Below are 57,168 nucleotides of genomic sequence, written 5' to 3' on the forward strand. Positions count from 1 at the left end.
GTCGCCGATATCGACGCCGCGGTCGCCCGGGTCCGCGAGGCAGGCGGCACCGTGCTGCAGCAGCCGTCACGACAGGACTACGGCTTCATGGCCGAGTGCACCGACGACCAAGGTGTCCGCTTCTACCTCGGCCAGGTCTAACCGCGAGGAAAAGTCAGCCCAGGACGTCGGAGATGGGAGCGCCTGCGGCGATCTTGCCGCGGGCCTTCATCACCTTGCCGGGCATGCCGCCGCCGACCACGCCGACCACGACACCGTCGCGCTCGTAGAAGGCCAGGAACTTGCGGCCGTCGTCCTCGACCACGTGCACGACATCGTCGGCCTCGGGCTCACCGAGGCACTGGATCTTGACGTCGTACTGATCGCTCCAGAAGTACGGCACCGACACGACGGGCGAGGCCTCCTGGCCCAGGATCGCCGGCACCATTGCTCGCGCCTGATCGGCGACGTTGCTCCAATGCTCAACGCGCGCTTGGTCACCCACGTGATCGCGCCACGATGCGACATCGCCGATGGCCCACACGCCTGCGGCACTGGAGCGCCCGACCTCGTCGCACACCACGCCGTTGTCGAGCGCGATCCCGCTGCCCTCGAGCCACTCGACCGCCGGGTGCGAACCGATGCCGACCACCACCAGGTCGGCGTCGAGTTCGGTGCCGTCGCCCAGCACGACCTCCTCGACCTTGTCGGCGCCACGCACTTCGCTGACCCCCACACCGCAGCGCACGTCGACGCCCTCGGCCTGGTGCAACCGGGTCACCAGGGCCCCGATCTGCTCGCCCAGCACCGAGGCCAGCGGGGTCGGCTGCGGCTCCACCAGCGTCACCTCGACACCGAGCTTGCGAAGGCTCGCGGCCACCTCGCAGCCGATGAAGCCGGCACCGACCACCACGGCCCGCCGGGCCTTACCGGCGTGCTCCCGCAGCGCCATGCTCTCGTCGTAGTTGCGCAGCACGTGGATTCCGGCCAGGTCGCCGAAGGAGCGGATGCGCTTGGGCACCAGCCCGGTCGCGATGATCAGCTCGTCGTAGGCGACGTCGCTGCCGTCGGCCAGCTTCAGCGTCTTGGCGGCGGTGTCCACCGACTGGGCAGCGGAGCCGAGCCGCAGCGCGATGTTGTTCTCGGCGTAGAACTCGGCCGGCTTGAGGGTGACGTCGTCCGTCTCGGCGCGCAGCACCTCCTTGGACAGCGGCGGCCGATCGTAGGGCAGATGGTCCTCGTCGCTGACGATCGTGATGGGTCCGCCGTACTCCGACCGGCGCAGCTGTTCGGCCGTCCGGGCCGCGGCCAGGCCGCCGCCGACGATGACGATGCCCGCTGCTGATCCCGTTGAAGTAGTCACGTGGGGTTTTTACACGATCGCGGTTAAGCGTTGTGCGTCACCCTATGTTTGCGCAGGCCGCTGGGTCACATCAGGACCGGCCCCGCTCGATGACATTCGTGAGCACCACGATGCTCTCGCTGCGCTCGATCCGAGCCGTCGACCGGATGCGTTCCAGTGCCTCTTCGAGGTGGCGCATGTCGCGAGCCAGCACATGCAGGATCGCGTCGGCGGTACCGGTGACCGTGGCCGCACTGACCACCTCGGGAATGTCGATCCAGGCCGTACGCAATTGATCCGGGGCGATCGTGCCCTGGCAGAACACCTGCACGTAAGCCTCGGTGCGCCACCCCAGCACGTTGCGGTCGATCACGGTGGTGAAGCCCCGGATCACCCCGTCGGACACCATCCGGTCCACCCGGCGCTTCACCGCGGGAGCCGACAGGTTCACGCGCTGTCCGATCTCGGCGAACGTCGCCCTGGCGTTCTCGGTGAGTTCGGCCAGGATCCGCTCGTCGGTGTCGTCCAGACGCTCCATTGCCCACCTCCACGCAACAAACCGCCGCAATATGACGGTTCATGCAATATATCCCTGCTCAAGACGCAACAAGGAGCGATTGATTGCGTCACAACGGCTCCATATCGTCGAATCATGACGATTTTCGATGAAGTCATGCCTGAAACTGCGCCCGCATCCGGGTCCACAGCCCCCGCCGGGACCGCAGTGCCACCCGCGCGGACCGCGACCAACCGCCACTACGCCATGACCGCCCCGCAGTACTTCACCGTCGAATACGCCATCAACCCGTGGATGGACCCCGCAACCCCCGTTGACTCCGCGCTCGCACTGTCACAGTGGGAAACGCTGCGCCGGGTGTACGCCGACCTGGGCCACACCGTCGACCTGGTCGCCCCGCGCGCCGGTCTGCCCGACATGGTCTACGCCGCCAACGGCGGCTTCGTCGTCGGCGACACCGCCGTGGTCGCCCGCTTCGCCTACCCTCAGCGCGCCGGTGAGGCCGACGCCTACGCCGAGTGGATGACCGCCGCCGGCTACCGGACCGTGTTCACCGATCACGTCAACGAGGGCCAGGGCGACCTGCTGCTCGTCGGATCAACCTTGTTGGCCGGATATGGTTTTCGCACCGACCGACGTGCCCACGACCAGGTCGCGGCCGCTACCGGCCTTGACGTGGTCAGTCTGGAACTGGTCGACCCGCGGTTCTATCACCTCGATACCGCGCTGGCCGTACTCGACGACTCGACCATCGCCTACCACCCCCCGGCCTTCACTGCCGCGGCCCGAAAGCGTCTGACCGAACTGTTCGATGACGCGATCGAAGTGGGCTCCGCCGACGCCTTCGTCCTCGGCCTCAATGTGGTGTCCGACGGTCGGCACGTCGTGATGCCCGCCGCCGCCACGGGATTCGCCGACCAGCTGCGCAGGGCCGGCTTCGAGCCGATCAGCGTCGACCTGTCCGAACTCCTCAAAGGCGGCGGATCCGTCAAGTGCTGCACCCTGGAGCGGTATCGATGACCATGCTGGACAGAGTGGACAGCCAGGCCACCCCGGACCCTGCGACCGCAGCCGCGATCACGCTCGACGATTGCCATGTCGCCCACAACTACTCACCACTGCCCGTGGTCGCCGAAAGCGCCGAAGGGGCCTGGATCACCGATGTGACAGGCCGCCGCTACCTCGATTGCCTGGCCGCCTACTCGGCCGTCAACTTCGGTCATCGCAACCCGGAGATCATCGCCACCGCCCACGCCCAACTGGACCGGCTGACGCTGGTGAGCCGCGCCTTTCACTCCGACCGGCTCGGGCCGTTCGCCGAGGCACTGGCGGGGCTGTGCGCGAAAGACATGGTGCTGCCGATGAACAGCGGCGCCGAGGCCGTGGAGAGCGGCATCAAGGTGGCCCGCAAGTGGGGCACCGACGTCAAGGGCGTGAAGGCCGACAGCTCGAATATTGTCGTAGCGCACAACAACTTCCACGGTCGCACCACCACCATCATCAGCTTCTCCGACGACGACACTGCCCGCCGCGGCTTCGGGCCCTACACGCCCGGATTCCGCTCGGTGCCATTCGGCGACCATCGGGCGCTGGCCGAAGCGATCGACGAGAACACGGCCGCCGTCCTGATCGAACCGATCCAAGGAGAGGCGGGCATCATCGTCCCGCCCGCCGACTACCTGCCACGTGTCCGCGACATCTGTACCCGCAACAACGTGCTGATGATCGCCGACGAGATCCAGTCCGGTCTGGCCCGCACCGGCCGAACCTTCGCCTGTGAGCACTGGGGTGTGGTGCCCGACGTGTACCTGCTCGGCAAGGCCCTGGGCGGTGGCGTGGTGCCGTTGTCCGCGGTGGTGGCCGACCGCGATGTCCTCGGTGTGCTGCACCCCGGCGAACACGGCTCGACCTTCGGCGGAAATCCCCTGGCCACCGCTATCGGCTCCACGGTGGTGGGAATACTGCGCCGTGGCGAATTCCAGCTCCGTTCAACCCAACTCGGGGAGCATCTGCACAACCGGCTCACCGGGTTGATCGGGCACGGCGTGACGGCCGTGCGTGGCCTGGGCCTGTGGGCAGGAGTCGACATCGACCCAGATCTGGGCACCGGCAAGCAATTCGGCCTGGCGCTGGCCGAGCGCGGTGTGCTGGTGAAGGACACCCACGGATCGACGCTGCGGTTCGCCCCACCCCTGGTGGTGACCGCCGACGAGCTCGACTGGGCCGTTGACCGATTCGCTGACACCCTGGCCGAGGCGCGCCGATAATCGGTTGACCGGCCGCAAGGAGGCACCATGTCCGCCCCAGCCAACAACCTGACCAGCCAGATGTTGCGGCGCAGGCCGGTCATGGGAGCACCTGTCGCCCACGGCGCGTCCGACCACCTCAAACGAAGTATCGGCACATTCCAGCTGACGCTGTTCGGCGTCGGCGCCACCGTCGGCACCGGCATCTTCATCGTGCTGCAGCAGGCCGTCCCCAAAGCCGGCCCGGCAGTGCTGGTGTCGTTCCTGGTCGCCGGCGTCGCGGCGGGGCTGTCGGCCATCTGCTACGCGGAAATGGCAGCGGCCGTACCAGTTTCGGGCTCCACGTACTCCTATGCCTACACCACCATGGGCGAGTTCATCGCGATGGGCGTCGCGGCCTGCCTGCTTCTCGAATACGGCGTCTCGATGTCAGCCACCGCGGTCGGTTGGAGCGGCTATCTCAATCAACTGCTGGACAACCTCTTCGGTTGGCGGTTGCCGCACGCCCTGTCCGCGGCCCCATGGGGCGACAACCCCGGATTGATCAACCTGCCGGCGACAGTCCTGATCGTCATGTGTGCGCTCCTGCTGATCCGCGGCGCCAGCGAGTCCGCCGCGGTCAACACCGTCATGGTGCTCCTCAAACTGTGTGTGCTCGGCATGTTCGTCGCCATCGCGTTCACCGCGTTCACCACCGATCACTTCGCCGGGTTCTGGGAGAAAGGATTCACCGGCATCACCGCCGCGGCCAGCACCATCTTCTTCACGTTCATCGGCCTGGACGCGGTGTCCACTGCAGGCGACGAGGTGAAGAACCCGCAGAAGACCATGCCGCGGGCGATCCTCGGAGCACTGATCGTCGTCACCAGCATCTACATCCTGGTGGCGTTCGCCGGTCTGGGCACGCAGTCCGCCGACGAGTTCGGGTCCGACGAGCAGTCCGAGGCCGGGCTGTCGGTGATGCTCACCAACATCCTGCACGGCCAGACCTGGGCCAGCACCGTGCTGGCCATGGGAGCGGTGATCTCGATCTTCTCGGTGACCCTGGTGGTGATGTACGGCCAGACCCGCATCCTGTTCGCGATGGGACGCGACGGCCTGCTGCCGCCGATGTTCGCAAAGGTGAACCCGCGCACCATGACTCCGGTGAACAACACCATCGTGGTGGCCATGGTGACCGGCACCCTGGCCGGGTTGGTGCCGCTGGACTACCTGTGGGACCTGGTGTCGATCGGCACCCTGGTGGCATTCATCGTGGTGTCGGTCGGGGTGATCATCCTGCGGGTGCGTGAACCGGATCTTCCGCGGGCCTTCAAGGTTCCCGCTTACCCGGTGACACCGGTCCTTTCGGTGCTGGCCTGTTTGTTCGTGCTCTACGGCCTGCCACACATCACCTGGCTCTGGTTCAGCCTCTGGGTCGCCTTCGTCCTGGCGTTCTACCTGCTGTGGAGCCGCCATCACAGCGCACTGAACGACGGCGGTGACGGCTACATCCCGGGTGCGGCGGCCGGCGAGGACGACGTCATGACCACTCCCGGAGCCGAGGACAGCCGATGACCGTCGTCGTCGGGTATCTGGCCGGCAAGGGCGGAGCGTCGGCGCTGCACCTCGCAGTCGGCGCGGCTCGCACCCTGAACACCTCACTGGCCGTGGCCACCGTCGTACCGCGTCCGTGGCTGAACCCGTCACCGGCGCGCGTCGACGCCGAATATGCCGAGTACGCAGCGCAGTTGGCAGCCTCATCGGCCGATCAGGCGCGGCAACACGTGTCCGCACTCGACGATCGTCTCGACGTCAGCTTCCACAAGTTCGCGCACCGGTCGGTTTCCGGCGGACTGCTGGAAGCCGTCGATTCGCTCGGCGCCGAGGTGCTCGTTCTCGGTTCGGCGTCCGATGGCCAACTGGGCCAGGTGGTGGTCGGTTCGACCGCCGACCGGCTGCTGCACTGCTGCCCGGTTCCGTTGGCGATCAGCCCGCGCGGGTACCGCCGGCCGAAATCTGCTGCGCTGGCACGTATCACGTGCGCCTACCCCGGCTCGCTCGAAGCGGTGGCGGTGGTTCAGCAGGTCGCCGACCTGAGCCGGCGACTGGCTACGCCGATGCGGCTGGCGACATTCGCAGTGCGGGGACGCAACATGTACCCACCGACCGTCGGGCTACATGCCGAGGACGCGATCCTGCAAGAGTGGGTGAAACAGGCCCGGCAGGCGATGATCTGGCTGAGAGACGAGAAGGTGATCGGCGAGGACGTCGATCTGAGGGTCGTCACCGGCAACGACTGGAGCGAGGCGATCGATGCCATCGACTGGATCGAGGGCGAGATCCTGGCGATCGGAACCTCACCCGGCGGCGCGGTAACCCGGGTTTTCCTGGGCTCCCACGGATCAAAGATTCTGCGGCACAGCCCGGTTCCGGTTCTGGTCTTACCGGGCTAGCCCCGGCGAGCAGACTCAGAAGCACCCCGGTTGGCCCGTTTCCGGGTACCGGGGCGTCTGCTCGCCGGGAAAGGCTCGCGAGTGGTCAGTACTTGAGCACGCCGCGGTCGACGGCGATCTGGCTGCCCGACAGCGTTGCCGAGTTGTCACTGGCCAGGAACGCCACCACGTCGGCGACCTCTTCAGGCGCCATGAAGGCCGCGAGTCCCTCGTTCTTGCCGTCGGTCACCTTGTGATACGGCATCGGGGCGAAGCTGTGCAGGAAGCTGGGGAACTTGGAGAAGATCTCGGCCATGGCCTCCGGCTCGATCATCGGAGTGTCGATCGAGTAGGGATGGATCGAGTTGACCCGGATGCCGTACTCGCCCACCTCGAGAGCCAGCGTGTTGGTCAGCGCCACCAGCCCATGTTTGGAGGCAGCGTAGTGACCGTTGCCCGGGGTGGCTTTCACACCGGCCGAGGAGCTGACGATGATGATCGATCCGCCGTTGCCTGCCTCGATCATGGCGGGCACCGCGGCCCGGATGGTCCGCCAGGTGCCGTTGAGGTTGACGTCGATGACGGTGTCGAACTGCTCGGGGCTCAGCTCCCACAACCGACCCCAGCTGAGCACACCGGCGTTGGCCACCACGATGTCGAGCCGGCCGAACTGCTCGACGCCGTCGGCCACCACCTGCTGCTGTGCCGCCAGGTCGCGGATGTCGACCTCGCGTGCGAGCACCTTGCGGCCCGCAGCCTCCACGGCGGCAACGGTCTCAGCCAGATCCTCCGATGTCGCGGCCGGATAGGTGATCGTGCCGTCGACGGGCCGGCAGACATCGATCGCGATGATGTCGGCACCCTCGTTGGCCAACCGCACCGCGTGCGCACGCCCCTGTCCGCGTGCGGCGCCGGTGACGAATGCCACGCGACCTTCCAGTGTTCCGTTACCTGCCGCCATCCCAGGGTCCTTTCAGTGAGCCTGGCCACAGGCTAACAGCAGAAGTAGAACGTGTTCCTGGCCGATACCGATCAGTGGGAGGACCGCCGATCGGGGCTGGTCACTCGGGGCCTGCGCGGCTTCATCCACCGCCTGATCAGAGATCGGCGATGATCTGCTGTCGTTTGGCCGCGTACTCCTCTTCGCTGACGGCACCCGTGGCACGTAGGGTCTCCAGTTCCTGAAGGCGTTGAGCGGTCGACGGGGCCGGCGGAGCCATGAACGGGGCCGCCGCGGGCGCGGCAGCCGAGGGCGCCGGCGCCGGTGCCGGCGCCTGTTGCGCGGCCGATGAGCGCTCGCGCGAAGAGCATGTCGCCGCGCGCCGCACGACGGCCTGAACCTGTTCGCGGGCCGCCGGGTTGGCCCGCAGATCGACCATGTTGTTGATGGCGATGCCGTGAGACTTGAGGATCTGCAGGATCTCCATCAGCGGGCCGGACTGACCGGTGAGGTCGTAGGTCTTGTTCTCCTCCGCGATCGTGAACGTCGCGGGCATCAGACCGCTGACCAGACTGCTTCTCTCCCAATCGATCCGGTACTCGTTGGTGGTCGGGTCCACCATGGCGACCAGTTTGCGGTTGGTGATCATCGGAAGCCGCGACACCGAGGCGAGCACGCGATCCTGAGTGGCGAACGGTGCGATGCCGGGTCCCGAGATCTGCAGGTCCAGCTTCACCAAAGGCTGCTCGTTGATGCGGGTGCCGGTCTCGTGGATGCCGGTGACCTGGGCCAGGGCCAGCACGCCGACCTGTTCGAGTTTCTCGTTCTGCGCCGCCGATTTCGCACCGGCGGCCGTGATCCCCAGCGCGATCAGGATGTCGATCGCGGTGATCAACAGGCCGGCCCAGAACATCCACTTCATCATCGGATCGCCGCCCGCGACGAAGTAGATGACCAGGAAGATGGGGCCGACGATGCCACACAACAGCACGAAGGCCTGAATGCGTACGTACCGCCAGAAAGTGGACATCGCAGGCTCCTGCCGTCGGTTGGGCGCCATCAGATTAGCGCCAACAGCCGCCGAGATCAGGAGTGAACGACTCCATCCGTCGAGCCGCCCACCGGCACGGTCTGCTGCTGCATCGGCGACGGGCCCAGCATCCGGTACAGCGGCCAGGTCCAGCGGTAGCCGCCGCCGCTCGAACGGGCATAGCTGGTGTGCACGGCGATAGCGGTGGCCGTCACTTCTTCGTCGTCCGAATCGTAGTCACAGACCGCGTCACCGCGATCGCACACGCTGATCGTGCGACTGCCGACCGAGGGCGACATCGGGCCTGGCGCATGGGCCAGGATCGGCCAGTCCTGCGCGACACCCTTCCTGGTGCTCACTGCGGTGGCCGTGCCCAGGTTCACGGTGGGATCGGCCGGCAGGCGGTCTCCGTCGGCGACCAACAGAGCCGCAGCCAGATTCGGGCTGCCCGCCAAGCCGGCCAGGTTACGGTGGACCACCATCGCGCCCTGCGAATACCCGGCGAGTACGACCTCACTGGAGGGGCACCGCTGGGTGAACGCCGCGTATTGGTTCCCCAGCGCCGCCACCCCGGCGTCGACACTGCTCATGAAACCGCCCCAGCCCAGCAGATCGCCGTCCGCCGGCACCGGCGCCGCCGGGTAGGCCACCGCCTCGGCCGTAATCGTCCGACCGTCCTGCTGCACCCACTGGGACAGATCACGAAGCGAGTTGTAGACCACCCGGCCCATGCCGGCGTCGACCGTGGGATCGTCACGCTCACCCGAACCGGCGACGCCGATCCAGTGCACGTCCGGGCATCCCGGCGCTGCCTGCGCCACGCCCGCCGCAAATCCGACCGCCGTGCCGGCCAGCACGACAGCCGAAGCCACCGAGGCCAATGCCCATTTCCGTCGCACCATGTCCGTCCCCAACCCGTGTAGCTCACCTATGCAATGAAGATCGTCTCACCTATCACAGCCGTTACACCGGACGCAGCAAGAACACACCGGAAATACAAAAGCGGCACTCACCCGAAGGTGAGCGCCGCTTTCGCAGTGCTAGGTCAGATCATCACTTGATGATCTTGGTAACGCGGCCGGCGCCGACGGTACGGCCACCCTCGCGGATCGCGAAGCGCAGGCCCTCGTCCATGGCGACGGGCTGGATCAGCTTGACGGAGATGTCGGTGTTGTCACCGGGCATCACCATCTCGGTGCCCTCAGGAAGGGTCACCACGCCGGTCACGTCCGTGGTACGGAAGTAGAACTGCGGACGGTAGTTGTTGAAGAACGGCGTGTGGCGGCCACCCTCGTCCTTGGACAGGATGTAGACGCTGCCCTCGAACTCGGTGTGCGGGGTGGTGGTGCCGGGCTTGACCACAACCTGGCCACGCTCGACGTCCTCGCGCTTGATGCCACGAACCAGCAGACCGACGTTGTCGCCCGCCTGGCCCTGGTCGAGCAGCTTGCGGAACATCTCCACACCGGTGACGGTGGTCTTGGTCGTGGTCGGGCGGATGCCGACGATCTCGACCTCTTCGTTGACGTTGATCACGCCACGCTCGACGCGACCGGTCACCACGGTGCCACGACCGGTGATGGTGAAGACGTCCTCGACGGGCATCAGGAACGGCTTGTCGGTCTCGCGAACCGGATCCGGGATCGACTCGTCGACGGCCTCCATGAGGTCCTCAACCGACTTGACCCACTTCGGGTCGCCCTCGAGCGCCTTCAGCGCGGAGACGCGGATAACCGGGGCATCCTCGTCGAACTCCTGGGCGGCCAGCAGTTCGCGGACCTCCATCTCGACGAGCTCCAGGAGCTCCTCGTCGTCGACCATGTCCGACTTGTTCAGCGCCACGAGGATGTAGGGCACACCCACCTGACGGCCCAGCAGAACGTGCTCGCGGGTCTGCGGCATCGGGCCGTCGGTCGCGGCGACCACCAGGATCGCGCCGTCCATCTGGGCGGCACCGGTGATCATGTTCTTGATGTAGTCGGCGTGACCGGGGGCGTCCACGTGGGCGTAGTGCCGCTTCTCGGTCTGGTACTCCACGTGGGAGATGTTGATCGTGATGCCGCGCTGACGCTCTTCAGGCGCATTGTCGATCTGGTCGAATGCGCGCGACTCGTTCAAATCGGGGTACTTGTCGTGCAGAACCTTGGTGATTGCTGCAGTCAGCGTCGTCTTGCCGTGGTCAACGTGACCGATGGTCCCGATGTTGACGTGCGGCTTCGTCCGCTCGAACTTCGCCTTCGCCACTGTGGTGTCCTCCTGGACTTGTTGGTGCTTTGGTTAAAGCAATGATGATGTGTTCAGTTGTGAGCCGCGACAGTTGCCGCGACGAGCTTACTGACCCGTCGCCTTCGCGATGATCTCCTTCGACACGTTCGCCGGAACCTCGGCGTACGAGTCGAACACCATGGAGTAGTTAGCCCGGCCCTGGGTCTTCGACCGAAGGTCGCCGACGTAGCCGAACATCTCCGACAGCGGCACCTGCGCCTTGACGACACGCGCACCGCTGCGCTCCTCCATGGCCTGGATCTGACCACGGCGGGAGTTCAGGTCGCCGATCACGTCACCCATGTAGTCCTCGGGTGTAATGACCTCGACAGCCATGATGGGTTCCAGGATGACCGGCTGGGCCGCCTGAGCAGCCTTCTTCAGCACCTGCGAACCCGCCACCTTGAACGCCATTTCCGAGGAGTCGACCTCGTGGTAGGCGCCGTCAAGCAGCGTCACCTTGATGTTCACCAGCGGGTAGCCGGCCAACACGCCGTACTGCATGGCGTCCTGCGCACCGGCATCCACCGAAGGGATGTACTCGCGCGGGATGCGGCCACCGGTGACCTTGTTCTCGAACTCGTAGGTGGCACCGTCCTCGCCGACAAACGGCTCGAGGTCGATGAGCACCTTCGCGAACTGGCCGGAGCCACCCGTCTGCTTCTTGTGGGTGAATTCGACCTTCTCCACCTTGCGGCGGATGGTCTCGCGGTAGGCCACCTGGGGCTTACCGACGTTGGCCTCAACCTTGAACTCGCGACGCATGCGGTCCACCAGGATGTCCAGGTGCAGCTCGCCCATACCGCCGATGACGGTCTGGCCGGTCTCCTGGTCCAGGTGCACCTTGAAGGTCGGATCCTCTTCGGCGAGCTTCTGGATCGCGGTGCCCAGCTTCTCCTGGTCACTCTTGGTCTTGGGCTCGATGGCCACCTCGATCACCGGATCGGGGAAGGTCATCGACTCCAGCACGACCTGCTGGTTCGGATCGCACAGGGTGTCACCGGTGGTGGTGTCCTTCAGGCCGATCACGGCGTAGATGTGACCAGCGGAGGCCGACTCGACCGGGTTCTCCTTGTTGGCGTGCATCTGGAACAGCTTGCCCAGCCGCTCCTTCTTGCCCTTGGTGGCGTTGATGACCTGCGCACCGGACTCGACCTTGCCCGAGTACACGCGGACGTAGGTGAGCTTGCCGAAGAAGGGGTGCACGGCGATCTTGAACGCCAGCGCGGCGAACGGCTCGTCGGTGGACGGCTTGCGCAGAACCTCTTCGTCCTCCTTGCCGGGGACGTGGCCCTTGACGGACTCGACATCCAGCGGCGACGGGAGGTAGTCGATGACGGCGTCCAGCATCGGCTGCACACCCTTGTTCTTGAACGCGCTGCCACACAGCACCGGGTACAGCTCGCTGGCCACGGTCAGCTTGCGGATGGCGCCCTTGATCTCGTCGATCGTGAGCTCTTCGCCGCCCAGGTACTTCTCCAGAAGCGCCTCGTCGGTCTCGGCGACCGTGTCCATCAGCTCGCTGCGGTACTCGGCGGCCTTGTCGGCCAGATCCGCGGGGATCTCGACGGTCTCGTAGCTCTCACCGAGCTTGGTCTCGCCGCGCCACACCTTGGCGTTCATCTCGACCAGGTCGATGATGCCCTCGAAGTCGTTCTCGGCACCGATCGGCAGCTGGATCACCAGCGGCTTGGCGCCGAGGCGGTCCTTGATGGTCTGCACGGTGAAGTAGAAGTCCGCGCCGAGCTTGTCCATCTTGTTGACGAAGCAGATCCGGGGCACGTCGTACTTGTCGGCCTGACGCCACACCTGCTCGGACTGGGGCTCAACACCCTCCTTGCCGTCGAAGACGGCAACGGCACCGTCGAGCACACGCAGGCTGCGCTCCACCTCAACGGTGAAGTCGACGTGCCCGGGGGTATCGATGATGTTGATCTGGTTGTTGTTCCAGAAGCAGGTGACGGCTGCGGAGGTGATGGTGATACCACGCTCCTGCTCCTGCTCCATCCAGTCGGTGGTGGAGGCACCGTCGTGCGTCTCACCGATCTTGTAATTGACGCCGGTGTAATAAAGGATGCGCTCGGTCGTCGTCGTCTTGCCGGCGTCGATGTGCGCCATGATGCCGATGTTGCGGACCTTGTTCAGGTCAGTCAGCACGTCCTGTGCCACGGAAGTCTTCCCAACTCTTTCGCTTGCTTGATTAGGTGTTCGATTGCGCGCGTACCGGCACCCGACGCTGGATGCCGGGCGCGGGTATCACCAGCGGTAGTGCGCGAAAGCCCGGTTCGCTTCGGCCATCTTGTGAGTGTCCTCACGGCGCTTCACAGCTGCACCCAGACCGTTGCTCGCATCCAGGATCTCGTTGGCGAGGCGCTCGATCATGGTCTTTTCACGCCGGGCCTTGGAGAAGCTGACCAGCCAGCGCAGAGCCAGGGTGGTGGAGCGATCGGGGCGAACCTCGACCGGAACCTGGTAGGTGGCACCACCGACGCGGCGGCTACGCACCTCGAGGGCGGGCTTGACGTTGTCGAGCGCGCGCTTGAGGGTGACGACCGGATCGGTGCCGGTCTTGTCGCGAGCCTGCTCCAGCGCACCGTAGACGATGCGCTCCGCCAGTGACTTCTTGCCGTCCAGCAGAACCTTGTTGACCAGCTGAGTGACCAGCTGCGACCCGTAGACCGGATCGTTGACCAACGGACGCTTCGGCGCGGGACCCTTGCGCGGCATCAGCTCTTCTCCTTCTTGGCGCCGTAGCGGCTACGGGCCTGCTTGCGGTTCTTGACGCCCTGGGTGTCCAGCGACCCGCGGATGATCTTGTAACGGACACCCGGAAGGTCCTTCACACGACCGCCGCGCACCAGCACCATCGAGTGCTCCTGCAGGTTGTGGCCTTCACCGGGGATGTAGGCGGTGACCTCAACCCCACTGGTCAGCTTGACGCGCGCGACCTTGCGAAGCGCCGAGTTCGGCTTCTTCGGGGTGGTGGTGTACACGCGGGTGCACACACCACGGCGCTGCGGGCTGCCCTTGAGGGCCGCGGTCTTGACCTTCGCGACCTTGTCGCGGCGACCCTTGCGGACCAGCTGGTTGATGGTTGGCATGTACCGGCTTTCTCTGTGTTGCTCTCTACTGTTCTAAGTCTCTGTACTGCAGTTATCCCCCGGCCGCGTACCCCGCGTCCGGGCGTGTCGCACGTGCTTACACCGGTGGAATTCCGATGCGTGTTAGACATGCAGATTGGCCCGGCGTGCGGGCACGCTTGCGAAACACTCAGCCGCAGGCGTCTTCCGGCCAGGCACGATCTACCACGATACCAGGGCTGGCCTCGCCGAACCAAACCCGCTCACGACGACCTATCCCCAGGTCAGACGCTACGACTCTCGCTGCCCCATACCGGCGGCCAGTCGTCGCAGCATATCGGTGAATACCGCATCGGTGTCGATATCGTCCATAACCCCGGTCATTTCCAGGAGTACGAAGCCGTGCAGAGCCGACCAGAACTGCAGCGCGGCGTAGAAGGCATCCTCGCCTTCCAGCCCATAAGACGTCAGCACCTGGATGACCGGTCCGGCCGCGTTCCTGGTGGCAGCCGAGTACTCCGGATCGTCACCGCCGAACGGCATCCGAGTGAAAGCCGAGTAGCGACCCGGATGGTGGTGGGCGTAGCTGCGGTAGGCGCTGGCCATCACCGACACGGCATCGTCACGGGTGCGGCCGGAGCCGACGGTGTTGAGCATCTCGATGATGTCGTCGATCACCCGCATCCGGACCGTGCGTCGCAGGTCGTCCAGGCTGTCCACGTGGTTGTAGAGCGACGGGCCCTTCGTGCCGAGCTGATTGGCCAGGGCATTGATGGTCAGCGCGTCCCAACCCTCGCGGTCCAAGAACGTCAACGCCGCATTGACAATCGCGTCACGGCTGAGCTTCGTGGTCCGCGCCGGCCGTGACGGAGAGCGTCGAGTGCCAGCCGCCTGTGGCTCCGGCCGAGCTGACATGTAGGTACTGCCTTCGAGTCGATGTGATCGACCCCACCGTTGGGGTCGCCGTGAAACTGTAGCCCCTCAGACAGCGCAGATCAGTTGACCCGGCCCTGACTGAGCCGGGCGAGTTTCTCGATGACCTGACACAGATCGGGCAGCGTGGCCGGATTCATCGTCTGGATCGACCACGTGATGACGTCTTCGCCTTTGGCCACATAGATGCTGCACACATTTGCGTCGGCCGCCCGGAAGCCCTTGTTCCCGTCGATCGACAATTCGGTGAGCGTGCGTCCGGCCCGGGTCTCCAATGTCCGTTCGGTGTCCATGTCGCTGCCCCGGTACCACCACGTGGAGATGCCCATGCCGGCACCGAACGTGCCCAGCACCGAGTTCTCCTGCCAGAAGCACCCGTTGTCGCTGACCACGGCCTTGGTGAACATCGACGATCCGACGGCATCGGTGATATCGGCGTCGGTGACCCCGTTGCAGTCCGCGCCATGGAAACCGCCGCCGGGAGCTGCAGGCCCGGGAGCCGGCGACGTGTCCGACGGCCCGCAGGCGGTCAGCAACGCCACTGCGGCTGCGAAGCCGACCAAGTACCTCACGGCGAGGCAGCGATGCGTCACGGGTCAGAGTTCCGATTGCAGGGTGGCCGAGAGCAGCTTCTTGGCGTCCTGGCAGGGGTCGCCCTTGGCAGCCGGTCCGGCACCGGCCGCGCGACGGAACTGCACCCACCAGCTGATGACGCCCGATCCGGCCGAGGCGGTCGCCGAGCAGGCCGCGCCGGTGACATCGCGACGGGCGAGGAATGCCTGGTGCCGCTCCACCACGGTGTCGGTGATCTGGGCGTCGCGACTGCGGGCCACCGCCCGCTCCCGATCCAGGGACCCTTCTTCGAACCACGAGAAGATCACGTCGAGCATTGCCGGCCCGCCGGCGTTCGGCGTCCCGCCGGTCTTACGCGACAACACGTACTGGCACACCGCGCCGCTGTACGGGCGCACCACGTTGTCGGCGGCAAGGATCTCCTGGACCGTGCTGTCGACCAACAGACCGCACCGGTCGTCGACGTAGCCGAAACTGCGATCGGGATCGGCGGTATCGGCCGACGCACGGCGGGCAGCCCCGTCGATGGTGTGCGAACACCCCGCGACGGTCACCACGGCTGTGACTGCCACGGCAGCAGCATGAACAACACACCGACGCATTGCTGAACACGGTACCCAGCACCGACACCACACGCGACCCGTCGGCAACCGCCCGTCAAACTGACGAACACCTGCCGTCACCGCGACAGCGCCACGTACTCTTCTCGCAGCGCATCGGAAGGGGAACTCATCGTGAATTGGACAGCTGTGAGCCGGACAGTGATGGCCGGTCTGGTCGCATTGCCGTTGGCGCTCACCGTCGGCGCGCCCGGCGCCGCAGCCAAGAACGGTGACACCACCGTCACCGGCCAGAGCCTGGAACAGACAATCGACTGCAACAACGCCACGCTGCTCGTCAACGGATCCAACAACCGGGTCAACGCCTTGGGCACCTGCTGGGCGATCACGGTTCAGGGGACGTCCAACGTGATCGTCGCCGACAATGTCATCAACGACATCACCGTGTACGGCTGGGACCAGACGGTGTTCTTCAAGAACGGCGACCCGATTATCGTCGACCGCGGCCGAGAACTGGCGATGGTCAACCAGATCAGCCGCGTTCCCGCCTGACCAAGCCTGAGGAAGAAAGCAGAGGCAGACCCCGTGCTCACCCGTTTTCCCCACACCCAGCTGGTCCTCGCGGTCGGCGCCGCCGCGGCCGCTCTCACCCTGGCGGCCTGTGGATCCGAAAGCTCAGACACCGCCACCCCCAGCGCCACTGCGGGAGAGTCCGGGGTCAATGTCGAGGTCGGCAACACCATCAACTACATGTCGGTCGGCACCACGACCGACATCGACTGCGCCGACGGCAAATCCCTCACGGTGGGAGGCACCAACAACACGCTGACCGTCAAGGGCACCTGCGCGAACGTGAACATCGGCGGTTCCGACAACAAGATCACCTTCGAGCGGATCGACAAGGGCCTCACCATCATCGGGCTCAACAACACTGTCAGCTACGCGGCGGGCGACCCGAAGGTCACCAATACCGGCAGCAACAACAAGGTCAACAAGGGCTAGCTCGCGCTGGCACCGTGCCGGCCGGCTCCCCCGGCGAACCGACCGGCTCCCTCGGCCGCCTCACCCGCGACCCGGTTGATGCTGGCGAACTCGAATTCCATTGCTGCCTGCTCGGATTCGCCCCACTGATGCAGTGCCGAGAGCCGGTCGGCCCGCAGACATTGCTGTGGGAGCCGAGAGAGCTGGGCGGCGAGCTCCTCGGCATGTTCGCGGGCCTGGCCTTTCGGGACCACCCGGTTGGCCAGACCGATCGCGTGGGCCTCGGCGGCGTCGACGGCGCGTCCGGTCAGGATCAGGTCCATGGCGCGGCTCTGCCCGATCAGCCGGGGCAACCGGACGGTGCCGCCGTCGATCAGTGGCACTCCCCACCGGCGGCAGAACACGCCCATCACCGCATCCTCGTCGACCACGCGCAGGTCACACCACAGGGCCAGCTCCAATCCGCCGGCCACGGCGTGGCCGCTGATCGCGGCGATCACCGGCTTGGACAACACCATTCGGCTCGGTCCCATCGGCCCGGGTCCGGCAGGGTCCAGCCGGTTCACCTGAGGTGTGCCGAAAGCTTTGAGGTCGGCACCGGCGCAGAAGGTTCCACCGGCCCCGGTCAGTACCGCGACCGCCGCGTCGTCGTCGGCGTCGAACTGCTCGAACGCGGCGAACAGGGCCGCCGCGGTAGGACCGTCGACCGCATTACGGGCGTGCGGGCGGTCGATGATGACCGTGGTCACCGCCCCGTTGCGTTCGACCCGGACAGCTTCGGTCACGTCGCCTCCATGAGTTTGTCGTCGCGGGACGCGACATGTTCAGCACCGTCGCGGGACGCGACATGTTCAGCACCGTCGCGGGACGCGACATGTTCAGCACCGTCGCGCCGATCGACGAGTTCGGCAGCGAAGTCGTTGTAGGCCTTGCGCAATTCAGCGCCCGGCCAACTTGCCGGCAGCAGCTCGTCGGGCAGTACGGGGTCCGAGAGCAGGTGGCGCACGATGCCCGCGGCCGCACCGAACCGTCCTGGAACGTCGGCCGCGTCAGCCATCTCGTCCAACAAGTGCTCGCCGGTGCGCCGCCAGCCGGGAAGGTCCCACAGCGCGGCGACCAGGCCGGCCGGATCGTCGTCCCGGGTGTGCAGGACCCGCACCCGATGGGTGATCTCCTGCGGCAACGCCTGGTCGAGATTGTCCGGGCGCATCCACACGCCCTCGCGCAGCTCACCGAACCGATACTGCTGCAGGGTGTTCCGCAACGACGCACGGGTACGGGCGTCGGTACCGACGCTGGTGATGACCAGCGTCAGCCATTGACCGCCATACTCACGCAACCGGGGATCGATCGCGTCGTCCTGGCGGCGCTGACGGGTCAGCAGCCGGTCCGACAGTCGGTAACCGTCCTCGGAGCGAACCAGGTCACCGGCACTGACCATGCGCGTCAGCGCCACCCGCAGCGTCGGCTCTCTGATGTCGAAATCGGCTGTCAGCCTGATCAGCTCGGCGGCACTCGCCCATGCCGGATGCGCGCCGAGCAGCACGCTCAGCACCACCGAGCGGGCCGTCATCCGTTTGAGCGCGGACATCTCAGACCCCGGAAGACCTGCGCCCGTAGTCACCCATCGGTTCGTCGCGATGGCGCACCGCTTCACGGAAGCCGTGTTCGACGGCGTCGGCCACGAAGGCGTGTCCTTCGGGAGTGTGCCGGGCGATGCCGTCGAACACCGTACTGACCATCCGACTGGTGGCAACACCCTGCTGCAGCAAGGCGGAGTTGCAGGCCAGCTTGGCCATGATGAGCTGGTTGACGGGCATCGCGGCGATGCGCGCGACGAGACGCTCGGTGCGCTCGTCCAGATCCTCGGGCTCAGGCGCCTCCACGGCCAGACCCCATTCGGCGGCCTGCGCGCCGGTGATGCAATCACCGGTGAACAGAAGGCGTTTGGCGCGTTGATCCCCCAGCCGGTGCGCCCACAGGCCAGCGGCCGGAACGCCCCATACCCGCATGGGCGGATAGCCGATCTTGGCGTCGGCGGCGGCGATCACCTGGTCAGCGTGCAACGCGATGTCGGTACCGCCGGCCACGCAGTAGCCGTGGATCTTGACCACGGTCGGCTTGTCGGCATGCATCAGGCTGGAGAATCCACGCACGAACCGGCTCATCATCTGGTAGTCGACCATCGGGTCCCAGGGTTGGTCCGGGAGGTGGTTGATGGCCTGGGTTCTGCCGGACAGCACGGTTCCGTCGTAACGGCCACCCCCGGCCTCGCCGGTTCCATCGGCGTAGGCCGACAGGTCGAACCCGGCGCAGAATCCCTCGCCGCGGCCCGACACCAGGATGACGTGGACGTTCGGGTCCAGGTCAGCCCGCTCGACCAGCATCTGCAGTTCCAGCGGGGTGTCGGCGACGATCGAGTTGCCTTTTTCGGGGCGGTTGAACGTGATTCGTGCGATCCGGTCGGTGACCTCGTAGGTCATCGTCTTGAGCGTCTCGACGCTCATCCCTTGACCAGCGCCCGCTCGAGGATCGGGGCGAGGTCGAGCCCGGTCGGCAGCGTGCCGAAGGCCTGACCCCACTGCCCACCGAGCCGGCTGGCCAGGAAAGCCTCGGCCACCGCGGGGTGGCCGTGCCGCACCAGCAGCGCGCCCTGCAGTGCGAGTGAGATGTCCTCGGCCACCTTGCGGCCCCGGTACTGGATGGTCTCGAGATCCGCGAGGTCGTTCTGCAACGACGTGACGTGACGGTCCAGGCGCGGATCCTGACCGGCGGTCTTGGACAGTTCGTCGAACAGCACCGCGACACTCTCCGGCCGGGTTGCCATGGCGCGCAAGGTGTCCAGCGCGCTGACATTGCCCGAGCCTTCCCAGATGCCCATCAGCGGAGCCTCGCGATAAAGCCGCGGCATACCGGATTCCTCCACATAACCGTTGCCGCCGAGGCATTCCATCGCCTCGGCGGCGTGCGGGGTGGCCCGCTTGCACACCCAGTACTTGCCCGCCGCCAGACCGATGCGGCGCAGCAGCGCTTCACGCTCGTCACCGCGCACCGCCTTGTCGGTGGCGCCGGCCATCCGCATCGCCAGCATGGTCGCCGCCTCGGCCTCTACGGCCAGGTCCGCGAGGACGTTGCGCATCAGCGGCTGATCGATCAGGTAGGCGCCGAATGCCTTCCGGTGCTGGGCGTGGTGCACGGCCCGAGTCAGGCCGGTGCGCATGCTGGTGGCACTACCAAGGGTGCAGTCCAGACGCGTCAGGTTGACCATCTCGATGATGGTCGGCACGCCGCGGCCCTCCTCACCAACCAGCCAGGCCGTGGCACCGTCGTACTCGACCTCACTGGAGGCGTTGGCATGATTGCCGAGCTTGTCCTTGAGGCGCTGCAGGAACATCCGGTTGCGGCTGCCGTCGGGCAGGATGCGCGGCAGGAAGAAACAGCTCAGGCCGCCCGGGGCCTGAGCGAGCACGAGGAAGATGTCCCCCATCGGGGCCGAGGTGAACCATTTGTGCCCGCGCAGCGAGTAGGTGCCGTCACCGTTCGGTGTGGCCTCGGTGGTGCCGGCGCGAACGTCGGAGCCGCCCTGCTTCTCGGTCATCGACATGCCCGCGGTGATACCGGCTTTCGTCGTCGCGAGCTTCAGTTCGGGGTCGTACACCCGGCTGGTCAGCAGCGGCTCGTAGACCGCGGCCAGCTCGGGGTTGAACCGCAGCGCGGGCACGACGGCATAGGTCATCGAGATCGGGCAGACGTGCCCGGGCTCAACCGTCCAGACCGAGGTCTTCGCGGCCCGCACCACGTGCGAGCCCTCACGATCATCGGCCCACGGGGCTCCGTGCAGACCGTGGGTGACAGCCACGTTCATCAGCTCGTGATAGGCCGGGTCGTATTCGACCTCGTCGATCCGGTTGCCGTAGCGGTCGTGGGTGTGCAGCACCGGCTGGTTGCGGTCGGCGAGCTCACCCCAGCGCTGCGCCTGGACGCTGCCGTTGATCGCGCCCAGTTCGTGGACCTCATCGATGCCCCACTCTCCGCCTTCGCGGATGAGGGCCTCGGCGAGCACCGGTGAGGTGGCGGGGTTGTAGTCCTCCAGCGTGGGGACCTGATTGGTGACGACATGCGTATCAGCCATGCATCCAGTGTTACAAATTTCCGACAACTGCACAATAGTTGTAATAGGACGGCCACCCCGGCCAAGCGCCCGTTGTCACGCTGGAGTGGCTCTCGACTCCGGGTGCCACCCCAGCGTGACGCTCGACGACTGGGCCCACGTGCCGGGCCCGAGCGCGTCACGCCAGCGTGGCGCTCGCGGTCGACGGCCACGCTGGCGTGACAGAAACTGGCCTGGCAGAACGGGCGTGACAAACGCGTCAGAACTGGCGTGGCAACAGAGTCACCCCGGCCGATCGCCCTTGGCGGCGAATCAGGCCGGGTCGAGTCCTCCGACGACGGTCGGTACGTCCTCGTTGTCGCGGGCTTGTTCGTCGCGCTCCGCCGAGCCTGCAGCCCGCCGCACTTCGTACCGGTTGAGCGCGAACAACACCACGGCCGCCAAGGTCCAGCCGAGCAGGATGTCGACCACGTAGTGCTCGGCGGTGTAGACGAGTGTGAAGGCCATGATGAGCGGATAGGCCACCAACAACGGCCGCCATCCGCGGTTCACCCGGTTCCACAGGAACACCGCTACCGCCGCGGTCAGACCGGCGTGCAGGGACGGGATGGCCGCGACCAGGTTCACGCTGGCCTGGCCCTGGTCGATCAATGCCGTCGCGGTATGCAGGTGGAGCTTGCCCCAACCGCGGGTGACGATCCGTTCGATCCAGTCGTGCGCACCGTCCTGACTGCCCTGCATGGCGCCGAGCAGGCCTCCGTCGACGGCTTCGCGCGCCGATCTGAACATGCACCCCGGGCCCGACGGGCCGCCGTCGACATCGTCGGCGGTGCATCTCGCCGCGGCCCACGGCGGCGCGGCAGGCAACAGCGCATAGATGACCAGCGCCGCGAACGACAGTCCGACGAACAAACGCACGAACCGCTTCCACTCCTCGCGGTCACGCAGCCACAGCACACCGGCCACGACGTAGGGAAGGATGAAGAAAGACATGTACACCGTGCTGATCACGACTTCCCACCACGGCGGGTGGAGCATTTTCAACCGCTCCTGCAGCCACACCGTGGGCACCGTGCCGAAGAACATCCACCGATCCGCGTCGACCTGCCAGTGCCACAGCGTCGGCCGGCCGACCAGGGTCGCAGCGCCCCGGCTCAGGTCGTAAGCGGCCAGCACCAGTGCGAATGGCAGCCAGTCGCGGATGACGTAGAGCATTCGGCGCCCCTGCCCGATACTCGCGGCCAGCAGGCCGGCCGCGATGTAGAGCAGCAACAATTCCCGGTTGAAGGCGAAGCCGTCGGTGACGGTGCGGTAGATGACCACAGCCGCCCACCCGGCGATCGCGCAGTACCGCAGTATGCGCAGCCGACTGGCACGGTTGGTCGCGCCTGATTGCGCGGGAGCTTCTTCGGTTACCGAATCATCTACCGCGGTCACAGAGGTGACGTTAGTTCACCTTTGCGTCACGGTGCCGTTGAAAACGGTTCAAGTTGCCGAACGTGTCAGCCGGCGTGCTCGCGGAGAAACGCGATGTCGTCCTTGCGTCCCTCTTCTGCGGTCTCACAGATCACGGGCGCATCGGCCGCATTGACCACCGCCGCCAGCAACTGCGGATCGATCTGCCCGGCACCGAAATTGGCATGACGGTCGGCGCCCGAGCCGGCCGCATCGCGCGAGTCATTGCAGTGCACGAGGTCGATGCGTCCGGTGATGCCCTTGATCCGGTCTACCGCGTCGATCAGCGCCTCCCCCGCCGCCCACGCATGGCAGGTGTCGAGACAGAAGCCAATTCCTTTGTCCCCGATGTGATCCCACAACCGGCTGATCGTGTCGAAATGCCGCGCCATGGCGTGATCCCCGCCTGCGGTGTTCTCCAGGTACACCGGCACGTCGGTGTTCAGATAGTCCAGCGCCTTGGCCCATCGCTCGAACCCGGCGTCCATGTCGTTGTCGTCAGCGTGGCCGCCGTGCACGATCACCGCGGTCGCGCCGATCTCGGCGGCGGCGTCGCACGTGTCCTGCAGGATCTTGCGGGACGGGATCCGCACCCGGTTGTTGGCCGAGGCCACGTTGATCAGGTACGGCGCATGCACGTACAACGGCACCGCCGAGGCCTTGAGCACCTCGGCGTCCTCGCGGGGCCTGGGTTTTTTCCAGCTCTGCGGGTTGCCGAGGAAGAACTGCACCACGTCGGCGCCGTCTGCGGCGGCCGCGGCCAATGGATCGGTGTTGTCTACATGCGAGCCGATGAGCACGCCGCCAAGTCTAGGCGGGCTCGGTGACAGTCCCGCTCTGTCACGCTGGAGTGGCCGTCACGCTCGAGTGTCACGCTGGAGCGGCAAGCCCAGACCGCCGGACCGCGCCCACTTCTCGAGCGTCACGCTGGAGTGGCGGTCGATGTCGGGAGCCACTCTGGCGTGACAAAGCGGGCGACAAGCGGCGCGACAGCGGGCGCACCCACCGCACCCACCGCACGAAAAAGCCCCCGCCGAAGCGGGGGCTTTTCCGTAGCGAACTAGCGGTAGTCCGAGTATCCGTAATCGTCCAGCGGCACCGCAGCACCGGTGGCCGCACCGAAGTCCGGGCTGTAGTACTGATCCTCGTAGGACGGGATCGTGTACGCCGCAGCGCGGGCCTCTTCGGTCGGCTGCACCTGGATGTCGCGGTAACGGGCGATACCGGTACCGGCCGGGATCAACTTACCGATGATCACGTTCTCCTTCAGACCCTGCAGCTTGTCGCTGCGGCAGTTGATCGCCGCATCGGTAAGCACGCGAGTGGTCTCCTGGAACGACGCCGCCGACAGCCACGAATCCGTGGCCAGCGATGCCTTGGTGATACCCATCAGCACCGGACGTCCGGCCGCGGGCTCGCCGCCCTCGGCCACGACGCGACGGTTCGCGGTCTCGAACTCGGCACGCTCGGTCAGCGAACCGGGCAGGAACTCCGTCGCACCCGAATCGATGATCGTGACGCGACGCAGCATCTGCCGGACGATGACCTCGATGTGCTTGTCGTGGATCGACACGCCCTGGGCCCGGTAGACCTCCTGGACCTCCTTGACGAGGTGGATCTGCACCTCGCGGGGGCCCTGGACACGCAGCACCTCGTGCGGATCGGCGGAGCCTTCCATCAGCTGGTCGCCGACCTCGACGTGGTCACCGTCGGACAACACGCCTTCGGAGCCGTCCTCGTGGGTGAGCACACGCAGCCGCTGACGCTTGGAGAGCTTCTCGTAGACAACTTCCTCGCCACCGTCGTCAGGAACGATGGTGATCTTGAAGAACTTGTCGCTCTCCTCCAGCCGGACCCGGCCCGCGACGTCGGCGATGGGCGCCTTGTTCCGCGGAATACGGGCCTCGAACAGCTCCTGCACGCGGGGCAGACCACCGACGATGTCGGCGCCACCGGTAACACCACCCTGGTGGAAGGTACGCATGGTCAGCTGGGTACCGGGCTCACCGATGGACTGGGCGGCGACGATGCCGACGGCCTCGCCGATGTCGACCAGCTTGCCGGTGGCCATCGAGCGGCCGTAGCACTTGGCACACACGCCGGAAGCCGAGGCACAGGTCAGCACGGAGCGGACCTTCACCTGGGCGACGCCGGCAGCCAGCAGCGCGTCGATGGCCGGGTCACCCAGGTCATGGCCGCGCTCGATGACGACGTTGCCCTTGTCATCGACTGCATCGGTGGCCAGGGTGCGGGCGAACGCCGAAGTCTCGACGTGCGCATCGCGGATCAGCGAACCATCGGGACCGCGCTCGGCCAGCGTGACGACGATGCCGCGCTCGGTCTCGCAGTCGGTCTCGCGGACGATGACGTCCTGCGACACGTCCACCAGACGACGGGTCAGGTAACCCGAGTCGGCGGTACGCAGAGCGGTGTCGGCCAGACCCTTACGGGCACCGTGGGTGTTGATGAAGTACTCCAACACCGTCAAGCCTTCGCGGAACGAGGACTTGATCGGGCGCGGGATGAACTCACCCTTCGGGTTGGTCACCAGACCCTTCATGCCGGCCAGGGTGCGGGTCTGGGTGAGGTTACCCGTGGCGCCGGACTTCACGATCGTGATGATCGGGTTGTCGGCCGGGTAGTACTCCTCCATCGCCTTACCGACCTCTTCGGTGGCGTCCTGCCAGATCTTGACCAACGACTCGTTGCGCTCGTTGTGGTTCAGCGCGCCGCGCTGGTACTTGCGCTCGATCGCCTCGGCCTCGGCCTCGTGCCGCTCCAGGATCTCCTGCTTCTGCGGCGGCACCAGAACGTCGGCCATCGAGACCGTGACACCCGAACGGGTGGCCCAGTGGAAGCCGGCGTCCTTGAGCTTGTCGACGGTCTGCGCCACCACGATCATCGGGAAGCGCTCGGCCAGATCGTTGATGATCCGGGCCTGGACCTTCTTGTGCATCTGCTCGTTGACGAACGGGTAGCCCTTGGGCAGCAGCTCGTTGAAGAGCACCCGGCCCAGCGTGGTCTCCGCGGTCCAGGCGTCGCCCGGCTTCCAGCCACCGTGCTCGGAGGAGCCGAAAAGTGCAGCCTCGACGGCGGCCGGCGGACGCTGCTGCGTCAACCGCACCTTGATCTTGGCGCGCACCGACAGAGCACCGCGGTCCAGCGCCATGATCGCCTCGGCGGGCGAGCTGTACACGCCCTGCTCCGCACGATCCTTGGCGGCGGCCACGTACTCGCCGGGGTCGCCGGCGACCTCGGTGGTCAGGAAGTACAGACCGGTCACCATGTCCAGACGCGGCATGGCCAGCGGCTTACCCGACGCCGGGGACAGGATGTTGTTCGAGGACAGCATCAGGATGCGGGCCTCGGCCTGAGCCTCTGCCGACAGCGGCAGGTGCACGGCCATCTGGTCACCGTCGAAGTCAGCGTTGAACGCCTCACACACCAGCGGGTGCAGCTGGATGGCCTTGCCTTCCACCAGCTGCGGCTCGAAGGCCTGGATACCCAGGCGGTGCAGCGTAGGTGCACGGTTCAGCAGCACCGGGTGCTCGGCGATGACCTCTTCGAGGACATCCCACACCTGGGGACGCTGACGTTCCACCATGCGCTTGGCGCTCTTGATGTTCTGCGCGTGGTTCAGGTCGACCAGACGCTTCATCACGAACGGCTTGAACAGCTCCAGGGCCATCAGCTTGGGCAGACCGCACTGGTGCAGCTTGAGCTGCGGGCCGACCACGATGACCGAACGGCCCGAGTAGTCGACACGCTTACCGAGCAGGTTCTGACGGAAGCGGCCCTGCTTGCCCTTGAGCAGATCGGACAGCGACTTGAGCGGACGGTTGCCCGGACCGGTGACCGGCCGGCCACGACGGCCGTTGTCGAACAGCGCGTCCACCGACTCCTGAAGCATGCGCTTCTCGTTGTTGACGATGATCTCGGGCGCGCCGAGGTCGATCAGTCGCTTGAGCCGGTTGTTGCGGTTGATCACGCGGCGGTACAGGTCGTTCAGGTCGGAGGTGGCGAAACGGCCACCGTCGAGCTGAACCATCGGACGCAGCTCCGGCGGGATCACCGGAACCGCGTCGAGCACCATGCCCAGCGGGGAGTTACCCGACTGCTGGAAGGCCGCGACGACCTTCAGGCGCTTGAGGGCGCGCAGCTTCTTCTGGCCCTTGCCGTTCTTGATGGTGTCGCGCAGCGACTCGGCCTCGGCCTCGATGTCGAAGGTCTCGATGAGCTTCTTGATCGACTCCGCGCCCATGGCACCGGTGAAGTACTCGCCGTAGCGGTCCTGCAGCTCGCGGTACAGAACTTCGTCCACGATGAGCTGCTTGGGGGCCAGCTTGGTGAAGGTGGTCCAGATCTCGTCGAGCCGGTCCAGCTCACGCTGGGCCCGGTCGCGGAGCTGACGCATCTCACGCTCGCCGCCGTCGCGCACCTTGCGGCGCACGTCGGACTTGGCACCCTCGGCCTCGAGCTCGGCCAGGTCGGCCTCGAGCTTCTGGGCCCGGGCCTCCAGGTCGGCGTCGCGCTGATCCTCGACGGCCTTGCGCTCGACGGCCATCTCGGCCTCGAGCGTCGACAGCTCGTTGTGGCGCATCTCGTCGTCGACCGCGGTGATCACGTAGGCCGCGAAGTAGATGATCTTTTCCAGATCCTTCGGGGCCAGGTCGAGCAGGTAGCCCAACCGGGACGGAACACCCTTGAAGTACCAGATGTGCGTGACGGGTGCGGCCAGCTCGATGTGGCCCATCCGCTCACGACGCACCTTCGCCCGGGTCACCTCGACGCCGCAGCGCTCACAGATGATGCCCTTGAACCGGACGCGCTTGTACTTACCGCAGTAGCACTCCCAGTCGCGAGTCGGTCCGAAGATCTTCTCGCAGAACAGGCCGTCCTTCTCAGGCTTCAGCGTGCGGTAGTTGATGGTCTCCGGCTTCTTGACCTCGCCGAAGGACCAGTTACGGATGTCGTCCGCAGTGGCGAGGCCGATGCGGAGTTCATCGAAGAAGTTGACGTCTAGCACGTAACTCCCTTTCCCCTTTCGGGACTAGAAAACAACTCAGGCGAGATCTTCGACAGAGGCGGACTCGTTGCGCGACAGGTTGATACCGAGGTTGGCAGCGGCACGCTCCAGGTCCTCGTCGTCACCGTCACGCATTTCGATCGCCGCGCCGTCGCTGGAGAGCACCTCAACGTTGAGGCACAGCGACTGCAGCTCCTTGAGAAGCACCTTGAACGACTCGGGGATACCGGGTTCAGGGATGTTCTCGCCCTTGACGATGGCCTCGTACACCTTCACGCGGCCGACCGTGTCGTCGGACTTGATGGTCAGCAGCTCCTGCAGGGTGTAGGCAGCGCCGTACGCCTGCATGGCCCAACATTCCATCTCACCGAATCGCTGACCACCGAACTGCGCCTTACCACCGAGCGGCTGCTGGGTGATCATCGAGTACGGGCCGGTGGAGCGGGCGTGAATCTTGTCGTCCACCAGGTGGTGCAGCTTGAGGATGTACATGTAGCCGACCGTCACCGGGTACGGGAACGGTTCGCCACTGCGGCCGTCGAACAACGTCGCCTTGCCGTCGGCATTCACCATGACGTCGCCGTCACGGTTGGGCAGCGTCGAGCCGAGCAGGCCGGCCAGTTCCTCTTCGCGGGCGCCGTCGAACACCGGGGTGCTGACGATGCTGTCGACCGGGGCCGAGTGCAGACCATCGGGCAGCCTGCTCGCCCACTCCGGCGTTCCCTCGGCCACATCGATGTTCCAGCCGGCCTTGGCCACCCACCCGAGGTGGGTTTCCAGGATCTGGCCGATGTTCATACGACGCGGCACACCGTGGGTGTTCAGGATGATGTCCACCGGGGTGCCGTCGGGCATGAACGGCATGTCCTCGACGGGCAGGATCTTGCCGATGACGCCCTTGTTGCCGTGGCGTCCGGCGAGCTTGTCGCCGTCGGAGATCTTGCGCTTCTGGGCCACATAGACGCGGACCAGCTCGTTGACGCCGGCGGGCAGCTCGTCGTCGTCCTCGCGGGAGAACACGCGGATGCCGATGACCTTGCCGGACTCACCGTGGGGCACCTTCAGCGACGTGTCGCGAACCTCGCGGGCCTTCTCACCGAAGATGGCACGCAGCAGGCGCTCTTCCGGGGTCAGTTCGGTCTCACCCTTCGGGGTGACCTTGCCGACCAGGATGTCGCCGTCGCGGACCTCGGCGCCGATGCGGACGATGCCGCGCTCGTCGAGATCGGCCAGCACCTCATCGGAGACGTTCGGGATGTCCCGGGTGATCTCCTCGGCGCCCAGCTTGGTGTCGCGGGCATCGATCTCGTGCTCTTCGATGTGAATCGAGGTGAGCACGTCCTCTTCGACCAGACGGTTCGAGAGGATGATCGCGTCCTCGTAGTTGTGACCCTCCCACGGCATGATCGCCACGAGCAGGTTCTTGCCCAGGGCCATCTCACCGTTCTCGGTGCAGGGACCGTCGGCAACGACCTGGCCGGCCTCGACACGCTGCCCGGCGTCCACGATCGGACGCTGGTTGGCGCAGGTGCCGTGGTTGGACCGGGCGAACTTGCGCATCCGGTAGGTGTGCCGGGAACCGTCGTCGGCCATCACGGTGATGTAGTCGGCCGAGACCTCCTCGACGACGCCCGCCTTCTCCGAGACGATGACGTCGCCGGCGTCGATCGCGGCGCGCAGCTCCATACCGGTACCGACCAGCGGGGCCTCGCTGCGTACCAGCGGAACTGCCTGGCGCTGCATGTTGGCACCCATCAGGGCACGGTTGGCGTCGTCGTGCTCGAGGAACGGGATCATCGCGGTCGCGACAGACACCATCTGGCGCGGCGAGACGTCCATGTAGTCGACGTCGGACGGGGCCACGTTCTCGACCTCGCCACCCTTACGGCGAACCATCACGCGGTCCTCGGTGAAGCGACCGTCGGTGTCGATCGGCGAGTTGGCCTGCGCCACGACGTGGCGGTCCTCCTCGTCGGCGGTCAGGTAGTCGATCTGGTCGGAGACCACACCGTCGTTGACCTTGCGGTAAGGCGTCTCGATGAAGCCGAACGGGTTGACCCGGGCGTACACCGACAGCGAGCCGATCAGACCGATGTTCGGACCCTCAGGGGTCTCGATCGGGCACATGCGGCCGTAGTGGCTGGAGTGCACGTCGCGGACCTCAAGGCCGGCGCGCTCACGGGACAGACCGCCGGGGCCCAGCGCCGAGAGGCGACGCTTGTGGGTCAGACCCGACAGCGGGTTGTTCTGGTCCATGAACTGCGACAGCTGCGACGTTCCGAAGAACTCCTTGATCGCCGCCACGACGGGACGGATGTTGATCAGGGTCTGCGGCGTGATCGCCTCGACGTCCTGAGTGGTCATGCGCTCACGCACGACACGCTCCATGCGGGACAGGCCGACCCGGATCTGGTTCTGGATCAGCTCACCCACGGTGCGCAGACGACGGTTGCCGAAGTGGTCGATGTCGTCGACCTCGACGGGAACCTCGACCCCACCGGGGACGGTCATCGAGGTCTGGCCCTCGTGCAGACGCACCAGGTACTCGATGGTGGCGACGACGTCTTCCTCGGTGAGGGTCGACGACGTGATCGGCTGGCCGGCGTTCAGGCCCAGCTTCTTGTTGACCTTGTAGCGACCGACGCGGGCCAGGTCGTAGCGCTTCTCCTTGAAGAACAGGTTCTCCAGCAGGGTCTGCGCGGACTCCTTGGTCGGCGGCTCGCCCGGACGCAGCTTCCGGTAGATGTCCAGCAGCGCCTCGTCGGGACCAGCGGTGCTGTCCTTCTCGAGGGTGCCCATCATGATCTCGGAGAAGCCGAAGCGCTCGGTGATCTGCTCGCTGGTCCAGCCCAGCGCCTTCAGCAGCACGGTGACCGGCTGACGACGCTTGCGGTCGATGCGGACGCCGACGGTGTCGCGCTTGTCGACGTCGAACTCCAGCCACGCACCGCGGCCCGGGATCACCTTGACGCTGTGCAGCGTCTTTTCGGTGGACTTGTCGATGCTCTCGTCGAAGTACACACCGGGAGAGCGCACGAGCTGGCTCACCACGACACGCTCGGTGCCGTTGATGATGAAGGTGCCCTTCTCGGTCATCATCGGGAAGTCACCCATGAAGACCGTCTGGCTCTTGATCTCACCGGTGTTGTTGTTGATGAACTCGGCCGTGACGAACAGCGGGGCCGCGTACGTCATGTCCTTGTCTTTGCACTCGTCGACCGGCGCCTTGACCTCGTCGAAGCGCGGGTCGGAGAAGCTCAGCGACATCGAGCCCGAGAAGTCCTCGATCGGCGAGAGCTCTTCGAGCACCTCTTCGAGACCACCCTTGGGGTCGGTCTCGCCGCGATCGACGGCCTTCTGGCGCCAGCCGTCCGCTCCGACGAGCCAGTCGAAGGAATCCGTCTGAACGTCGAGTAGCCCCGGAACCTCAAGCGGTTCGCGGAGCTTGGCAAATGAAACTCGGTTCGGTGCTCCTGGGACGGAGTTATTGGTGTTAGCGTTCGCTGTGCTCTGGCTAGAGACTGCCAAGATGCATCCTTCCAGCACCTCATGCGACTTTTGAAAGGGCCAGCAAGAGCCGTCCTTCTGGGCCGCGATTCTGCGTCGGTTCGGCTGGCTTTGGCCTGTCCAGAACCCCATACGCACGGCACAGGACTAGATACTGAGCAACGCTCAGGCTAGAACATTATGTGCAGATCAGGTGAGGGTGGGCAGGGTGCAGCCAGCGCAACGTCCAACGATAGCGCAAGACGGCGCATTCCTCAACCACCACACATCCACTGCATGAATTGGGTCACCCGGCGCTGGCTGGCGTCCACTAAACCCTTCACACATGCTGCCCAACAGATTGGCCTGTCCATGGCCTTCCGTCAAGAGGTGACGCGCGGTTTGATGCGCCCAACTCTGCCCCGGATCCGCAGCTCGCGCAACGGTTGAACCGGCGTTATCTTGTCCGCGGGTCACGCCGCGCCGAATTGCGCGAACAGCCCTGATGCGACATCCGCCGGGACCAACCGCTCCGGGATGACCAGACCTGTTCCCAAACCCCGCGCCGAGACGTGAAATACGTGGTCAGCGTGCCAGATTCGCTCGATACCCGCCAGCTTCAGGATCTGCAGATGGCCTCCCAGACGCACCCCGATCTGCTGCGGACCGAACTCGGCGGCGATCGGCGCTCCGGGCGGAACCAACTGACGGAATTTCGCCGGCGTGGCGAAGTACACCACGTACGTGAACGCACCGACGGCCGCGATCAGCAGCACAGCGGCGCGGAGCACCGAAGACGCGGTCAGCTCCCCGTCCTCGACGTACGAATAGCCGAGCACCGCCAGCGGTACCAGGATCGCGAGTGCGAGCGCCAACCGCGTCACGACACTGCGCTTGACCGCGGCGCCCAGTTGGCCGGCCAAACCGGCGTCGGCAATGTCCCTGGTGCGGGTCACCCCGTCGGGACCCGTCCGCTGCCTCGCACCGGGCGTCGCGTCCGGATACGACGGAACCACCCGACGAGGCCCTTTGAAGGTGGCCAGCAATGTGGCGGCGACGTCCGGCGGTACGAGTTCGTCGGGGATCAGCAGTTCGATGCCACCGACGCCCTGCACGACGAGGACCGAGTCAACACGCCGGACCTGAAGTACCTGGTCGAGGTAGAGCGCATTGAAGTGCTCCAACCAGCCGATTCCGATGGCCTCCGGCCTGAACTCGGCCCACATGGCGGTGCCGGCAGGCAGCTTGAGCGCCCAACTCCGGGGTCCTGCGAGAACGAACACGCCGAAACCGAACACGGTGAAGATCCCGACCCCCATGGCGACGGCGAACACCAGCCCGTACAGGAGATAAGGGAGGTTCTCGCCCGAGAACGGTATCTGGGCGGAAAGAACGAGAACGGCGGGGACGACCACGGTCACCAGGGCCAAAACGACCCACAGCCAGTTTTGGAGAGGTATTCGGCGCGCGCCAGCTGGTTGGTCATGTGCCGGTGCGCGACGCCGTGCGCCCGGGTGACGTCACCGCCCAATTTCTCGAATCGGGTGGGGCGGCCCCGCTGCGCGTGCATTCGGCTCCTGCTCTCTCACGACACAAATCAGGCCGGACCCGATGGGCCCGGCCTGATTGTCAAAACTCAGCTCTGGTGAGGAACCTCGATGGCCCCGGTGGGAGCGTCGTCCTCGACCGGGCGGTGGTGGCGCGCGGTGGGCTCGTCGCCGAACTCGTGCACCGGCAGTTTGTGCGTGCCCTCAAGGTCATCGAGGATCGCGGCCTGCGCAGCCGGCGGCAGGGTGTGCAGGATCTCGCGCACCCGAGCCTGGCGGCGGGCCACACCCTTACGTTCAGGCATACCGGGAGTGGCCGACAGCTGCGGCGGCACACCCTCGATCTCCTCGACACCGCCGTCGTGCTGACCGGCATCCAGCATGGCCTGCTCGGCGGCCGCGGTCGCCTCGTCCTTCTCCTCCGACATACCGATCGGGCCGATACGGCGTCCGTTGAGGAACTGCTTGACGACGGGCTCTTCGCTGGTCAACAGCACCTCGCGGGGGCCGAACATGACCAGCTGCTTACGGAAGAGCATGCCGATGTTGTCCGGCACGGTCCGGGCGATGTTGATGTTGTGCGTCACGATCAGCACCGTGGCGTCGATCTGCGCATTGATGTCGATCAACAGCTGGGACAGATACGCGGTACGCACCGGGTCCAGACCGGAGTCCGGCTCGTCGCACAGGATGATCTGCGGGTCGAGCACCAGGGCACGGGCCAGGCCGGCACGCTTGCGCATACCACCGGAGATCTCACCGGGGAACTTGTGCCCATCGTTGGGCATACCGACGAGCTCGAGCTTCTCCATCACGATGTTGCGGATTTCGCTCTCGCTCTTCTTCGTGTGCTCGCGCAACGGGAAGGCGGTGTTGTCGTAGATGTTCATCGAGCCGAACAGCGCGCCGTCCTGGAACAGCACACCGAACAGGGTGCGGATCTCGTAGAGCTCCTTGGCCGAGCACTCCAGGATGTTGGTGCCGTCGATGACGATCGAGCCACGCTCGGGGCGCAGCAGGCCGATCAGGGACTTCAGGAACACTGACTTGCCGGTACCCGACGGGCCCAGCAACACGCTGACCTCACCCTCGGGAATCGACATCGTGACGTCTTCCCAAATCTTTGACGATCCAAAAGATTTGCTCAGTCCCGTCACGTCGATTTGGACGCCCATCAAAGATCCTTCCGCCTACGGCTCACCCCGCCACCTGCTGCGCCTGTGGCTTGAGTCACCATAGCGCACGGTGCATCGCACACACATGGTTGTCTCCCAATATTCGGGAGTACCCGGGCTCCAAACGAACCAATCGTGATCATCCAAGCAAAGAACCCCCGAATCCGTCGGGATTCGGGGGTTCTTGCGGTCCGGGTTTGGACTACTTGACGCTGACGCTGGCGCCGGCGGCCTCGAGCTTGCTCTTGGCGTCCTCGGCGGCTTCCTTGGTGACCTTCTCCAGCAGCGGCTTGGGGGCGCTGTCGACCAGGTCCTTGGCTTCCTTCAGACCCAGGCCGGAGACGATCTCGCGGACGACCTTGATGACGCCGATCTTCTTGTCGCCGGCACCCTCGAGGATGACGTCGAACTCGGACTGCTCCTCGGCGGCCTCGGCGGCGGCCGGGGCGGCACCCGCGGCGGCAACGGCGACCGGGGCGGCAGCGGTGACCTCGAAGACCTCTTCGAACTGCTTCACGAACTCAGAGAGCTCCAGCAGGGTCATTTCCTTGAACGCGTCGAGCAGTTCGTCGGTGGACAGCTTGGCCATGTTTATGGTCCTTCCTGATTTTTCTTACAGATGTTGGGTGGTTTGTGCGGTTGCGATTGCTGAGCGGAAGCGGCTACTAGGCAGCGTCGCTGGCAGCCTTCTTCTCCTGCAGCGCCGCCGCGAGGCGGGCAACCTGAGAAGCGGGCGCGTTGAACAGGCCTGCGGCCTTGGACAGGTTGCCCTTCATGGCACCTGCCAGCTTGGCGAGCAGAACCTCGCGCGACTCGAGGTCGGCGATCTTCTCGACCTCGGCGACGGACAGCGCCTTGCCGTCCATGAAGCCGCCCTTGATGACGAGCGCCTTGTTGTCCTTGGCGAACTTCTTGATCGCCTTGGCGGCGTCAACGGGCTCACCCTGGATGAACGCGATCGCCGTGGGACCGGCGAACAGCTCGTCGAGACCTTCAATGCCGGCTTCGGAAGCGGCGCGCTTCACCAGAGTGTTCTTGGCGACGGTGTACGTGGCGGAGTCGCCGAGGGAACGACGCAGCTCAGCCAGGTTCGCCACAGTCAGCCCGCGGTACTCGGTGACGACGGTGGCCGTCGACGCCTTGAACTGCTCAGCAATGTCGGCAACCGCCGTGGCTTTGTCAGCCTTGGCCATGCATGCCTCCTTGTGGTGGGTATCGGGCGCTCCACCAACTTGGGGCCGTGAAATGACGAACGCCCCGACGCAGACAGGTCGGGGCGCAGAAATAACCAATACGAAACTGGTCTAGCCTCGTCCTCCTGCGTGGGCCGCCGGGACATTTCCCGGACCTTCAACCTATTGCTAGGTGACCGACGGTCTTCGGTGGAACCCGACCAGAGTAGCCGAACACTCACCAATCAGCCAAAACGCGCTCCCGTTTGCCCCTTCTGCACCGCGAGCGCGCGTGTCTGTCCCCCGACACGCCGTCATAAACCAGCAGTATGCGCGCGCTCGCCGCGCCTCAGCGCGCGCCGGCCAGCACCAGGCAGACGAATGCGGCGGCCACCAGTCCCACCCTCACCCAGTGCAGGCGGTCCCAGCGGCTGACCAGTTCATGGAACTGCCCGGGGTCCTCGCCACCGCCCCCATCACCGCCGGATCCCGCGGCGACGCGGTTGTTGATCGGCACCAGCGTGGTGAGGGTCAGCAGGATGACCAGCGCCATCAGCACGACCGGCGTGATGAGCAGGGGCCCGGGGCGGAACACCGCGGCGGCGATCATCAGCGCCACCGCTGCCATGTACCAGAACGGCATCGCCGTCCCGAGAATCTTGGCGCCGGTGCCGCGGGCCTGACGGTAGGCGGCGTCAGGTAGGCGCTGAAGGATCGGGTTGGTGAAGGCGGCGACGCCGAACTCGACGCCCAGAAGCGGGCCGGTGATGATCACCGCAAGGATCTGCACGGTTTCTTCCATACCATCCAGGCTGGTCAGTATGCTGACAAAAAACAAGGTACTGACAAATTAGTCAGCTTAGGGAGGGCCGGAACCGTGGCGGTTTCCAAGAAAGAGATCGGAGAGTGCCCGATCGACGCGACGTTGTCGGTCATCGACGGGCGCTGGAAGGGCACCATCCTGTGGCGGCTGGCCGACGGGCCGATGCGCACCGCCGAACTGCGCCGCAGCATTCCTGACATCACCGAGCGGATGCTCATCCGGCATCTGCACGATCTGGTCGACGCCGGGATCATCGAGCGCCACGACGCGGGCACGGTGCCGCCGTGCGTGCACTATTCGATCTCCGAGTACGGCCAGACGCTGGCGCCGGTCCTCGGTGCGTTGTGCGACTGGGGCCGCACCCACATGGAGATCCAGAAGCAGAAGCGTCAGCCGCGTGCCAGCGCCGCCGCGCCGACCAGGCCGGCGTCACCGCCGAGTTCGGCCGGGACCACCCGTAGCCCCCGCAAGAATTCCAGCCCGGCGTAGTCGGCCAGTGCCGCGCGCACGGGGTCGAACAACAACGCCCCGGATTTGGCCACTCCCCCGCCGATCACCACCAGGTCCAGGTCACACACCGCGCCCACCGAGGCGATCATCGTCGCCACCGCCCGCGCACCTCGATGAAAGGCCTTGAGGGCCAGCTCATCTCCTTGATTCGCCGCGTCACCGAGCGCCTTCGCGTCAGTACCGTCCCAGCCGTGCCGCCGCGCCCACCGCACCATGCTGGGTCCGGACGCGATGGTCTCGACGCAGCCGTGCCCACCGCACGTGCACAGGTCGCCGCCGTCGGGGGCGACGACAACGTGGCCGACGTGCCCGGCGTTGCCGGTGCGGCCGTCATACGGGGCGCCGTCGAGCACCAGACCACCCCCGACCCCGGTCGAGACCACCATGCCGAGCAGGAACTGGGCGCCCCGCCCCGCGCCGCACCACTGCTCGCCGAGCGCCATGCACAGCCCGTCGCCACCGAGCCGGACCGGCAGCTGGGTGGCGGCGGCGACGCGCTCGACTATCGGAAAGTGTTGCCACTCGGAGATATTGATCGGGCTGACCGTGCCGCCCGACAGGTCGATCGGACCGGCAGAGGCGATACCGACGGCGGCTGCGGCGCCGTCCGCCGTCTGCAAGGTCTCGGCGAGCAGCTTCTCGACGACGGCCCACACCGACTCGGCATCACCGTCGGGGGTCGGCAGCTGCGCCCGATGCACCAGCTGTCCCTCGGCGTCGACCAGGGCGACGGCGATCTTGGTGCCGCCGATATCGAGCGCGAGGGTGAGGGTCACGTGGCGCTCCTAGTGCTTGTGCGTGTTGTCCGGCTGACGGGGATCGCCGGGGTGCTCGTACCCGGCCGCGAGTTCCACCAGGGCCGCGCAACGGGTGTCGAGCCACTGCCGGAACGCCTGCCTGCGCGCGGCCGCCCGCAGGTGAGCGGCGATCCGGTGGCGCGCCTGATCCAGCGACGGCGCCACGGGCCGGCCCCGCCACCCGTCGGACCCGGCCTGCGCCAACGCGAATCGCAGCGGATTGCGCGCGTGGTAGGCAGCCACCTCCGCCTCTGAAACCTCTATCGCAGCAGTCACCTCCGCGAACACGGCGCGTGCCGTGGCGCAATCCAGAGTGGCGGCGGCGACGCTGCCGATCTCCAACCGGGCCGCGGTGTCGGGCAGCAGCTCGTCCCGGCCGGGCGCGCCGAGGCCGGACAGTCCGCGCGCGCAGGCCTCGGCATCGACCACCCGCTCGGCAACCACCAGCTGGGTGAGCCAGCGGCGCAATTGCCGGCCCTCGCTGGTCCCGGGGCGTGGCAGCGCCGAGGCGCGGTTTCCCGCCCGCAACGTCGCCTCCCGATCGTCGATCTCCTTGACCGACACCGGTTCTCCGGCCACCCGTGCCACGCATTCCGCCGGGTTCACCGGACCGTCACCTTCACCGCCGGGGAGTAGACCAGCCGCCCGGCGCAGCCCACTCTGATCAACGCCCACCACTCCCCCGGTTCGACCCACGACGGCGGGGTGACGTCGAAAACCACCTCGGCGGTGCCCGCCGCTGGTACCTCGATGCCGGCCGCGGCCGGCCCCATCCACTCCCAGGTTCCCCACGGGCTGATCAGGTGAGCCTCGGCGTTCAGACCCGTGACCGCGTCGGTGCCGATCGTCATCGACAGTCGCGCGGTCTCACCCGCCTTGACGTCGACGGCCTGCGGCTCGGACACCAGTTTGAGCACGTACGCATCGGGTTCGCCGATCGTGACGATGCAGACGTCCTCGACCACCTGCCGCCACGACGGCGGCAAGGCCTCCGACCCGCTGCCGGTCACTGAGAGTTCGGCACGCACCGGGTACAGCCCGGGTGCGGCACCGGGCGGGATGCTCAGCACCACATCGGTTTCCAGATGTTCGCCAGGTGGCAGGACGTAGGGCAGCTCGGCGGGCTGCACGTCCCATCCCGGCGGCCCATGCAGTCTGACCCGGCCGTGCAGCGCGGCGTCGGTGCAGTCACTGGCCGCCGTCAGCCGCACGACCACCTCGGTATCGGGTTGTCCGGCAACGCTCTCCGGATGCAGGTATGCGACGGCAGGAAGGCCACCGAGCGGCGCCGGGCCGCGATTGTGCAGCCAGTACCTGGCGTACAACGGTTGGGCCGCCTCGGCTTCGGGTGCCAGCGGCTGGTGCTCGCCGCGCAACACCTTCGGCAGGTTGAACTGGGTGGACACCGTGGCGATCTGGTAGCCGTGCAGGCTCAGATGCGAGGGCTGTTGCGGCTCCGGTTCTTCCAGCAGGTTCAGGTTCGCAGCGGCCGAGACCGCGCGCAGCCCGGACCGGATGGTGACCTCGGCAGCGCTGCCGGTGATCTCGACCAGGCGCGCGGTGACGCCGTCGGCCGGGTCGGAATTGCGGACGCTGCCCGACGCGAGCGGGTTCCCCGTGGCCTTGAGCGCACCCAGCTGCACGGTGCCTGCCGGCTCGATCTCCAGCAGCGAACCCCACGCCGGCAGTCCGCCACCGGCATCCGTATCCACCACCACCGGCTGCAGCGGCCGGTTGAACTCCGCGGCGCTGGGGGCAACCCCCGCGGCCCGCCAGTCTCCGGCCCCGGTGACCAGCGCGTAGTCGAATGTGTGGGTCCAGTGCTGCAATTGGAAGTTGGAGCCGTCCGGTGCGGTACGGCGCGGCGGGTCGATCCAGGTGCCGGACGGCCAGCCGGTGCAGGACCGCATCAGCGACGTGTGCAGGGTGCCGTCCGGTTCGATGGCGAAGCTCGGCACGCCACGGTTCAGCAGTGCCACGGTGCGGGCCTCGAACGGCTCGGCCGCCGCGGCAGCCTGCTGGGTGACGACGATCTCGGCGTCACCCAGGTCCTCGACCACCGTGTCGAGGTCACCGGCCAGGATCAGCACCGGCAGGCTTCGCACTCCGCGCAGATCGGCACCGGGCACCCACTGTTCGGGCAGGGGCGCGACGGCAGGCACCCAGACGCGGGCCGATCCGGTGGCGTCGATCTGGCGTTTGAACTCGTCGGAGTAGGCGATCTCGGCTTCGGCGAGAACAGCTGCGGCGAAAGGGTTTTCATCGGGCCCACCGAGCGCGAACCGGGTGTCGGGCAGATTGGAGTCCACCGTGAGATCGCCGTAGCGGGGTTTGTCCGCGGCGCTGCAGGTGGCGGTCACCCCGGCCCGCACCAGGGCCACCATCAGATCCCGTGCGTCGGTGCCGTCGTCGGGAGCGACCACCTCGGCCACTGAAACCGCCCGGACGTCCGAGCCGATCCGCACCCGCGCGGCCGACGACAGCCCGAACCAACCGTAGGCCGGGTTGTCAAGGGTCCACGGGTGTTGTGCCGCGTCCACCGCGTGGTGGGCCGAATGTTCGTGCAGCAGCCCGAATCCGCGGCCGATCACGGCGTCACCGACCTCGCTCACCGGCAGCGCTCCGGGCACCGGGCAGGGCCAGCGCAGCCGCACCAGGCGGTCGGCCCCGACGAATTCGTCGATGACGGTGCGGCAATCGACCCGGTCCACACCGGACCAGAGCGTGATGGTCTGGGTGTAGCGCAACAACTCTCCGATGCGGCCCCGCACCACCACCCGCTGACCGAGCGCGCTCCGGTAGCACTGCACCTCCTCGGCCGGGGCTGCCGAGGAGCACACCACCGGACCGGTGGGCAGCAGGTGCCACGGCCCTTCCCCGGCCTCGGGGTGGGCCGAATACTCGTCGTAGACCGCCAGTTCGTTGCCGATGCCGCCGTCGGCGATGAGCTCTTGCCCGTCGTCGAGGAGCGAACACACCCCACCGCCGCGGGCCGCGTCGACGCGTAGGCGGTAGCGGTCATTGGCGATGGAATCCCCGGCCACCGGTTCCCAGCCGTGCGCCGTCCCGGCCGTGAACCGGTAGGACCGCCAGCCCAACGAGGGCACGTCGCGGGCCAACCAGCTCACGGTCACCCCGTCGTGTTCGACCAGGACGGGAACCTCGTTGTCGTCGCAATCGAGCACCTTGCCCTGGAACGGTTCCTCCAGGTGCACGGTGACGATGTCGGTCCGGTTGTGCGCCACGGCGTTCCACACCACCACTGCGCCGATTCCCGGGTCGCCGCGCTCCTGCCCGCCGAACCCCGCCACCGCGTCCGACAACAGGCGCAGAGCATTGTCGCGGGCGGTGACACCCAGCTCCCAGGCATCGCGCCAGCTGGTCAGCAGGTCGAGATAGACCTGGTCGGACTCCGAGCCGGTGATGGCGTCGTGATGTGCGCCGTAGGCCAGCTGCACCCAGGCCTTGGCCATGGCGGCCTGCGGGTAGTCCGCACCGCCGAGCAGTCCGGCGAACACGGCGAACCGTTCGGCGTCGAGCACCGCGTCCTCGGCGGCCCGGTTGGCCTGCTTGGTGTCGATGTAGGAGACGTCCTTGCCGGTGTAGATCGGGTTCATGTCGCGGGTCTGCGGGGACGGTGTGATGCCGCGCTCGTCGACCTCGGCACGCACCGCGGTGAAGAATTCGGAGGGCAGGGCGCACACGAACTTCGGCCAGCGGTACCGCGCATTCCAGTCGCGGTGGATCTGCGTGACCCACTTGTTGGGCGGGGTGTAGTCAGTGCCCACGGGCAGGAGCACGTTGCGGGTCAACGCAACTCGTTTGAGTTTGGTGAACAGCGCGTAGGTGGATTCTTCCGCCTCGGCCAGTGAGGCCGAGGAGTCCATCCACCATCCGGCCGAATAGTGCGCGGGCATGTAGTGGGTGAGCAGCCCGCGGCCCGACGGTGCGATCCACTCGAACTCGCTCGCGAACTGCATGCGCTCGGGGTCGCCGTCGTTCTGCATCGGCCCCCACTGGTGGTGCGGCCCACGGGCCCACGAACTGGATGTCAGGCCGACGTCGGCCGCCATCCCGGGAAACTGCGGGTCGTGGCCGAACACGTCGAGCTGCCATGCCGTGGCCGGATTGGCGCCCAGCACGTCACGTTGAAAACCCATGCCCGACACGAAGTTTCGGATGGCGGTCTCCGGGCTGGTGAGATTGGTGTTGGGCTCGTTGTATGTGCCGCCCATGATCTCGACGCGTCCCTCGGCGATGAAGCGACGCAGATCGTCCCGGTCTTCGGGCCGGGCATCCCAGTAGGGCTTGAGATAGTCCACCTCGGCCAGGACGAACTTGTACTCCGGTTCGCGCCGCGCCATTTCCAGGTGTGCGTGCACCAGATCGAAGCCGTTGGTCTGCCGGCACTGGCCGGGCGGATCCTCGGTCCACACGCTGGTGTAGGCGGCCTGGGTGTTCCACCAGACGGGGTCGTAGTGGAAATGGCTGATCATGTACATCGTCCAGCCGGGTTCGGCGACGGTGAAGTCGAAGTCGATCGAACCCACCCGGGCGCGCCGGACTTCCCCGGGTACGCCCCCCTCGACGTCCACCGGGACCTCGACGGTGCCGTCCCCGGCGGCCGCCATCGCCTCACCGGTCAGCCCGTCCCCGCTGACCCGCACCGGCGTCGGCGCGGCGCAGGCCTCGTATCGCACCCGAACCAGCTGCCGGGCGGCATCCTCCGGCCCGGCGAACAGCTCCGTCGTCTCCACTGACAGGACGCGCATCTGAAAAACCCTACGACTTCAACGCTCCGAAATGTCGACGACCAACGCCCGATGATCCGAAATCGGTAGGTGCGGCGCCACGCAGGCAGTGGCGAACAGTGTCGGGTCGTCGGTGAGGATGTGGTCGAGCTGTGTCGTCGGCGTGTCGGCGGGAAACGTCGGGGCCTCCCCGAGTGGGCGCCAGTGGGCCGGCGCGCCTGAGTTCAGATCTCCCATCAGCAGCCTCGGCGCCGGGAAGCCGCTCAGATCCCGCACCAGATGCCGCAGTTGCAGGCGGTTCCATCCCGGTACGAACGACAGGTGGGTGTTGGCCACCGTGAGCGCGCCGAGTGGGGTGTCGATGCGCGCGACCATCGCGGCCCGGGGTTCTTCGTGGACGATTCGGAACCGGCGGATGCCCGAGACGTACATCGGGAACCGGACCGGTATCCGGGGAAGCCGCAACACCTGCCAGTTCTCGACCGGGTACCGGGTGAGCAGGGCGATGCCGTAGGCGGCGGTGCCGGGTTGTTCGCGGCCGGTCGCAGCCATCCAGGTGGCTCCCGGGGTCCCGGAGATCGCGGCGACGAAGCGATGGTGCACGGCGTTCATCGCCCGGGCCGCCACGGCGGTCAGGTCTGCCTTGCCCGAGCGGGGCTGATCCAGGTCGACTTCCTGCAGCGCGAGGATGTCGGCGTCGAGTTCGGCCAGCGCGGCGGCAAGTCTGCCGAGGTCGACGTCGCCATCGTGGACACTGCGTCCGTGCAGGATGTTGAAAGTGGCCAGCCGCATGGGTACTCAGTACCCACTCTGCATCGGCTCCACCATCGCGATGCCCGACCGATCCGGGATGGCACATGCTCGACCGCAACGACGATCTGCGCGACGCGCTGAAGCGCGCCGCCGCGGCATTCAAGGCGCATGGGCCGCACTTCGCGCTCGGCGGCAGCTATGCGCTGTGGGTGTACGGCGCGCCCGAGCCGGTTCACGACGTCGATTTCGTGGTGGCCGAGACGGACGCCGAGGCGGCCGAGGTGGCGTTGCGCAAGGCCGGGTTCCAGATCGTGCATGTACCCGAGGACTGGTTGTTCAAGGCCTATCCCGACGACGACGTGCTGGTCGACGTGCTCTACCAGCTCAACGGGGTGTCGGTGGATGCGGCGACGCTGGCCTCCGCGGAGGTGTTGGACGTGCTCGCGGTCCGGATGCCGGTGTTGCCGCCGACGCTGGTGGTGTCGGAGAAGCTGCGGTCGCTCAACGAACACCATTGCGACTTCGCCCCGTTGCTACCCGCGGCCCGGGCGGTGCGCGAGCAGGTCGACTGGGATGAGGTGCGCGCCGCGACCGCAGACAATGACTTCGCTGCGGCGTTCCTGATGCTGCTCGACCGCCTCGGGATCACCTGACCGTGCCGCGCGCAGCCAGGTGCAGGCGGTCGGCGACGGCGCGCACGGCGGCGGCCACCTCGGGCGGCTCGAGCACCTCGAAGTCGTGGCCGACGGTGGCGAAATAAAGCACCATGCGTTCAGGGTCGTCGGCGCCGGTGGTGACGATGCAGGCGGCGGGGCCGTCCGCCTCGACGGTGGCTGACGCCGGTGGAAACTTCTGCGCCACAACCTGTTGCGGGGCGTGATACCGCACCCGCGCTCGGTAGCGGTAGGGCGAGGAGCTGATCGACCGGCGCACATAGTCGGCCGCGTTCGGGGCTTCGCGCGGGCTGAAGGTGGTTCCCGTCGCGGCCACCGTGGACATCCGGTCCAACCGCAGGCTGCGCCAGTCCTCACGGTCACGGTCGTAGGCCATCAGGTACCAGCGACGGCCGGTGGTCACCAGTTGGTAGGGCTCGAGCCGCCGCTGGGTGTGGTTGCCGCGAATGTCGGTGTAGTCGGTACTGACGTGTTCGCGGTCGCGGCAGGCGCGGGCCAGGGTCATCAACACCTCGGGCTCCACCGGGGAGTCCGACGCGTTGGGTGCAAGGGTGACGGTGGCGTCGTGCACCGCCGAGACCTGTGACCGCAACCGCGCGGGCATGACCTGGTCGAGTTTGGACAGTGCCCGCAGGGCGGATTCGCCGACGCCGGCGACGCTTCCGCCTGCGGCCAGCCGCAGGCAGACGGCCATCGCGACGGCTTCGTCGGGGTCGAGCAGCAGCGGGGGCAGTGCCGCACCTGCGCCCAGTTGGTAGCCGCCGCCCTGCCCCTTGCTGGCGTGGACCGGGTAGCCGAGGTCGCGCAGCCGCTCGATGTCGCGACGGACGCTGCGGGTGGTGACCCCGAGCCGTTCGGCCAACTCTTCGCCCGTCCACGCCCGGCGCGCCTGCAACAGGCCGAGGAGTTGCAACACGCGGCCGGTGGTTTCACTGCTCACCGCCATGTCAGAAGTCTGCCGCATTTTTAGGACCGAAACTGTCCTATATGCGTGAAACAGTGGTCTCATGTGGACAAACCTTCTGGCCGATCAATTGGACTTCCACTGGACGAATCAACTGAGGCCGCGATTGGACGGCCTCACCGACCACGAGTACTTCTGGGCACCGGTCCCCGACTGCTGGACGGTTCACCCCGACGGCGCCATCGACTTCAGTTATCCACCGCCACAACCGGAACCGTTCACCACGATCGCCTGGCGGCTGGCACACGTGATCGTCGGTGTGTTCGCGATGCGCAACCACTCGCACTTCGGCGGACCGCCGGCGGACTACGAGTCGTGGCCGTACGCCACCGATGCGGCCACGGCCCTGCACCAACTCGACGACGCGTACCGAAATTGGATCGACGGGCTCAGGTCGCTGAGCGAAGATGACCTGCAACGTCCGTGCGGTCCCGCCGAGGGGCCCTACGGTGATGAGCCGATGGCCGTGCTGGTACTGCACATCAATCGGGAAGCGATCCACCACGGCGCCGAAATCGCTTGTATCCGAGATCTTTACGCCCACTCAATCAACAAGGAGAACTGAACCATGCCAGGAATGCCGCCTCCCGCCGCCGATGAACGCCGGAACCTTGTCGAGTTTCTCGCCTTTCAGCAGAACGCCTTCTTCGCAGTGGCGCACGGCCTGACCGACGAGCAGGCGCGGTCCACGCCGTCGGTGAGCGCGCTGTCGGTCGGCGGTCTGATCAAGCACGTCACCGCCGTGCAGAAGAGCTGGGCCGACCGCGCCGAGCACGGACCGCAGTTCCCACCGGCCGATCCCCGCCCATTCGAGGAACAGGCCGCCGACTACGCCGACATGCACGTGATGCGCGAGGACGAAACCCTGGCCGGGCTACTCGACGCGTTCAAGGCCCAGAACGCCGAGACGCTGCGGGTGTTCGCCGAGCGGGACCTCGACACCGCGGTTCCGGTGCCCCACGATGTGCCGTGGTTCCCACAGGACGTCGACAACTGGTCGGTGCGGTGGGTCGTCATGCATCTGATCGAGGAACTCAGCCGCCACGCCGGGCATGCCGACATCATCCGCGAATCGATCGATCGCGCAACGATGTACGAGTTGCTCGCGGCCGAAGAGGAGTGGCCCGAGACCGAGTGGATCAAGCGGTGGCGGCCGGTCGCTCAAGCCTGACGGCGCTGCGTGCTTACCGGCCGCGCCTAATTGGCGGCACCGGGTCTAATTGCCGGCACCGCCGCCGCTGCCGAGCACCAGCCGGAGCGCGTAATCCACCACGACGTCGAGGTCGTCGCCCAGGTTGCCGCTCAGCCACTGCTGGGCGAGCTCGGCCATCGCACCGGTGTACATGGCCGCGCCGATCTGGGCGGCCACCGGATCGGAACCCGGGCGCAGCCGACCGCCCTCGGACAGCACGGCCTCGCGTAACAGGTCCTGGGTCGCCGTGCGGCGGGCGGCCAGTACCGGGTTGGCCCTGGCGTCGGTGAACAGGATCCGTCCCCGCCGCGGGTCGGCCGAGCTGAATCCCAGCACCGCGGCGATCCCGGCGCGGGTCCTGGCCCGCAGCGAATCGGCGGCGCTGGCCGTCGCCGCTTCGACGTCGACCGCCAGGGCAGCGCTGACCTCGTCGTACACCGCACCGAGCAGGTCGTCGGTGTCGGCGAAGCTCTCGTAGAAGTAGCGGGTGTTGAGGCCGCATTCGCGGCAGACCGAGCGCACCGAGACTGCGGCCTCTCCCCCGTCGCCGAACAGCCGGAAAGCCGCGTCCACCAGCAGGGCGCGGCGTTCGGCCCGGCGGTCGGTCAGCGGCACACCGGCCCAGCGGGTCGGGGTGGGTGCTCCGGTCATTCCTTCAGATTAGATCTGGTCACACCCGTACCCAAAATGTATTCTGGCTACAGACGTAACCAGAAAGGGGTCCCGCGGTGGACATGCCACACCAAATCCTCGAGCAGATGCTGCAGCGGAAGTTCGACACGGACATCCGTCAGCACTACTTCCGTGGCATGGAGTTCGCTGGACCGGCCGGCGATCCGGGGTGGTTCGGCCCCGGCAGCGCCGTCTGGCACGTCCACTCCCACACCGAGGCGCTCATCTTCGGCCTGCAGTGCGCGGCGTACATGGAACGCCTCGATCCCTCCATCTACTGGATGGGCATGCACCATTCGCGTCTGGTCAAGCGCGACGAAGATGGCACCGCCATCCCCGTCATCGATCCGCAGGGCGCGGCCGTGCGCCTGGGGCACTCCATCGCGTTCTTCATCGGCACCGCCTACGGCAACACCGAGACCGCCGAGCGCGTGGCCAAGACCGTCCGCGCCATGCACCACACCATCAAGGGGACCCGCCCCGACGGCGCGGTCTACGACGCCGACGATCCGGACTGGCTGCGCTGGAACTACGCGACCGTGGTGTGGGGACTGGCCACCGCGCACGAGATCTACCATCCGAACCCGTTGCGCGGTAAGAAACTCGACCGCTACTACGGCGAGTTCATCCGCGTCGGGCACGCCCTGGGCGGCACCGACCTACCCGAAACCAAGGCCGAGACACTGGAGTGCCTGCACTCCTATCTGCCCAGGCTGGCGCTGACCCACGGCGCGGCCATGGCCACCGGCCCCAATCTGCCGATGCCGCAGAGCGCAGTGGACTGGGCAATCCGCGACACCATGCCGAAGTGGGCCAAGCAGCTGATCGGGCACACCGATCCGAATCCGATCGAGCGGGCCGCCCGCCGCGCCATGGTGTGGTCGGTCATCAACGGACTGCACACCGCGGCCGGCAACACCCTGGAGTTCCGGGCGGCCCAAAAACGGGTCTCCGCCGGAACCACCGCGCCGCACACCGAGCCCACCTACGTGCCCGGAACCGACCCGATCCTGAGCCGTGACGAGGTCGAGGAAAGTTTCGCGTCGGTGTGACTCACGGCACAGATGTTTTTGGCCGCACCGTGGCCTTTGAGACACTGCAGCTATGAGCACTACGCCGCCGAAAACCAAGCACCGCGAGGTCGCCAGGTTGAGCCGGGTGCCGCTGCCCGTGGAAGCCGCCCGTATCGGCGCTACCGGTTGGCAGATCACCCGCACCGGGGTCCGCGTCGCGGCCAACATGTTCGGGCGCGGATCCCTGCAGCAGAAGATCGTCAAGCAGGTACCGCAGGCCTTCTCCGACCTCGGCCCCACGTACGTCAAGTTCGGCCAGATCATCGCGTCCAGCCCGGGCGCGTTCGGCGAGCCGCTGAGCCGCGAGTTCCGCAGCCTGCTCGACCGGGTACCGCCGGCCGACACCGATGAGGTGCACAAGCTCTTCGTCGAAGAACTCGGCGACGAGCCCACGAAACTGTTCAAGAGCTTCGACGAGAACCCGTTCGCCTCGGCCTCGATCGCCCAGGTGCACTACGCCACGCTGCACAGCGGCGAGGAGGTGGTGGTCAAGATCCAGCGCCCCGGGATCCGTCGTCGCGTCGCCGCCGATCTGCAGATCCTCAAGCGCGGGGCGCAGCTGGTGGAGCTCGCCAAGCTGGGCCGGCGGCTGTCGGCCCAGGATGTGGTCGCCGACTTCGCCGACAACCTGGCCGAAGAGCTCGACTTCCGGCTGGAAGCCCAGTCGATGGACGCCTGGGTCTCGCACATGCATGCCTCGCCGCTGGGCGAGAACATCCGGGTCCCCCAGGTGTACTGGGACCTGACCAGCCAGCGGGTGCTGACCATGGAGCGGGTCACCGGGGTACGTATCGACGACGTCGCTGCGATCCGCAAAAAGGGGTTCGACGGCACCGAGCTGGTCAAGGCTCTGCTGTTCAGTGTGTTCGAGGGCGGCCTCAAGCATGGCCTGTTCCACGGGGACCTGCACGCGGGCAACCTCTATGTCGACGACAACGGCAAGATCGCGTTCTTCGACTTCGGCATCATGGGCCGCATCGACCCGCGCACCCGCTGGTTGTTGCGCGAGCTCGTGTACGCCCTCCTGGTCAAGAAGGACCATGCCGCTGCGGGCAAGATCGTCGTGCTGATGGGGGCCGTGGGCACGGTGAAGCCCGAGGCGCAGGCCGCCAAGGACCTGGAGAAGTTCGCCACCCCGCTGACGATGAAGTCCCTCGGCGACATGTCCTACGCCGAGATCGGTAAGCAGCTCTCGGCGCTGGCCGATGCCTACGACGTCAAGCTGCCCCGCGAGCTGGTGTTGATCGGCAAGCAGTTCCTCTACGTCGAGCGGTACATGAAGCTGCTGGCGCCGAAGTGGCAGATGATGAACGATCCCCAGCTCACCGGGTATTTCGCCAACTTCATGGTGGATATCAGCCGGGAACACAAGCAGGGCGAAGACGGCGACGGGATCGAGGCCTGAATGGCCGGCATGAAGGTGCGATCAGGGTTCGCGAAGTCGTCGGCGGAATCCGGCGATGTCGACCTGTACTACGAGGACATGGGCGATCCGAACGATCCGGCCGTGCTGCTGATCATGGGCCTCGGTGCCCAGATGCTGTTGTGGCGCACCGGTTTCTGCGAGAAGCTGGTCAGTCAGGGGTTGCGGGTCATCCGCTATGACAACCGCGACGTGGGGCTGTCCACCAAGTTGTCCGGCAAGCGGGTCGATTCCCCGCTGCCGCTGCGGATGGCCCGGTCGTTTCTGGGGCTTCGGAGTCCGTCGGTCTACACGCTCGAAGATGTGGCCGATGACGCTGCCGCCCTGCTCGATCACCTCGACATCGACAATGCCCACATCGTCGGCGGTTCGATGGGCGGGATGATCGCCCAGGTGTTCGCCTCCCGTTATGCGCAGCGCACCAAGTCGCTGGCGGTGATCTTCTCCAGCAACAACCAGCCGCTGTTGCCGCCGCCGGGTATCAAGCAATTGCTGTCGGTGATCACGGGCCCGCCCGCCAATTCATCGCGAGATGCCATCATCGACAACGCCGTTCGGATCAGCCGGATCAACGGCAGCCCCGGCTACCCCACTCCCGAGGCGGAGATTCGGGCCCAGGCCGCCGAACTGTACGACCGCGCCTACTATCCGGCCGGGATCGCCCGGCACTTCGACGCCATTCTCGGCAGCGGCAGCCTGCGCCACCACGACAAGCGGATCAGTGTGCCCACTGTGGTGATCCATGGTCGCTCCGATCGGCTGATGCGCCCGTTCGGGGGCCGCGCGGTGGCGCGTGCGATCAGCGGCGCCCGCCTGGTGTTGATCGACGGAATGGGCCACGAGCTGCCCGAACCTGTGTGGGACGAGATCGTCGGCGAGCTGAAGACGAACTTCGCGAGTTCCGCCTGATACCTGCGTCTGCAACGTTAATTCGTTTGCCGGCGCCGGAAAGCTCGGTAGCTGGCCGTGCCCGCTCTACTGTTTTTTAGAGCAGTCTGGGGGGCGGCTAGGTCAAGACGTGGCTTAGTGCGGCTCTCGCCAGTCCGTCTTCGTTCGTTAGGCGCCGCATGGCAAAACAGCCGGCAAATCTCAAACCCCACTTCGACGACGTGCAGGCCCACTACGACCTGTCCGACGATTTCTTCGCCCTGTTCCTGGATCCGACCCGGACGTACAGCTGCGCGTACTTCGAACGCGACGACATGACGCTCGAAGAAGCCCAGCGCGCCAAGATCGACCTGGCGCTGGGCAAGCTCGGATTACAACCGGGAATGACCCTGCTCGACGTCGGATGCGGCTGGGGCGCGACGATGATGCGCGCAATCGAGCGCTACGACGTGAACGTCGTGGGCCTGACCCTGAGCCGCAACCAGGCCGCTCACGTGCAGACGCTGTTCGACGACTCCGACTCGCCTCGTTCCAAACGGGTGCTACTGGCCGGATGGGAGGAGTTCGACGAGCCGGTGGACCGGATCGTGTCGATCGGGGCGTTCGAGCATTTCGGCCCCGACCGGTATACAGACTTCTTCCGCTTCACCCATCATGTTCTGCCGGACGACGGGGTGATGCTGCTGCACACCATCACCGGGATGCACCCCCGAGACGCTCACGAGAGAGGCATCCCGCTCACCTTCGAGCTGGCCAAGTTCATCAAGTTCATTCTCACCGAGATCTTCCCGGGCGGGCGGCTACCCACGGTGGAGATGGTCGAGGAACATGCGCAGCGGGGATCGTTCACGCTGACGCGTCGGCAATCGTTGCAGAAGCACTACGCGCGAACCCTCGACCTGTGGGCAGCCAATCTGGAGGCCCACCACGATGAGGCCGTCCGGACCCAGTCCCAGGAGGTCTACGACCGCTACATGCGCTACCTCACGGGCTGCGCGAACCTGTTCCGCGTCGGCTACACCGACGTCAACCAGTTCACCCTGCATGTCGCCGGCTGATTTCCTTCGCCAACGAAGCACCGCGGATGCATTACCGCAGGCAACACCGGAAAAACGGCGGTGCAGCCCGAAAATTTTATTTGCCAAGGCAATTCATTGACGGCGACGGCAACAGGGCGTCGGGTCGAGCCTGCGGTACTCTGAGATTCGCGGGGAGAACTCTACAGCTTGGAGCATATCGAATATGTCCAAATTGACACCGAAATATGAAGAACTGCAGTCGATCTACGACATTTCCAACGAATTCTACGAACTCTTTCTAGGCCCGACCATGGGCTATACGTGCGGCTATTTCGAGCGCGAGGACATGACCGGCGACGAAGCCCAGATCGCCAAGTTCGATCTGGCACTCGGCAAACTGGGTCTGGAACCAGGGATGACGCTGCTCGACGTCGGCTGCGGCTGGGGTGCCGGCATGGCCCGCGCGATCGAGAAGTACGACGTCAACGTCATCGGCCTGACGTTGAGCGGTGAGCAACGCGAATACGCCATCGAGAAGCTCGCCAAGATTCCCACCGAGCGCAACGTCGAGGTCCGGCTCCAAGGTTGGGAAGAGTTCAACGACAAAGTTGACCGCATCGTATCGATCGGCGCATTCGAACATTTCGGATTCGAGCGGTATCCGGCGTTTTTCGAGACGGCCTATAACGCACTGCCCGACGACGGCATCATGTTGCTGCACAACATCACCGGATTCGACCTCCGGCAGGGCCAGAAACTCGGGCTTCACATGACGTTCGAAGATGCTCGGTTCGCGCGGTTCATCATGACCGAGATCTTCCCCGGCGGAAGGCTGCCCTCGGTGTCGATGGAGGAAGAGAAGGCCAAGGAAGCCGGCTTCACCGTGGCCAGGATTCATGAGATCGGTCCGCACTATGTCCGGACGCTCAAGATCTGGGCCGACGCGCTCGAGGCCCACAAGGACGAGGCCATCGCGATCCAGGGCCAAGAGGTTTACGACCGCTACGACAAGTACCTCAACGGCTGCCAGAAGTACTTCGCCTCCGGCCACATCAGCGTGCATCAGTTCACGCTGCAGAAGTAGTCACCGAAATTTTTTCGGTGGGCTGTCGGATCCCAGCACCCGCGTTCGTCGGATAGGTAGAGAGTGGAACAGAGGGTTCCCACTCGCTGACGCCGGGAGATGACGATGCACTACTTCGCTTTACTTATCAGCCAGGACGTGGAACTCGCCCCCGAACAGCGGGCCGAGGGCATGGCAGCCTTCCAGGCTTTTCACGCCAAGGCCGGGTCCGCGATCCGGGCGGGCGACGCACTGGATCGGGCGGCCACCGCCACCCGCATCACGGGCGGGCCGGACCACCCGACGGTCACCGACGGCCCGTACGCCGAGGGGGCCGAGGTGGCGTGCGGCTACTACGTGTTGGAGGCCGACAATCTCGACGAGGCCCTGGCGCTGGCCCGCGACATTCCGGTCGCACACTTCGGTGCGGTCGAAGTGTGGCCGATGGTCCACTGGCAGGCGCCCGAGCAGCCATTGGGCAACGATTGGCTGGCACTGCTGCTGGAGCGTCCCGAGGACGTCAACACGCCGGGCACCGAGGAGTGGAACCGGCAGGCCGGCCGGCATGTCGAACTCGCCAACACCATCGGCGACAAGACACTTGCCGGTGCGCCGCTGCAACCGCCGTCCACCGCGACGACCGTGCGCGTGCGTGACGGCGAGGTGACGCTCACCGACGGTCCGTACGCCGAGGGCGCCGAGGTGGCCAACGGCTTCTATGTGCTGCGAGCGTCCGATCGTGAGGAGGCGGTCAAGCTGGCGTCGATGATTCCGGCGTCGGCCATCGAGGTCCGCCAGTTGTCGGCCGTCTCGGGCCTGTAGTTCTCGGTGACCCAGCTGGACGGCGTCTTTCGGCGCGAGTGGGGCCCGGTGGTGGCCACCATCGCGCGTTGGTCGGGTGACCTCACCGTGGCCGAGGACGCCGTCCAGGAGGCCTGCGCACAGGCCGTGCAGACATGGCCTGCCGATGGTGTGCCCGCCAATCCCGGTGCATGGTTGACGACAGTGGCGCGCAATCGGGCCCTGGATCGTTTGCGACGTGAATCCGCCCGTGCCGGAAAGGAACTCGCAGCGGTGTACGAGCACGTGAGCGCGACCGACGGCGGGGGCGCCGAGCTGCAACCGGTGCGCGATGACGAGCTGCGGATGATGTTCACCTGCGCCCACCCCGCGCTGGACCGCAGCTCGCAGCTGGCCTTGACCCTGCGGCTGATCTCCGGTCTGACCGTCACTGAGATCGCCCGGGCCCTGCTGCAGTCCGAGGCCGCCGTGGGGCAACGAATCACCCGGGCCAAGAACAAGATTCGTCAAGCGAACATACCGTTGCGGGTGCCGCCGCCGGAGCTTCTGGGTGAGCGGACGCCGCACGTCCTCGGGTGTATCTATTCGGTGTTCACCGAGGGCTACTGGTCGACCGGCGGGCCCTCGGCTATCCGTGACGAGCTGTGCGATGAGGGTGTGCGGCTCGCGGGCGAACTCTGCTCGTTGATGCCGGGCAACCGCGACGCCCATGCGCTCGCCGCGCTTGTGCTGCTGCATGATTCACGCCGACGTACCCGGGTGGGCGAGGACGGCGCGCTGATACCGCTGGATGAGCAGGACCGCAGCCACTGGGACCGTGGCCGCATCGCAAGGGGCCTGGAACAACTGCGTATGGCCGACGGTGCGGCCGGCACGTATCTTCCGCAGGCGGTGATCGCGGCACTGCATGCCACGGCGCCCACCTGGCAGCTCACCGACTGGGGCACCATCTGCCTGGCCTACGACCAATTGGCGGCGATGACCGACTCGCCAGTCGTGCGCGCCAATCGTGCAATGGCCGTTGGCTTTCGCGACGGGTTCGAAGCCGGACTGGCCGCACTCGACGAGGTCGCCGACGATCCACGGCTGGTCCGGACGAATGCCGTGGCGCCGATCCGGGCGGATCTACTGCGTCGTGCCGGCCACCTCGGCGAGGCTCAGCGCTGGTACCGCGTCGCACTTGACGGCGAAGGCGTGGCGTCCGAGCCGGCGCGGGCGTTCCTGCGTCGCCGCCTCGCCGAGTGCACCCCAGAAACGCCGAATGGCCAGTTATGACACGCGATTCAGAGAATCTTGTGCCGTAACTGGCCACTCGAGCTTAAGGACTACGCCTCGGTGCCGATGGTCGGCTCCGCGAGCTACGCCTCGGTGAAGTTCCGGGTCACCGACGGGTCAACCGGGATACCCGGGCCGGTGGTGGTGGAGACAGTCACCTTCTTGAGGTAACGACCCTTCGAGGAGGACGGCTTGGCCCGCAGCACCTCGTCGAGGGCGGCGCCGTAGTTCTCGGCCAGCTTGGCCTCGTCGAAGGACGCCTTGCCGATCACGAAGTGCAGGTTGGCCTGCTTGTCGACGCGGAAGTTGATCTTGCCGCCCTTGATGTCGGCCACAGCCTTGGTGACATCGGGGGTGACGGTGCCGGTCTTGGGGTTCGGCATCAGACCGCGCGGGCCCAGCACGCGGGCGATCTTTCCGACCTTGGCCATCTGATCCGGGGTGGCGATCGCGGCGTCGAAGTCCAGGAAACCGCCCTGGATCTTCTCGATCAGGTCGTCGCTGCCGACGACGTCGGCGCCGGCGGCCAGTGCCTGCTCAGCCTTCTCGCCGACGGCGAACACGGCGACGCGGGCGGTCTTACCGGTGCCGTGCGGCAGGTTGACGGTGCCGCGGACCATCTGGTCAGCCTTGCGGGGGTCGACGCCGAGGCGGATGGCGACCTCGACGGTGGCGTCCTGCTTCTTGGAGGAGGTCTCCTTGGCCAGCTTCGCGGCCTCAAGCGGGCTGTAGAGCTTGTCCCGGTCGACCTTCTCCGCGGCTTCGCGATATGCCTTGCTGTTCTTGCTCATTGAAAATCCAATCGTGTTGCTGGAGTCGTGGTGCGGGCCGATGCCAGCCCTTCCACTCGGGTTGTGGAGCTAACCCGGTACTTACTCGACCGTGATGCCCATGGAGCGGGCGGTGCCGGCGATGATCTTCGACGCGGCGTCGATGTCGTTGGCGTTGAGATCGGCCTTCTTGGTCTCAGCGATCTCGCGCACCTGATCCCAGGTCACCTTGGCGACCTTGGTCTTGTGCGGCTCGCCCGAGCCCTTCTGCACACCGGCTGCCTTGAGCAGCAGCTTGGCGGCGGGCGGGGTCTTCAGTGCGAACGTGAAGCTGCGGTCCTCGTAGACGGTGATCTCCACGGGGATGACGTTTCCGCGCTGCGACTCGGTCGCGGCGTTGTACGCCTTGCAGAACTCCATGATGTTGACGCCGTGCTGGCCAAGCGCAGGACCGACCGGCGGGGCGGGGTTGGCCTGCCCGGCCTGGATCTGCAGCTTGATGAGCCCGGCGACCTTCTTCTTCGGGGCCATGCTTCTGGTGTTCCTTTACTTGCTCATCCAAGGGCGCGTAAACGCCCGTTGTTTCTAGCCGCTGTGGCGACTAAATCTTGGAGACCTGGTTGAAGGTCAGTTCGACCGGAGTCTCGCGGCCGAAGATGGAGACCAGCACCTTGAGCTTCTGCTGCTCGGCGTTGACCTCGCTGATGGAGGCGGGCAGCGTCGCGAACGGGCCGTCCATGACGGTGACGGACTCGCCGACCTCGAAATCGACCAGGATCTCGGGCCGTTCCAAGGTGGCCTCGGTGCTGGCACCGGGGGTGGCGGCGGCGCTGGACTTGGCGGGCTTCTTGGCTGCGCCCTGCGGCAGCAGGAACTTCACCACGTCGTTCAGCGACAGCGGGGACGGACGCGACGTGGCGCCGACGAAGCCGGTGACGCCGGGGGTGTTGCGCACCGCGCCCCACGACTCGTCGTTGAGCTCCATGCGGACCAGGATGTAGCCGGGCAGCACCTTGCGGTTGACCTGCTTGCGCTGGCCGTTCTTGATCTCGGTGACCTCTTCGGTGGGCACCTCGACCTGGAAGATGTAGTCGCCGACGTCCAGGTTCTGCACGCGGGTCTCGAGGTTGGCTTTCACCTTGTTCTCGTAACCGGCGTACGAGTGGATGACGTACCAGTCGCCGGGCTTGAGGCGCAGTTCCTTCTTGAGCGCGACTGCCGGGTCCTCGTCTTCGTCGACTTCGTCGACCGCGGGCGCCTCTTCGGCGGCTTCGTCGGCCGGAGCCTCTTCGGCCTCGTCGGCCGGGTCGGTCTCGTCGACCGAGTCGGCCGCTACAACCTCTTGGCCCTCAGCCGATTCATCGGTTTGCGACTCGACGCCGTCGACGTCAACGGTCTCGGCAACGGTCTCGTCGCCGTCGAACGTGGTCACGTTGTCAGTCCTCTCTCAAATTCCGGATCAGGTGCCGAACACGAGCGACACCAGCCGCGCCAGGCCCAGGTCGGCGCCGGAGATCAGCGCCACCATGAACACCAGGAAGACCAGCACCACCGAGGTGTAGCTGACCATCTGCTTGCGGTTCGGCCAGATCACCTTGCGGAGCTCGGCAACGACCTGCTTCAGGTAGTTGACGACGAACATGATCGGGTTGCGCGACGGCCCGGTCCTCTTGGCCTTCGCGTTCTTCTTGGCCTTCTTCGACTTACCGGAGTCGGCCTTGGCATCATCGCTCGACGCGTCGCCCTCGGCGGCGTCGTCACCGTCGGCCTCACCAGTTGCACCACGACGGCTCCGCTTGCCGGTCGGGCGCAGCGGCCGGGTCACCACCGCGGTCTGACCGTGCGAGGTGTCCGTTGCCCCGGTGTCGGTGCCGGTGTCGGTTCCAGTGTCGTCTGCGGAGCCGGCACCTTCGCGCTCGTCGCTCACCGCATGCCTTTCATCCTGGTTTGTATGTCCACCTTCCAGTGTCCACACGTTGTCGAGTATTCAGTTTGAGCAGGGGCGACAGGACTTGAACCTGCAACCTGCGGTTTTGGAGACCGCTGCTCTGCCAGTTGAGCTACGCCCCTCTGTTGGTGACTTTCTGGCGCTTTCGTCACCGTACTGCGCCGAGGCTTACACAATTCGCGCGCGGCCCGTTCGATGGTCAAGCCGACGGACAGCGCGCTGAAATGGGAAAAACCCCGAGTGCCGAGTGTACCCGGCAGGGGCCCGAGAAACTAATCGCGCCCCTGCTGACGACTACTCGCCGGCGGCCTTCCGCATGACCTTGCCGGTTTCCGGATCCCACTTGACCTGGATGGAGTCGTCGGCGTCGTGACCCATCATCGTGGTGATGGCTTCGAGGACCACCTCACCGTTGTCGTCGGTGCACACGTTGTGCGTGACGACGATGTCCGCGCCGAAGCGCTCCTCGACCGAGGCGACCTCCATGACGGCGTGCAGCTGATCGCCGGCCTTGAGCGGCTTGCGGTACAGGAATTTCTGGTCCACCTGGACGATCTGCTTGGTTTCCATGCCGATGTCGACGTTCTGGAAGAAGTGTTCCTGCACCAGCAGCGCCAGGGTGGAGGCGAAGGTCAGCGGTGCGACCAGGGTGTCGTGGCCGAGTTCGGCGGCGGCAGCCTCATCGTGGCTGGCCGGGTCCATGGCCTTGACGGCCTTGGCGTACTGGCGGATCTGCTCGCGGCCGATCAGGAAGGGATACGGATACTTCCAGACCATTCCCCGGATGTCAGCCTTGAGTGCCATGGCCCAGAACTCCTTACGCCAGTTTTGCGGTCGCTGTGGCCCGCCCGAAGATCTTCTTTCCGCCTGCGGTGGCCGAGATGGCGAGGGTGACCAGCTTCTGCTCGGGGTCGACGGACTTGACCCGTCCGTTGAAGAC

55 protein-coding genes and 1 tRNA gene (2 of these 56 cut by a window edge) are annotated in these 57,168 nt (G+C 66.3%); 18 read left to right on the plus strand and 38 right to left on the minus strand.

All coding sequences use genetic code 11. From position 1 onward, the window contains the following. Positions 1-141 carry the 3' portion of a VOC family protein gene (locus AC4ELH_RS17105; protein ID WP_498885558.1) on the plus strand. Its footprint begins 1,173 nt before the window's first position, so only the last 141 of its 1,314 coding nucleotides appear in the window; its start codon lies off the left edge, out of view; the stop codon is at positions 139-141. A gap of 13 nt (positions 142-154) precedes the next feature. Here the strand turns inward: AC4ELH_RS17105 and AC4ELH_RS17110 are convergent, their stop codons facing one another. Both AC4ELH_RS17110 and AC4ELH_RS17115 read right to left on the minus strand, forming a co-directional pair. After that, positions 155-1,342, minus strand: coding sequence for an NAD(P)/FAD-dependent oxidoreductase (locus AC4ELH_RS17110; protein ID WP_064886304.1), 1,188 nt, complete (start codon positions 1,340-1,342; stop codon positions 155-157). Between the two features lie 70 nt (positions 1,343-1,412). Next, complete coding sequence (locus tag AC4ELH_RS17115; protein ID WP_448448220.1) at positions 1,413-1,859, minus strand: Rv2324 family transcriptional regulator; 447 nt, start codon at positions 1,857-1,859, stop codon at positions 1,413-1,415. Positions 1,860-2,084: 225 nt separating this feature from the next. Here AC4ELH_RS17115 and ddaH point away from each other — a divergent pair, with 225 nt between their 5' ends. From ddaH to AC4ELH_RS17135, 4 genes are read left to right on the plus strand one after another with little or no spacing between them, the layout of a single operon-like run. After that, positions 2,085-2,858 carry a dimethylargininase gene (gene ddaH / locus AC4ELH_RS17120; RefSeq protein ID WP_498886193.1) on the plus strand — a complete coding sequence of 258 codons (774 nt, stop codon included), beginning with the start codon at positions 2,085-2,087 and terminating at the stop codon, positions 2,856-2,858. Next, entirely contained in the window at positions 2,855-4,105 is a 1,251-nt protein-coding gene (gene rocD, locus AC4ELH_RS17125; protein ID WP_064886306.1) for an ornithine--oxo-acid transaminase, read from the plus strand. Before ddaH ends, rocD begins: the two co-directional genes overlap by 4 nt. A gap of 27 nt (positions 4,106-4,132) precedes the next feature. Beyond that, entirely contained in the window at positions 4,133-5,641 is a 1,509-nt protein-coding gene (locus tag AC4ELH_RS17130) for an amino acid permease (protein WP_498885561.1), read from the plus strand. Continuing rightward, positions 5,638-6,519 carry a universal stress protein gene (locus AC4ELH_RS17135; protein WP_498885563.1) on the plus strand — a complete coding sequence of 294 codons (882 nt, stop codon included), beginning with the start codon at positions 5,638-5,640 and terminating at the stop codon, positions 6,517-6,519. The genes AC4ELH_RS17130 and AC4ELH_RS17135 overlap by 4 nt, the downstream gene beginning before the upstream one ends. 85 nt (positions 6,520-6,604) lie before the next feature. Here AC4ELH_RS17135 and AC4ELH_RS17140 read toward each other — a convergent pair whose 3' ends face one another. The 10 genes from AC4ELH_RS17140 to AC4ELH_RS17185 form a co-directional block, all read right to left on the minus strand. Further along, the gene (locus tag AC4ELH_RS17140; protein ID WP_448448215.1) at positions 6,605-7,459 is read right to left on the minus strand and encodes an SDR family mycofactocin-dependent oxidoreductase; all 855 of its coding nucleotides are present in this window, start codon (positions 7,457-7,459) and stop codon (positions 6,605-6,607) included. Between the two features lie 136 nt (positions 7,460-7,595). Then, on the minus strand, positions 7,596-8,468 hold the full coding sequence (locus AC4ELH_RS17145; RefSeq protein ID WP_498885566.1) for an SHOCT domain-containing protein: 873 nt from the start codon (positions 8,466-8,468) through the stop codon (positions 7,596-7,598). 56 nt (positions 8,469-8,524) lie between these two features. Next, the gene (locus AC4ELH_RS17150) at positions 8,525-9,370 is read right to left on the minus strand and encodes a cutinase family protein (protein ID WP_064886311.1); all 846 of its coding nucleotides are present in this window, start codon (positions 9,368-9,370) and stop codon (positions 8,525-8,527) included. Positions 9,371-9,521: 151 nt separating this feature from the next. Beyond that, positions 9,522-10,712, minus strand: coding sequence for an elongation factor Tu (tuf, locus tag AC4ELH_RS17155; RefSeq protein WP_003881870.1), 1,191 nt, complete (start codon positions 10,710-10,712; stop codon positions 9,522-9,524). Between the two features lie 87 nt (positions 10,713-10,799). Next, the gene (gene fusA, locus AC4ELH_RS17160; protein WP_463805133.1) at positions 10,800-12,902 is read right to left on the minus strand and encodes an elongation factor G; all 2,103 of its coding nucleotides are present in this window, start codon (positions 12,900-12,902) and stop codon (positions 10,800-10,802) included. Between the two features lie 87 nt (positions 12,903-12,989). Further along, positions 12,990-13,460, minus strand: a complete 471-nt coding sequence (rpsG, locus tag AC4ELH_RS17165; RefSeq protein WP_003881868.1) for a 30S ribosomal protein S7 — start codon at positions 13,458-13,460, stop codon at positions 12,990-12,992. Continuing rightward, the gene (gene rpsL / locus AC4ELH_RS17170) at positions 13,460-13,834 is read right to left on the minus strand and encodes a 30S ribosomal protein S12 (RefSeq protein ID WP_003881867.1); all 375 of its coding nucleotides are present in this window, start codon (positions 13,832-13,834) and stop codon (positions 13,460-13,462) included. Before rpsL ends, rpsG begins: the two co-directional genes overlap by 1 nt. Positions 13,835-14,104: 270 nt before the next feature. Next, a complete protein-coding gene (locus tag AC4ELH_RS17175) occupies positions 14,105-14,728 on the minus strand; it encodes a TetR/AcrR family transcriptional regulator (RefSeq protein ID WP_055110023.1) in 624 nt (207 codons plus the stop codon). 80 nt (positions 14,729-14,808) lie between these two features. After that, positions 14,809-15,318 (minus strand): DUF3558 domain-containing protein, encoded by a 510-nt coding sequence (locus AC4ELH_RS17180; RefSeq protein ID WP_064959291.1) that lies wholly within the window; start codon positions 15,316-15,318, stop codon positions 14,809-14,811. Between the two features lie 24 nt (positions 15,319-15,342). Next, entirely contained in the window at positions 15,343-15,921 is a 579-nt protein-coding gene (locus AC4ELH_RS17185) for a DUF3558 domain-containing protein (protein WP_064886315.1), read from the minus strand. 162 nt (positions 15,922-16,083) lie between these two features. Here AC4ELH_RS17185 and AC4ELH_RS17190 point away from each other — a divergent pair, with 162 nt between their 5' ends. Together AC4ELH_RS17190 and AC4ELH_RS17195 are read left to right on the plus strand one after the other, a co-directional pair. Continuing rightward, a complete protein-coding gene (locus AC4ELH_RS17190) occupies positions 16,084-16,431 on the plus strand; it encodes a DUF3060 domain-containing protein (protein ID WP_413784937.1) in 348 nt (115 codons plus the stop codon). A gap of 33 nt (positions 16,432-16,464) precedes the next feature. After that, entirely contained in the window at positions 16,465-16,881 is a 417-nt protein-coding gene (locus AC4ELH_RS17195) for a DUF3060 domain-containing protein (protein WP_064886317.1), read from the plus strand. Here the strand turns inward: AC4ELH_RS17195 and AC4ELH_RS17200 are convergent. The 13 genes from AC4ELH_RS17200 to AC4ELH_RS17260 all read right to left on the minus strand — a co-directional run bounded on the left by AC4ELH_RS17200 (position 16,878) and on the right by AC4ELH_RS17260 (position 35,634). Then, entirely contained in the window at positions 16,878-17,645 is a 768-nt protein-coding gene (locus tag AC4ELH_RS17200; RefSeq protein WP_448448213.1) for a crotonase/enoyl-CoA hydratase family protein, read from the minus strand. The genes AC4ELH_RS17195 and AC4ELH_RS17200 overlap by 4 nt on opposite strands. Beyond that, positions 17,642-18,451, minus strand: a complete 810-nt coding sequence (locus AC4ELH_RS17205; RefSeq protein WP_498885571.1) for a PaaX family transcriptional regulator C-terminal domain-containing protein — start codon at positions 18,449-18,451, stop codon at positions 17,642-17,644. The genes AC4ELH_RS17200 and AC4ELH_RS17205 overlap by 4 nt, the downstream gene beginning before the upstream one ends. A gap of 1 nt (position 18,452) precedes the next feature. Continuing rightward, positions 18,453-19,367: a crotonase/enoyl-CoA hydratase family protein gene (locus tag AC4ELH_RS17210; RefSeq protein ID WP_064886320.1), complete on the minus strand. Its 915-nt coding sequence runs from the start codon at positions 19,365-19,367 to the stop codon at positions 18,453-18,455. Continuing rightward, positions 19,364-20,992 (minus strand): acyl-CoA dehydrogenase family protein, encoded by a 1,629-nt coding sequence (locus AC4ELH_RS17215; protein ID WP_448448211.1) that lies wholly within the window; start codon positions 20,990-20,992, stop codon positions 19,364-19,366. The genes AC4ELH_RS17210 and AC4ELH_RS17215 overlap by 4 nt, the downstream gene beginning before the upstream one ends. Before the next feature lie 291 nt (positions 20,993-21,283). Beyond that, on the minus strand, positions 21,284-22,408 hold the full coding sequence (locus tag AC4ELH_RS17220) for a phosphatase PAP2 family protein (protein WP_448448210.1): 1,125 nt from the start codon (positions 22,406-22,408) through the stop codon (positions 21,284-21,286). 65 nt (positions 22,409-22,473) lie between these two features. Continuing rightward, entirely contained in the window at positions 22,474-23,226 is a 753-nt protein-coding gene (locus tag AC4ELH_RS17225) for a deoxyribonuclease IV (RefSeq protein WP_448448209.1), read from the minus strand. Between the two features lie 260 nt (positions 23,227-23,486). Further along, positions 23,487-27,452, minus strand: a complete 3,966-nt coding sequence (locus tag AC4ELH_RS17230) for a DNA-directed RNA polymerase subunit beta' (protein WP_498885574.1) — start codon at positions 27,450-27,452, stop codon at positions 23,487-23,489. 36 nt (positions 27,453-27,488) lie between these two features. Further along, positions 27,489-30,998 (minus strand): DNA-directed RNA polymerase subunit beta, encoded by a 3,510-nt coding sequence (gene rpoB, locus AC4ELH_RS17235; protein ID WP_064886325.1) that lies wholly within the window; start codon positions 30,996-30,998, stop codon positions 27,489-27,491. A 413-nt stretch (positions 30,999-31,411) separates the two neighbouring features. Next, positions 31,412-32,359, minus strand: coding sequence for a hypothetical protein (locus tag AC4ELH_RS17240; protein ID WP_448448207.1), 948 nt, complete (start codon positions 32,357-32,359; stop codon positions 31,412-31,414). Positions 32,360-32,574: 215 nt separating this feature from the next. Further along, a complete protein-coding gene (locus AC4ELH_RS17245; RefSeq protein WP_448448206.1) occupies positions 32,575-33,660 on the minus strand; it encodes an ABC transporter ATP-binding protein in 1,086 nt (361 codons plus the stop codon). 202 nt (positions 33,661-33,862) lie between these two features. After that, positions 33,863-34,249, minus strand: coding sequence for a 50S ribosomal protein L7/L12 (rplL, locus tag AC4ELH_RS17250; protein WP_064886328.1), 387 nt, complete (start codon positions 34,247-34,249; stop codon positions 33,863-33,865). 76 nt (positions 34,250-34,325) lie between these two features. Further along, positions 34,326-34,853: a 50S ribosomal protein L10 gene (gene rplJ / locus AC4ELH_RS17255; protein WP_498885578.1), complete on the minus strand. Its 528-nt coding sequence runs from the start codon at positions 34,851-34,853 to the stop codon at positions 34,326-34,328. Between the two features lie 328 nt (positions 34,854-35,181). Next, on the minus strand, positions 35,182-35,634 hold the full coding sequence (locus tag AC4ELH_RS17260; RefSeq protein ID WP_498885579.1) for an anthrone oxygenase family protein: 453 nt from the start codon (positions 35,632-35,634) through the stop codon (positions 35,182-35,184). Between the two features lie 75 nt (positions 35,635-35,709). Here AC4ELH_RS17260 and AC4ELH_RS17265 point away from each other — a divergent pair, with 75 nt between their 5' ends. Then, positions 35,710-36,144: a winged helix-turn-helix transcriptional regulator gene (locus AC4ELH_RS17265; RefSeq protein ID WP_082963505.1), complete on the plus strand. Its 435-nt coding sequence runs from the start codon at positions 35,710-35,712 to the stop codon at positions 36,142-36,144. Here the strand turns inward: AC4ELH_RS17265 and AC4ELH_RS17270 are convergent. From AC4ELH_RS17270 to AC4ELH_RS17285, 4 genes are read right to left on the minus strand one after another with little or no spacing between them, the layout of a single operon-like run. Beyond that, entirely contained in the window at positions 36,045-36,941 is an 897-nt protein-coding gene (locus AC4ELH_RS17270; protein WP_498885582.1) for an ROK family protein, read from the minus strand. The genes AC4ELH_RS17265 and AC4ELH_RS17270 overlap by 100 nt on opposite strands. 9 nt (positions 36,942-36,950) lie before the next feature. After that, positions 36,951-37,568, minus strand: coding sequence for a DUF7158 domain-containing protein (locus tag AC4ELH_RS17275; protein WP_498885584.1), 618 nt, complete (start codon positions 37,566-37,568; stop codon positions 36,951-36,953). Further along, positions 37,565-41,734 (minus strand): glycoside hydrolase family 38 N-terminal domain-containing protein, encoded by a 4,170-nt coding sequence (locus tag AC4ELH_RS17280; protein WP_498885585.1) that lies wholly within the window; start codon positions 41,732-41,734, stop codon positions 37,565-37,567. Before AC4ELH_RS17280 ends, AC4ELH_RS17275 begins: the two co-directional genes overlap by 4 nt. Before the next feature lie 18 nt (positions 41,735-41,752). Beyond that, on the minus strand, positions 41,753-42,505 hold the full coding sequence (locus tag AC4ELH_RS17285) for an endonuclease/exonuclease/phosphatase family protein (RefSeq protein WP_498885587.1): 753 nt from the start codon (positions 42,503-42,505) through the stop codon (positions 41,753-41,755). Positions 42,506-42,570: 65 nt separating this feature from the next. Here AC4ELH_RS17285 and AC4ELH_RS17290 point away from each other — a divergent pair, with 65 nt between their 5' ends. Continuing rightward, positions 42,571-43,119: a nucleotidyltransferase family protein gene (locus AC4ELH_RS17290; protein ID WP_064886335.1), complete on the plus strand. Its 549-nt coding sequence runs from the start codon at positions 42,571-42,573 to the stop codon at positions 43,117-43,119. On the opposite strand, the gene AC4ELH_RS17295 is transcribed toward AC4ELH_RS17290, so the two are convergent. Then, positions 43,112-44,086 carry a helix-turn-helix transcriptional regulator gene (locus tag AC4ELH_RS17295; RefSeq protein ID WP_498885589.1) on the minus strand — a complete coding sequence of 325 codons (975 nt, stop codon included), beginning with the start codon at positions 44,084-44,086 and terminating at the stop codon, positions 43,112-43,114. The two genes, AC4ELH_RS17290 and AC4ELH_RS17295, sit on opposite strands and share 8 nt — an antisense overlap. 61 nt (positions 44,087-44,147) lie before the next feature. Here AC4ELH_RS17295 and AC4ELH_RS17300 point away from each other — a divergent pair, with 61 nt between their 5' ends. Then, the gene (locus AC4ELH_RS17300; protein WP_498885591.1) at positions 44,148-44,669 is read left to right on the plus strand and encodes a DinB family protein; all 522 of its coding nucleotides are present in this window, start codon (positions 44,148-44,150) and stop codon (positions 44,667-44,669) included. Between the two features lie 3 nt (positions 44,670-44,672). Next, positions 44,673-45,275: a DinB family protein gene (locus AC4ELH_RS17305; RefSeq protein ID WP_448448200.1), complete on the plus strand. Its 603-nt coding sequence runs from the start codon at positions 44,673-44,675 to the stop codon at positions 45,273-45,275. 45 nt (positions 45,276-45,320) lie between these two features. Here AC4ELH_RS17305 and AC4ELH_RS17310 read toward each other — a convergent pair whose 3' ends face one another. Then, positions 45,321-45,947, minus strand: a complete 627-nt coding sequence (locus AC4ELH_RS17310) for a TetR/AcrR family transcriptional regulator (protein WP_463805147.1) — start codon at positions 45,945-45,947, stop codon at positions 45,321-45,323. Between the two features lie 77 nt (positions 45,948-46,024). On the opposite strand from AC4ELH_RS17310, the gene AC4ELH_RS17315 reads away from it, so the two are divergent. The 7 genes from AC4ELH_RS17315 to AC4ELH_RS17345 all read left to right on the plus strand — a co-directional run bounded on the left by AC4ELH_RS17315 (position 46,025) and on the right by AC4ELH_RS17345 (position 53,510). After that, positions 46,025-47,020 (plus strand): oxygenase MpaB family protein, encoded by a 996-nt coding sequence (locus AC4ELH_RS17315; RefSeq protein WP_463805148.1) that lies wholly within the window; start codon positions 46,025-46,027, stop codon positions 47,018-47,020. 52 nt (positions 47,021-47,072) lie between these two features. Beyond that, entirely contained in the window at positions 47,073-48,446 is a 1,374-nt protein-coding gene (locus AC4ELH_RS17320; protein WP_448448199.1) for an ABC1 kinase family protein, read from the plus strand. 9 nt (positions 48,447-48,455) lie between these two features. Next, positions 48,456-49,373, plus strand: a complete 918-nt coding sequence (locus tag AC4ELH_RS17325) for an alpha/beta fold hydrolase (RefSeq protein WP_064886399.1) — start codon at positions 48,456-48,458, stop codon at positions 49,371-49,373. Positions 49,374-49,531: 158 nt separating this feature from the next. After that, positions 49,532-50,410, plus strand: coding sequence for a cyclopropane mycolic acid synthase family methyltransferase (locus AC4ELH_RS17330; protein ID WP_135359472.1), 879 nt, complete (start codon positions 49,532-49,534; stop codon positions 50,408-50,410). Between the two features lie 184 nt (positions 50,411-50,594). Then, positions 50,595-51,455: a cyclopropane mycolic acid synthase family methyltransferase gene (locus AC4ELH_RS17335; RefSeq protein ID WP_064886342.1), complete on the plus strand. Its 861-nt coding sequence runs from the start codon at positions 50,595-50,597 to the stop codon at positions 51,453-51,455. A gap of 105 nt (positions 51,456-51,560) precedes the next feature. Next, complete coding sequence (locus AC4ELH_RS17340) at positions 51,561-52,256, plus strand: YciI family protein (protein ID WP_498885595.1); 696 nt, start codon at positions 51,561-51,563, stop codon at positions 52,254-52,256. A gap of 6 nt (positions 52,257-52,262) precedes the next feature. Continuing rightward, on the plus strand, positions 52,263-53,510 hold the full coding sequence (locus AC4ELH_RS17345) for an RNA polymerase sigma factor (protein WP_498885597.1): 1,248 nt from the start codon (positions 52,263-52,265) through the stop codon (positions 53,508-53,510). Between the two features lie 83 nt (positions 53,511-53,593). Here AC4ELH_RS17345 and rplA read toward each other — a convergent pair whose 3' ends face one another. The 7 genes from rplA to hadB all read right to left on the minus strand — a co-directional run. Next, on the minus strand, positions 53,594-54,301 hold the full coding sequence (gene rplA, locus AC4ELH_RS17350) for a 50S ribosomal protein L1 (RefSeq protein ID WP_064886344.1): 708 nt from the start codon (positions 54,299-54,301) through the stop codon (positions 53,594-53,596). Between the two features lie 81 nt (positions 54,302-54,382). Further along, positions 54,383-54,811 (minus strand): 50S ribosomal protein L11, encoded by a 429-nt coding sequence (gene rplK / locus AC4ELH_RS17355; protein ID WP_003881829.1) that lies wholly within the window; start codon positions 54,809-54,811, stop codon positions 54,383-54,385. Positions 54,812-54,881: 70 nt separating this feature from the next. After that, positions 54,882-55,712 (minus strand): transcription termination/antitermination protein NusG, encoded by an 831-nt coding sequence (gene nusG, locus AC4ELH_RS17360; protein WP_463790930.1) that lies wholly within the window; start codon positions 55,710-55,712, stop codon positions 54,882-54,884. A 27-nt stretch (positions 55,713-55,739) separates the two neighbouring features. After that, on the minus strand, positions 55,740-56,207 hold the full coding sequence (gene secE / locus AC4ELH_RS17365; RefSeq protein ID WP_498885600.1) for a preprotein translocase subunit SecE: 468 nt from the start codon (positions 56,205-56,207) through the stop codon (positions 55,740-55,742). Positions 56,208-56,277: 70 nt separating this feature from the next. Continuing rightward, positions 56,278-56,350 (minus strand) — tRNA-Trp (locus AC4ELH_RS17370). Positions 56,351-56,522: 172 nt separating this feature from the next. Continuing rightward, complete coding sequence (gene hadC / locus AC4ELH_RS17375) at positions 56,523-57,032, minus strand: (3R)-hydroxyacyl-ACP dehydratase subunit HadC (protein WP_064886347.1); 510 nt, start codon at positions 57,030-57,032, stop codon at positions 56,523-56,525. A 13-nt stretch (positions 57,033-57,045) separates the two neighbouring features. Next, positions 57,046-57,168, minus strand: partial view of a (3R)-hydroxyacyl-ACP dehydratase subunit HadB gene (gene hadB, locus AC4ELH_RS17380; protein ID WP_055110091.1) — the 3' portion only. The gene runs 306 nt beyond the window's last position; the window shows 123 of its 429 coding nt (coding positions 307-429); its start codon lies off the right edge, out of view — the gene reads right to left on this strand; the stop codon is at positions 57,046-57,048.

Source organism: Mycobacterium shunyiense (genome assembly GCF_058270075.1).

What these genes read in the sequence shown, in the direction of transcription:
- AC4ELH_RS17290 (WP_064886335.1), top strand. Translation starts at nt 42,571, where the DNA reads ATGCTCGACCGCAACGACGATCTGCGCGACGCGCTGAAGCGCGCCGCC.
- AC4ELH_RS17130 (WP_498885561.1), top strand. Translation starts at nt 4,133, where the DNA reads ATGTCCGCCCCAGCCAACAACCTGACCAGCCAGATGTTGCGGCGCAGG.
- AC4ELH_RS17325 (WP_064886399.1), top strand. Translation starts at nt 48,456, where the DNA reads ATGAAGGTGCGATCAGGGTTCGCGAAGTCGTCGGCGGAATCCGGCGAT.
- AC4ELH_RS17140 (WP_448448215.1), bottom strand. Translation starts at nt 7,459, where the DNA reads ATGGCGGCAGGTAACGGAACACTGGAAGGTCGCGTGGCATTCGTCACC.
- rpsL (WP_003881867.1), bottom strand. Translation starts at nt 13,834, where the DNA reads ATGCCAACCATCAACCAGCTGGTCCGCAAGGGTCGCCGCGACAAGGTC.
- AC4ELH_RS17135 (WP_498885563.1), top strand. Translation starts at nt 5,638, where the DNA reads ATGACCGTCGTCGTCGGGTATCTGGCCGGCAAGGGCGGAGCGTCGGCG.
- AC4ELH_RS17190 (WP_413784937.1), top strand. Translation starts at nt 16,084, where the DNA reads ATGGCCGGTCTGGTCGCATTGCCGTTGGCGCTCACCGTCGGCGCGCCC.
- hadC (WP_064886347.1), bottom strand. Translation starts at nt 57,032, where the DNA reads ATGGCACTCAAGGCTGACATCCGGGGAATGGTCTGGAAGTATCCGTAT.
- AC4ELH_RS17320 (WP_448448199.1), top strand. Translation starts at nt 47,073, where the DNA reads ATGAGCACTACGCCGCCGAAAACCAAGCACCGCGAGGTCGCCAGGTTG.
- rplJ (WP_498885578.1), bottom strand. Translation starts at nt 34,853, where the DNA reads ATGGCCAAGGCTGACAAAGCCACGGCGGTTGCCGACATTGCTGAGCAG.
- AC4ELH_RS17210 (WP_064886320.1), bottom strand. Translation starts at nt 19,367, where the DNA reads ATGAGCGTCGAGACGCTCAAGACGATGACCTACGAGGTCACCGACCGG.
- AC4ELH_RS17260 (WP_498885579.1), bottom strand. Translation starts at nt 35,634, where the DNA reads ATGGAAGAAACCGTGCAGATCCTTGCGGTGATCATCACCGGCCCGCTT.
- AC4ELH_RS17145 (WP_498885566.1), bottom strand. Translation starts at nt 8,468, where the DNA reads ATGTCCACTTTCTGGCGGTACGTACGCATTCAGGCCTTCGTGCTGTTG.
- rplK (WP_003881829.1), bottom strand. Translation starts at nt 54,811, where the DNA reads ATGGCCCCGAAGAAGAAGGTCGCCGGGCTCATCAAGCTGCAGATCCAG.
- AC4ELH_RS17310 (WP_463805147.1), bottom strand. Translation starts at nt 45,947, where the DNA reads ATGACCGGAGCACCCACCCCGACCCGCTGGGCCGGTGTGCCGCTGACC.
- AC4ELH_RS17300 (WP_498885591.1), top strand. Translation starts at nt 44,148, where the DNA reads ATGTGGACAAACCTTCTGGCCGATCAATTGGACTTCCACTGGACGAAT.
- AC4ELH_RS17175 (WP_055110023.1), bottom strand. Translation starts at nt 14,728, where the DNA reads ATGTCAGCTCGGCCGGAGCCACAGGCGGCTGGCACTCGACGCTCTCCG.
- AC4ELH_RS17305 (WP_448448200.1), top strand. Translation starts at nt 44,673, where the DNA reads ATGCCAGGAATGCCGCCTCCCGCCGCCGATGAACGCCGGAACCTTGTC.
- rocD (WP_064886306.1), top strand. Translation starts at nt 2,855, where the DNA reads ATGACCATGCTGGACAGAGTGGACAGCCAGGCCACCCCGGACCCTGCG.
- AC4ELH_RS17215 (WP_448448211.1), bottom strand. Translation starts at nt 20,992, where the DNA reads ATGGCTGATACGCATGTCGTCACCAATCAGGTCCCCACGCTGGAGGAC.
- rplL (WP_064886328.1), bottom strand. Translation starts at nt 34,249, where the DNA reads ATGGCCAAGCTGTCCACCGACGAACTGCTCGACGCGTTCAAGGAAATG.
- AC4ELH_RS17285 (WP_498885587.1), bottom strand. Translation starts at nt 42,505, where the DNA reads ATGCGGCTGGCCACTTTCAACATCCTGCACGGACGCAGTGTCCACGAT.
- ddaH (WP_498886193.1), top strand. Translation starts at nt 2,085, where the DNA reads ATGACCGCCCCGCAGTACTTCACCGTCGAATACGCCATCAACCCGTGG.
- AC4ELH_RS17185 (WP_064886315.1), bottom strand. Translation starts at nt 15,921, where the DNA reads ATGCGTCGGTGTGTTGTTCATGCTGCTGCCGTGGCAGTCACAGCCGTG.
- rpsG (WP_003881868.1), bottom strand. Translation starts at nt 13,460, where the DNA reads ATGCCGCGCAAGGGTCCCGCGCCGAAGCGTCCGTTGGTCAACGATCCG.
- AC4ELH_RS17245 (WP_448448206.1), bottom strand. Translation starts at nt 33,660, where the DNA reads ATGGGCGTCCAAATCGACGTGACGGGACTGAGCAAATCTTTTGGATCG.
- AC4ELH_RS17340 (WP_498885595.1), top strand. Translation starts at nt 51,561, where the DNA reads ATGCACTACTTCGCTTTACTTATCAGCCAGGACGTGGAACTCGCCCCC.
- rplA (WP_064886344.1), bottom strand. Translation starts at nt 54,301, where the DNA reads ATGAGCAAGAACAGCAAGGCATATCGCGAAGCCGCGGAGAAGGTCGAC.
- AC4ELH_RS17150 (WP_064886311.1), bottom strand. Translation starts at nt 9,370, where the DNA reads ATGGTGCGACGGAAATGGGCATTGGCCTCGGTGGCTTCGGCTGTCGTG.
- AC4ELH_RS17115 (WP_448448220.1), bottom strand. Translation starts at nt 1,859, where the DNA reads ATGGAGCGTCTGGACGACACCGACGAGCGGATCCTGGCCGAACTCACC.
- AC4ELH_RS17335 (WP_064886342.1), top strand. Translation starts at nt 50,595, where the DNA reads ATGTCCAAATTGACACCGAAATATGAAGAACTGCAGTCGATCTACGAC.
- AC4ELH_RS17295 (WP_498885589.1), bottom strand. Translation starts at nt 44,086, where the DNA reads ATGGCGGTGAGCAGTGAAACCACCGGCCGCGTGTTGCAACTCCTCGGC.
- AC4ELH_RS17330 (WP_135359472.1), top strand. Translation starts at nt 49,532, where the DNA reads ATGGCAAAACAGCCGGCAAATCTCAAACCCCACTTCGACGACGTGCAG.
- AC4ELH_RS17205 (WP_498885571.1), bottom strand. Translation starts at nt 18,451, where the DNA reads ATGTCCGCGCTCAAACGGATGACGGCCCGCTCGGTGGTGCTGAGCGTG.
- AC4ELH_RS17280 (WP_498885585.1), bottom strand. Translation starts at nt 41,734, where the DNA reads ATGCGCGTCCTGTCAGTGGAGACGACGGAGCTGTTCGCCGGGCCGGAG.